52 protein-coding genes (1 of these 52 cut by a window edge) are annotated in these 55788 nt (G+C 71.1%); 29 read left to right on the top strand and 23 right to left on the bottom strand.

Annotation, left to right across the window (positions count from 1 at the left end):
• Both ACWGJM_RS11185 and ACWGJM_RS11190 read left to right on the top strand, forming a co-directional pair.
• Positions 1-1428, top strand: partial view of a 3-hydroxyacyl-CoA dehydrogenase gene (locus ACWGJM_RS11185; RefSeq protein WP_453411372.1) — the 3' portion only. The gene continues 84 nt to the left of window position 1, outside the view; the window shows 1428 of its 1512 coding nt (coding positions 85-1512); the start codon falls outside the window, past its left edge; the stop codon is at positions 1426-1428.
• The gene (locus tag ACWGJM_RS11190; protein ID WP_453411373.1) at positions 1428-2018 is read left to right on the top strand and encodes a TetR/AcrR family transcriptional regulator; all 591 of its coding nucleotides are present in this window, start codon (positions 1428-1430) and stop codon (positions 2016-2018) included. Before ACWGJM_RS11185 ends, ACWGJM_RS11190 begins: the two co-directional genes overlap by 1 nt.
• 60 nt (positions 2019-2078) lie before the next feature.
• On the opposite strand, the gene ACWGJM_RS11195 is transcribed toward ACWGJM_RS11190, so the two are convergent.
• Complete coding sequence (locus ACWGJM_RS11195) at positions 2079-2564, bottom strand: Lrp/AsnC family transcriptional regulator (RefSeq protein WP_453411506.1); 486 nt, start codon at positions 2562-2564, stop codon at positions 2079-2081.
• Between the two features lie 190 nt (positions 2565-2754).
• On the opposite strand from ACWGJM_RS11195, the gene pdhA (ACWGJM_RS11200) reads away from it, so the two are divergent.
• From pdhA (ACWGJM_RS11200) to ACWGJM_RS11225, 6 genes are all read left to right on the top strand, one after another.
• The gene (gene pdhA / locus ACWGJM_RS11200; RefSeq protein WP_453411374.1) at positions 2755-3891 is read left to right on the top strand and encodes a pyruvate dehydrogenase (acetyl-transferring) E1 component subunit alpha; all 1137 of its coding nucleotides are present in this window, start codon (positions 2755-2757) and stop codon (positions 3889-3891) included.
• Positions 3888-4892 carry an alpha-ketoacid dehydrogenase subunit beta gene (locus ACWGJM_RS11205; RefSeq protein WP_453411375.1) on the top strand — a complete coding sequence of 335 codons (1005 nt, stop codon included), beginning with the start codon at positions 3888-3890 and terminating at the stop codon, positions 4890-4892. The genes pdhA (ACWGJM_RS11200) and ACWGJM_RS11205 overlap by 4 nt, the downstream gene beginning before the upstream one ends.
• Positions 4892-6217: a dihydrolipoamide acetyltransferase family protein gene (locus ACWGJM_RS11210; protein ID WP_453411376.1), complete on the top strand. Its 1326-nt coding sequence runs from the start codon at positions 4892-4894 to the stop codon at positions 6215-6217. Before ACWGJM_RS11205 ends, ACWGJM_RS11210 begins: the two co-directional genes overlap by 1 nt.
• 46 nt (positions 6218-6263) lie before the next feature.
• On the top strand, positions 6264-7157 hold the full coding sequence (locus tag ACWGJM_RS11215; protein ID WP_453411377.1) for an NTP transferase domain-containing protein: 894 nt from the start codon (positions 6264-6266) through the stop codon (positions 7155-7157).
• On the top strand, positions 7154-8551 hold the full coding sequence (locus tag ACWGJM_RS11220) for a molybdopterin molybdotransferase MoeA (RefSeq protein ID WP_453411378.1): 1398 nt from the start codon (positions 7154-7156) through the stop codon (positions 8549-8551). Before ACWGJM_RS11215 ends, ACWGJM_RS11220 begins: the two co-directional genes overlap by 4 nt.
• 75 nt (positions 8552-8626) lie before the next feature.
• Complete coding sequence (locus tag ACWGJM_RS11225; protein ID WP_453411379.1) at positions 8627-9616, top strand: NAD(P)H-quinone oxidoreductase; 990 nt, start codon at positions 8627-8629, stop codon at positions 9614-9616.
• Positions 9617-9636: 20 nt separating this feature from the next.
• On the opposite strand, the gene ACWGJM_RS11230 is transcribed toward ACWGJM_RS11225, so the two are convergent.
• Complete coding sequence (locus ACWGJM_RS11230; protein WP_453411380.1) at positions 9637-10242, bottom strand: hypothetical protein; 606 nt, start codon at positions 10240-10242, stop codon at positions 9637-9639.
• 116 nt (positions 10243-10358) lie between these two features.
• Between ACWGJM_RS11230 and ACWGJM_RS11235 the strand changes: the two genes are divergently transcribed.
• Complete coding sequence (locus ACWGJM_RS11235) at positions 10359-10898, top strand: bacterial proteasome activator family protein (protein ID WP_453411381.1); 540 nt, start codon at positions 10359-10361, stop codon at positions 10896-10898.
• Positions 10899-10972: 74 nt separating this feature from the next.
• On the opposite strand, the gene ACWGJM_RS11240 is transcribed toward ACWGJM_RS11235, so the two are convergent.
• Positions 10973-12601 carry a protein kinase domain-containing protein gene (locus ACWGJM_RS11240; RefSeq protein ID WP_453411382.1) on the bottom strand — a complete coding sequence of 543 codons (1629 nt, stop codon included), beginning with the start codon at positions 12599-12601 and terminating at the stop codon, positions 10973-10975.
• Positions 12602-12946: 345 nt separating this feature from the next.
• Between ACWGJM_RS11240 and ACWGJM_RS11245 the strand changes: the two genes are divergently transcribed.
• On the top strand, positions 12947-14530 hold the full coding sequence (locus ACWGJM_RS11245) for a protein kinase domain-containing protein (RefSeq protein ID WP_453411383.1): 1584 nt from the start codon (positions 12947-12949) through the stop codon (positions 14528-14530).
• Between the two features lie 63 nt (positions 14531-14593).
• Here the strand turns inward: ACWGJM_RS11245 and ACWGJM_RS11250 are convergent, their stop codons facing one another.
• Entirely contained in the window at positions 14594-15637 is a 1044-nt protein-coding gene (locus tag ACWGJM_RS11250; RefSeq protein WP_453411384.1) for a phosphotransferase, read from the bottom strand.
• Between the two features lie 489 nt (positions 15638-16126).
• Between ACWGJM_RS11250 and pdhA (ACWGJM_RS11255) the strand changes: the two genes are divergently transcribed.
• The 3 genes from pdhA (ACWGJM_RS11255) to ACWGJM_RS11265 are packed head-to-tail and all read left to right on the top strand — an operon-like array spanning position 16127 to position 19735.
• A complete protein-coding gene (gene pdhA, locus ACWGJM_RS11255) occupies positions 16127-17338 on the top strand; it encodes a pyruvate dehydrogenase (acetyl-transferring) E1 component subunit alpha (protein WP_453411385.1) in 1212 nt (403 codons plus the stop codon).
• Between the two features lie 2 nt (positions 17339-17340).
• The gene (locus ACWGJM_RS11260; RefSeq protein WP_453411386.1) at positions 17341-18330 is read left to right on the top strand and encodes an alpha-ketoacid dehydrogenase subunit beta; all 990 of its coding nucleotides are present in this window, start codon (positions 17341-17343) and stop codon (positions 18328-18330) included.
• 10 nt (positions 18331-18340) lie between these two features.
• Positions 18341-19735: a dihydrolipoamide acetyltransferase family protein gene (locus ACWGJM_RS11265; protein ID WP_453411387.1), complete on the top strand. Its 1395-nt coding sequence runs from the start codon at positions 18341-18343 to the stop codon at positions 19733-19735.
• A gap of 91 nt (positions 19736-19826) precedes the next feature.
• On the opposite strand, the gene ACWGJM_RS11270 is transcribed toward ACWGJM_RS11265, so the two are convergent.
• Positions 19827-20867 (bottom strand): BRO family protein, encoded by a 1041-nt coding sequence (locus ACWGJM_RS11270; protein WP_453411388.1) that lies wholly within the window; start codon positions 20865-20867, stop codon positions 19827-19829.
• A gap of 150 nt (positions 20868-21017) precedes the next feature.
• On the opposite strand from ACWGJM_RS11270, the gene murJ reads away from it, so the two are divergent.
• Positions 21018-22670, top strand: a complete 1653-nt coding sequence (murJ, locus tag ACWGJM_RS11275) for a murein biosynthesis integral membrane protein MurJ (protein WP_453411389.1) — start codon at positions 21018-21020, stop codon at positions 22668-22670.
• A 60-nt stretch (positions 22671-22730) separates the two neighbouring features.
• On the opposite strand, the gene ACWGJM_RS11280 is transcribed toward murJ, so the two are convergent.
• The gene (locus ACWGJM_RS11280; RefSeq protein ID WP_453411390.1) at positions 22731-23633 is read right to left on the bottom strand and encodes a D-alanyl-D-alanine carboxypeptidase family protein; all 903 of its coding nucleotides are present in this window, start codon (positions 23631-23633) and stop codon (positions 22731-22733) included.
• A 243-nt stretch (positions 23634-23876) separates the two neighbouring features.
• Here ACWGJM_RS11280 and ACWGJM_RS11285 point away from each other — a divergent pair, with 243 nt between their 5' ends.
• Positions 23877-24551, top strand: a complete 675-nt coding sequence (locus ACWGJM_RS11285) for a GntR family transcriptional regulator (protein ID WP_453411391.1) — start codon at positions 23877-23879, stop codon at positions 24549-24551.
• Positions 24548-25855 (top strand): MFS transporter, encoded by a 1308-nt coding sequence (locus ACWGJM_RS11290; RefSeq protein ID WP_453411392.1) that lies wholly within the window; start codon positions 24548-24550, stop codon positions 25853-25855. The genes ACWGJM_RS11285 and ACWGJM_RS11290 overlap by 4 nt, the downstream gene beginning before the upstream one ends.
• Positions 25856-26028: 173 nt before the next feature.
• Here the strand turns inward: ACWGJM_RS11290 and ACWGJM_RS11295 are convergent, their stop codons facing one another.
• Together ACWGJM_RS11295 and ACWGJM_RS11300 are read right to left on the bottom strand one after the other, a co-directional pair.
• A complete protein-coding gene (locus ACWGJM_RS11295) occupies positions 26029-26796 on the bottom strand; it encodes an SAM-dependent methyltransferase (RefSeq protein ID WP_453411393.1) in 768 nt (255 codons plus the stop codon).
• Between the two features lie 107 nt (positions 26797-26903).
• Complete coding sequence (locus ACWGJM_RS11300; RefSeq protein ID WP_453411394.1) at positions 26904-27728, bottom strand: maleylpyruvate isomerase family mycothiol-dependent enzyme; 825 nt, start codon at positions 27726-27728, stop codon at positions 26904-26906.
• A 180-nt stretch (positions 27729-27908) separates the two neighbouring features.
• Here ACWGJM_RS11300 and ACWGJM_RS11305 point away from each other — a divergent pair, with 180 nt between their 5' ends.
• Positions 27909-28703: a carbon-nitrogen family hydrolase gene (locus ACWGJM_RS11305; RefSeq protein ID WP_453411395.1), complete on the top strand. Its 795-nt coding sequence runs from the start codon at positions 27909-27911 to the stop codon at positions 28701-28703.
• A 172-nt stretch (positions 28704-28875) separates the two neighbouring features.
• Here ACWGJM_RS11305 and ACWGJM_RS11310 read toward each other — a convergent pair whose 3' ends face one another.
• Positions 28876-29859 carry a 2-dehydropantoate 2-reductase gene (locus ACWGJM_RS11310; RefSeq protein WP_453411396.1) on the bottom strand — a complete coding sequence of 328 codons (984 nt, stop codon included), beginning with the start codon at positions 29857-29859 and terminating at the stop codon, positions 28876-28878.
• Between the two features lie 77 nt (positions 29860-29936).
• Positions 29937-30428 (bottom strand): LURP-one-related/scramblase family protein, encoded by a 492-nt coding sequence (locus ACWGJM_RS11315; protein WP_453411397.1) that lies wholly within the window; start codon positions 30426-30428, stop codon positions 29937-29939.
• A gap of 257 nt (positions 30429-30685) precedes the next feature.
• On the opposite strand from ACWGJM_RS11315, the gene ACWGJM_RS11320 reads away from it, so the two are divergent.
• Both ACWGJM_RS11320 and ACWGJM_RS11325 read left to right on the top strand, forming a co-directional pair.
• A complete protein-coding gene (locus tag ACWGJM_RS11320; protein ID WP_453411398.1) occupies positions 30686-31549 on the top strand; it encodes a calcium-binding protein in 864 nt (287 codons plus the stop codon).
• Between the two features lie 277 nt (positions 31550-31826).
• Entirely contained in the window at positions 31827-33707 is a 1881-nt protein-coding gene (locus ACWGJM_RS11325; protein WP_453411399.1) for an NHL domain-containing thioredoxin family protein, read from the top strand.
• Here the strand turns inward: ACWGJM_RS11325 and ACWGJM_RS11330 are convergent.
• On the bottom strand, positions 33695-33964 hold the full coding sequence (locus tag ACWGJM_RS11330; RefSeq protein WP_453411400.1) for a DUF6458 family protein: 270 nt from the start codon (positions 33962-33964) through the stop codon (positions 33695-33697). The two genes, ACWGJM_RS11325 and ACWGJM_RS11330, sit on opposite strands and share 13 nt — an antisense overlap.
• Positions 33965-34361: 397 nt before the next feature.
• Here ACWGJM_RS11330 and ACWGJM_RS11335 point away from each other — a divergent pair, with 397 nt between their 5' ends.
• The gene (locus ACWGJM_RS11335) at positions 34362-35159 is read left to right on the top strand and encodes a GNAT family N-acetyltransferase (RefSeq protein ID WP_453411401.1); all 798 of its coding nucleotides are present in this window, start codon (positions 34362-34364) and stop codon (positions 35157-35159) included.
• 72 nt (positions 35160-35231) lie between these two features.
• Entirely contained in the window at positions 35232-35453 is a 222-nt protein-coding gene (gene infA, locus ACWGJM_RS11340) for a translation initiation factor IF-1 (RefSeq protein WP_453411402.1), read from the top strand.
• Positions 35454-35484: 31 nt separating this feature from the next.
• Here the strand turns inward: infA and ACWGJM_RS11345 are convergent, their stop codons facing one another.
• Positions 35485-36783 (bottom strand): M18 family aminopeptidase, encoded by a 1299-nt coding sequence (locus tag ACWGJM_RS11345; RefSeq protein ID WP_453411403.1) that lies wholly within the window; start codon positions 36781-36783, stop codon positions 35485-35487.
• A gap of 85 nt (positions 36784-36868) precedes the next feature.
• A complete protein-coding gene (locus tag ACWGJM_RS11350) occupies positions 36869-38710 on the bottom strand; it encodes an acyl-CoA dehydrogenase (protein WP_453411404.1) in 1842 nt (613 codons plus the stop codon).
• A gap of 213 nt (positions 38711-38923) precedes the next feature.
• Here ACWGJM_RS11350 and ACWGJM_RS11355 point away from each other — a divergent pair, with 213 nt between their 5' ends.
• The 5 genes from ACWGJM_RS11355 to ACWGJM_RS11375 all read left to right on the top strand — a co-directional run bounded on the left by ACWGJM_RS11355 (position 38924) and on the right by ACWGJM_RS11375 (position 43387).
• Complete coding sequence (locus ACWGJM_RS11355; RefSeq protein ID WP_453411405.1) at positions 38924-39409, top strand: SseB family protein; 486 nt, start codon at positions 38924-38926, stop codon at positions 39407-39409.
• A 630-nt stretch (positions 39410-40039) separates the two neighbouring features.
• Positions 40040-41011, top strand: coding sequence for a pirin family protein (locus ACWGJM_RS11360; RefSeq protein WP_453411406.1), 972 nt, complete (start codon positions 40040-40042; stop codon positions 41009-41011).
• Between the two features lie 530 nt (positions 41012-41541).
• Positions 41542-42078 carry a DUF5994 family protein gene (locus tag ACWGJM_RS11365; protein ID WP_453411407.1) on the top strand — a complete coding sequence of 179 codons (537 nt, stop codon included), beginning with the start codon at positions 41542-41544 and terminating at the stop codon, positions 42076-42078.
• 7 nt (positions 42079-42085) lie between these two features.
• Entirely contained in the window at positions 42086-42613 is a 528-nt protein-coding gene (locus ACWGJM_RS11370; RefSeq protein WP_453411408.1) for a hypothetical protein, read from the top strand.
• 288 nt (positions 42614-42901) lie between these two features.
• Positions 42902-43387: a DUF5994 family protein gene (locus tag ACWGJM_RS11375; RefSeq protein WP_453411409.1), complete on the top strand. Its 486-nt coding sequence runs from the start codon at positions 42902-42904 to the stop codon at positions 43385-43387.
• A gap of 180 nt (positions 43388-43567) precedes the next feature.
• Here ACWGJM_RS11375 and ACWGJM_RS11380 read toward each other — a convergent pair whose 3' ends face one another.
• Complete coding sequence (locus ACWGJM_RS11380) at positions 43568-44488, bottom strand: LysR family transcriptional regulator (RefSeq protein WP_453411410.1); 921 nt, start codon at positions 44486-44488, stop codon at positions 43568-43570.
• Positions 44489-44579: 91 nt separating this feature from the next.
• On the opposite strand from ACWGJM_RS11380, the gene ACWGJM_RS11385 reads away from it, so the two are divergent.
• The gene (locus tag ACWGJM_RS11385; protein ID WP_453411411.1) at positions 44580-45974 is read left to right on the top strand and encodes an MFS transporter; all 1395 of its coding nucleotides are present in this window, start codon (positions 44580-44582) and stop codon (positions 45972-45974) included.
• Positions 45975-46146: 172 nt separating this feature from the next.
• On the opposite strand, the gene ACWGJM_RS11390 is transcribed toward ACWGJM_RS11385, so the two are convergent.
• The 9 genes from ACWGJM_RS11390 to ACWGJM_RS11430 all read right to left on the bottom strand — a co-directional run bounded on the left by ACWGJM_RS11390 (position 46147) and on the right by ACWGJM_RS11430 (position 52286).
• A complete protein-coding gene (locus ACWGJM_RS11390) occupies positions 46147-47415 on the bottom strand; it encodes an ATP-binding protein (RefSeq protein ID WP_453411412.1) in 1269 nt (422 codons plus the stop codon).
• 106 nt (positions 47416-47521) lie between these two features.
• Positions 47522-47674 carry a hypothetical protein gene (locus tag ACWGJM_RS11395; protein ID WP_453411413.1) on the bottom strand — a complete coding sequence of 51 codons (153 nt, stop codon included), beginning with the start codon at positions 47672-47674 and terminating at the stop codon, positions 47522-47524.
• A 126-nt stretch (positions 47675-47800) separates the two neighbouring features.
• Positions 47801-49039, bottom strand: coding sequence for a PP2C family protein-serine/threonine phosphatase (locus ACWGJM_RS11400; protein ID WP_453411414.1), 1239 nt, complete (start codon positions 49037-49039; stop codon positions 47801-47803).
• Between the two features lie 491 nt (positions 49040-49530).
• Entirely contained in the window at positions 49531-49686 is a 156-nt protein-coding gene (locus tag ACWGJM_RS11405) for a DUF6131 family protein (RefSeq protein WP_400131302.1), read from the bottom strand.
• Between the two features lie 86 nt (positions 49687-49772).
• Positions 49773-50381, bottom strand: a complete 609-nt coding sequence (locus tag ACWGJM_RS11410) for an alkaline shock response membrane anchor protein AmaP (protein ID WP_453411415.1) — start codon at positions 50379-50381, stop codon at positions 49773-49775.
• Positions 50382-50410: 29 nt separating this feature from the next.
• Positions 50411-51097: a DUF6286 domain-containing protein gene (locus ACWGJM_RS11415; RefSeq protein WP_453411416.1), complete on the bottom strand. Its 687-nt coding sequence runs from the start codon at positions 51095-51097 to the stop codon at positions 50411-50413.
• 52 nt (positions 51098-51149) lie between these two features.
• The gene (locus ACWGJM_RS11420) at positions 51150-51557 is read right to left on the bottom strand and encodes an Asp23/Gls24 family envelope stress response protein (protein ID WP_453411417.1); all 408 of its coding nucleotides are present in this window, start codon (positions 51555-51557) and stop codon (positions 51150-51152) included.
• Entirely contained in the window at positions 51554-51724 is a 171-nt protein-coding gene (locus ACWGJM_RS11425) for a hypothetical protein (protein WP_351698815.1), read from the bottom strand. Before ACWGJM_RS11425 ends, ACWGJM_RS11420 begins: the two co-directional genes overlap by 4 nt.
• Positions 51725-51797: 73 nt before the next feature.
• Positions 51798-52286, bottom strand: a complete 489-nt coding sequence (locus ACWGJM_RS11430; RefSeq protein ID WP_453411507.1) for an Asp23/Gls24 family envelope stress response protein — start codon at positions 52284-52286, stop codon at positions 51798-51800.
• A 210-nt stretch (positions 52287-52496) separates the two neighbouring features.
• Between ACWGJM_RS11430 and ACWGJM_RS11435 the strand changes: the two genes are divergently transcribed.
• Positions 52497-53540, top strand: a complete 1044-nt coding sequence (locus tag ACWGJM_RS11435) for an AI-2E family transporter (RefSeq protein WP_453411418.1) — start codon at positions 52497-52499, stop codon at positions 53538-53540.
• A gap of 104 nt (positions 53541-53644) precedes the next feature.
• On the top strand, positions 53645-55408 hold the full coding sequence (gene aspS, locus ACWGJM_RS11440) for an aspartate--tRNA ligase (protein WP_453411419.1): 1764 nt from the start codon (positions 53645-53647) through the stop codon (positions 55406-55408).
• Positions 55409-55788: the final 380 nt, after the last annotated feature.

Raw genomic sequence — 55788 nt, forward strand, 5'->3', positions numbered from 1 at the left:
GCAGGCCATCCCGTACGGCTGTACGACACCGTGCCCGGGCGCGCCCAGGAGGCGGCCGCCGCGATCGGCGCCCGGCTGGACCGGCTCGTGGCGAAGGACCGGCTCACCGGCGCCGAACGGGACGCCGCCCGTGACCGGCTCCGGCCGGCCGAGAGCCTCGCCGAGCTCGCCGACTGCGCCCTGGTCGTCGAGGCCGTCGTGGAGCGGCTGGACGTCAAGCAGGAGCTCTTCCGCGAGCTGGAGGGCGTCGTCGCCGAGGACTGCCTGCTCGCCACCAACACCTCCTCCCTGTCGGTGACCGCCATCGGCGGCGCACTGCGGGGCGCCGGGCGGTTCGTGGGCCTGCACTTCTTCAACCCCGCCCCGCTGATGCCGCTGGTGGAGGTCGTCTCCGGGTTCGCCACCGACGTCACCTCGGCCACGCGCGCGTACGAGACCGCCCGTGCCTGGGGCAAGACCCCGGTGGCCTGCGCCGACACCCCGGGCTTCATCGTCAACCGCATAGCCCGGCCCTTCTACGCCGAGGCCTTCGCCGTCTACGAGGCCCAGGCCGCCGACCCGGCCACCATCGACGCCGTCCTGCGCGAGTGCGGCGGCTTCCGGATGGGGGCGTTCGAACTGACCGACCTCATCGGGCAGGACGTCAACGAGTCCGTCACGCACTCCGTGTGGCAGTCCTTCTTCCAGGACGTCCGCTTCACGCCGTCGCTCGCCCAGCGCCGCCTGGTCGAGTCCGGCCGCCTGGGCCGTAAGACGGGCCACGGCTGGTACGACTACGCCGAGGACGGCGATCGCCCCGAGCCGCACACCGCGGAGAAGGCGCAGCCGCCCGCCTACGTCGTCGCGGAGGGCGGCCTGGGTCCGGCGGCCGAACTGCTCACGCTGATCCGCGAGGCGGGCATCCAGGTCCGCGAGGAGGAGGAGGACCACGGCACCCGCCTGGTCCTGCCCAGCGGCGGCCAGCTGGTCCTCGCCGACGGCCAGACCTCCGTGGAGTTCCGCGACGTCGTCTACTTCGACCTCGCCCTCGACTACCGCCGGGCCACCCGCATCGCCCTGTCCGCCTCCCAGGACACCTCACCGCAGACCCTCCAGGAGGCCACCGGTCTCTTCCAGGCGCTCGGCAAGGACGTCAGCCTCATCGGGGACGCCCCCGGCATGATCGTCGCCCGCACGGTCGCCCGCATCGTCGACTTCGCGCACGACGCCGTCGCCAAGGGCGTGGCCACCGAGGAGGACATCGACACCGCGATGTGCCTGGGCGTCAACTACCCCCTAGGCCCCTTCGAGTGGAGCCGCAGGCTCGGCCGCGGCTGGGCCTACGACCTCCTGGACGACCTGCACCTGCGCGACCCCTCCGGGCGCTATGCCCCGTCCCTCGCGCTCTACCGCCACGCGTACGCCACCGAGAGGCGGGAGGGCGCCTGATGACCACCGCCAAGCGGGACACCTACACCCCCGAGACCCTGCTCTCGGTCGCCGTGCGGGTCTTCAACGAGCGCGGCTACGACGGCACCTCCATGGAGCACCTGTCCAAGGCGGCCGGCATCTCCAAGTCGTCGATCTACCACCATGTGACCGGCAAGGAGGAGCTGCTGCGCCGCGCTGTCAGCCGGGCGCTGGACGGCCTCTTCGGGATCCTCGACGAGGACCGCGCGCGCGTGGGGCGGGCCGCGGACCGCCTGGAGTACGTCGTCCGGCGCATGGTCGAGGTACTGATATCCGAGCTGCCCTACGTGACGCTGCTGCTGCGCGTGCGCGGGAACACCGCCACCGAGCGCTGGGCGCTGGAGCGGCGGCGTGACTTCGACCACCGGGTGGCCGACCTGCTGAAGGCGGCGGCCGCCGACGGGGAGGTGCGCGGCGACGTGGAGGTGCGCCTGGCGACCCGGCTGGTCTTCGGCATGATCAACTCGATCGTGGAGTGGTACCGGCCGGAGGGCCGCGGCATGGGCGAGCGCGAAGTGGCCGACGCGGTGGTGCGGCTGGTCTTCTCGGGGCTGCGCAGCGAACGCTGAGACACCGGCTGGGACAGACGCAGGCCGGCACGGACACATTCCCGGACACCGGCTCCGCGCTCAGGGCTCCGGCTCGACGTCCTCTTCCTCGAACACCAGCAGCGTCCGGGTGCTGAGCACCTCCGGGATGGCCTGGAGCCGGGTGAGCACCAGCTCGCGCAGGGCCCTGTTGTCCGGCGTGTGCACCAGGAGCAGGACGTCGAAGTCGCCGCCCACCAGAGCGATGTGCGAGGCGCCCGGCAGCTGTCTGAGCTGCTCGCGCACGGTGCGCCAGGTGTTCTGCACGATCTTCAGGGTGATGTAGGCCGACGTGCCGTGCCCCGCCCGTTCGTGGTCGACGCGGGCGCCGAAACCCCGGATGACACCGTCCTCGATGAGGCGGTTGATGCGAGCGTAGGCGTTCGCCCGCGAGACATGGACCCGGTCGGCGACCGACCGTATCGACGCGCGGCCGTCCGCCTGGAGCATCCGCAGGATGTCCTGGTCGATGGCATCCAGCGGACGCGGCGGTGGCAGGGTGGCACCGGACTCCGGGCTCTCGGCCATTTGTTCAGATGCCATGTCCCCCCGCCTTCCCACCGTGGACGTCCTGCGTTCATTCCAGGGTGTGGAGAACCGTTTGTCCACAGCCTCGGGGTGCCCGTAGCCAAAATGTGTCGGCGACCGAACAATCGGTAGGTGAGGCGGGTCACTGACGACACGCCTCCCGTAGCCGCTCCCACGAGGAGGTGCCGTCATGACGGTCATGGAGCAGCGGGGCACGTACCGGCCATCGCCGCCGCCCGCTTGGCAGCCCCGCACCGACCCCGCACCGCTGCTGCCCGACCCCGATCCGTACCGCGTCCTCGGCACCGAGGCGGCCGCCGAGGCCGACCCGGAGCTGCTGCGCCGGCTCTACGCCCACCTGGTGCGCGGCCGCCGGTACAACACGCAGGCCACCGCCCTCACCAAGCAGGGCCGCCTCGCCGTCTACCCCTCCAGCACCGGCCAGGAGGCCTGCGAGGTCGCCGCCGCGCTCGCCCTCGGGGAACAGGACTGGCTCTTCCCCAGCTACCGCGACACGCTCGCCGCCGTGGCCCGCGGCGTGGACCCCGTGGAGGCCCTCACCCTGCTGCGCGGTGACTGGCACACCGGCTACGACCCCTACGAGCACCGGGTCGCCCCGCTGAGCACACCGCTCGCCACCCAGCTCCCGCACGCCGTCGGCCTCGCCCACGCCGCCCGCCTCAAGGGCGACGACGTGGTCGCGCTCGCCCTGGTCGGCGACGGCGGCACCAGCGAGGGCGACTTCCACGAGGCGCTGAACTTCGCCGCCGTCTGGCAGGCCCCGGTCGTCTTCCTGGTCCAGAACAACGGCTTCGCCATCTCCGTACCGCTCGCCAAGCAGACCGCCGCACCCTCCCTGGCCCACAAGGCCGTCGGGTACGGCATGCCGGGCCGCCTGGTGGACGGCAACGACGCGGCCGCCGTGCACGAGGTCCTCAGCGACGCCGTCCGGCACGCGCGCGGGGGCGGCGGTCCCACCCTGGTCGAGGCGGTGACGTACCGCATCGACGCCCACACCAACGCCGACGACGCCACCCGCTACCGCGGCGACACCGAGGTCGAGACCTGGCGCGGGCACGACCCCGTACAACTGCTGGAGCGCGAACTGACCGAACGCGGCCTCCTCGACGAGGACGGCATCCGCGCCGCGCGCGAGGACGCCGAGGCGATGGCCGCCGACCTGCGCGAGCGCATGAACCGGGACGCGGAGCTCGACCCCATGGACCTCTTCGCCCACGTGTACGCCGAGCCCACCCCGCAACTGCGGGAGCAGCGCGACCTGCTGCGGGCCGAGCTGGAGGCCGAGCAGGAAGGCGGTCACCGATGACCACCGTGGCCGTCAAGCCCGCCACCATGGCGCAGGCCCTCACGCGCGCGCTGCGCGACGCGATGGCCGCCGACCCCGCCGTGCACGTCATGGGCGAGGACGTCGGCACCCTCGGCGGTGTCTTCCGGGTCACCGACGGGCTCGCCAAGGAGTTCGGCGAGGACCGCTGCACGGACACCCCGCTGGCCGAGGCGGGCATCCTCGGCACGGCCGTCGGTATGGCCATGTACGGGCTGCGCCCGGTCGTGGAGATGCAGTTCGACGCCTTCGCCTACCCCGCCTTCGAACAGCTGATCAGCCACGTCTCGCGGATGCGCAACCGCACCCGCGGCCGGATGCCTCTGCCGATCACCATCCGCGTCCCCTACGGCGGCGGCATCGGCGGTGTCGAGCACCACAGCGACTCCTCCGAGGCGTACTACATGGCGACTCCGGGGCTCCATGTCGTCACGCCCGCCACCGTCGCCGACGCCTACGGACTGCTGCGCGCGGCCATCGCCTCGGACGACCCGGTCGTCTTCCTCGAACCCAAGCGGCTGTACTGGTCGAAGGACTCCTGGAACCCGGAGGACCCGGGCACCGTTGAGCCGATAGGCCGCGCGGTGGTGCGGCGAGCGGGCCGCAGTGCCACGCTCATCACCTACGGGCCGTCCGTACCCGTCTGCCTGGAGGCCGCCGAGGCGGCCCGGGCCGAGGGCTGGGACCTCGAAGTGGTCGATCTGCGCTCCCTGGTGCCGTTCGACGACGAGACGGTCGCCGCGTCGGTGCTGCGCACCGGGCGCGCGGTCGTCGTACACGAATCGGGCGGGTTCGGCGGACCGGGCGGGGAGATCGCGGCCCGTGTGACGGAGCGCTGCTTCCACCATCTGGAGGCGCCGGTGCTGCGCGTGGCCGGGTTCGACATCCCCTACCCGCCGCCGATGCTGGAGCGGCACCACCTGCCCGGCGTCGACCGGATCCTGGACGCCGTGGCGCGTCTTCAGTGGGAGGCCGAGGGCTGATGGCACAGGTGTTGGAGTTCAAGCTCCCCGACCTCGGGGAGGGGCTGACCGAGGCGGAGATCGTCCGCTGGCTGGTCCAGGTCGGCGACGTCGTCGCCGTCGACCAGCCGGTCGTCGAGGTCGAGACGGCCAAGGCGGTGGTCGAGGTCCCCTGCCCGTACGGCGGCGTGGTCACCGCCCGCTTCGGCGAGGAGGGCGCGGAACTGCCGGTGGGCGCGCCACTGTTGACGGTGGCGGTGGGTCCCCCGGCCGACGGCGGGAACACCGAGGGGTCGGGCAACGTCCTGGTCGGCTACGGCACCTCGGAAGCACCGGCGCGGCGCCGGAGGGTGCGGTCGGCCGCCGCCGACGGGAAGGCCAAGGCCTCTGCTCCGGCGCCATCCGGCCCCGTGTCATCCGCTCCCGTGTCATCCGCCCCCGTGTCATCCGCCGCCGCGCCCGTCGAAGGCCCGGTCCCCGTGATCTCGCCGCTGGTGCGCCGGCTCGCCCGCGACAACGGCCTCGACCTGCGGCAGCTGTCCGGGTCCGGTCCCGACGGGCTGATCCTGCGAGCCGATGTCGAGAACGCCCTGCGGATCAAGGCCGCCCCCGCCCCCGCGCCGGAGGAAGCCCCTGCCCGCGTCTCGTCCGCCCGCGATGGCGTCCGCACCCCTCTCAAGGGCGTCCGCGGTGCCGTCGCCGACAAGCTCTCCCGCAGCCGGCGGGAGATCCCGGACGCCACCTGCTGGGTCGACGCGGACGCCACCGAGCTCATGCGCGCGCGAGCCGCGATGAACGCGGGCACGGGACCGAAGATCTCCCTGCTCGCGCTGCTCGCCCGCATCTGCACCGCGGCCCTCGCCCGGTACCCCGAGCTGAACTCCTACGTCGACACCGAAGCCCGCGAGCTCGTCCGACTCGACCACGTCCACCTCGGGTTCGCCGCGCAGACCGAACGCGGGCTGGTCGTGCCGGTCGTCCGGGACGCCCACGCGCGCGACGCCGAGTCCCTCGGCGCCGAGTTCGCCCGGCTGACCGATGCCGCCCGGTCCGGGACGCTGACGCCCGGGGAACTCACCGGCGGCACCTTCACGTTGAACAACTACGGAGTGTTCGGCGTCGACGGCTCCACCCCGATCATCAACCATCCCGAGGCGGCCATGCTCGGCGTCGGCCGTATCGTGCCCAAACCCTGGGTGCACGAGGGCGAGCTGGCCGTGCGCCAGGTCGTCCAGCTTTCCCTCACCTTCGACCACCGGGTGTGCGACGGCGGCACGGCGGGCGGCTTCCTGCGGTACGTGGCGGACTGCGTGGAACAGCCGGCGGTACTGCTGCGCACCCTGTGACATCCGCGGTGTCCGCAAGAAGGGACGCACAGGACATACTCGGAGGGTGACCGACAACCTCCCGGCCGCCGGGGCCGCCCTGCCGTACGACGCCGTCGTGCTGGCCGGCGGCGCTGCCCGGCGGCTCGGCGGGGCCGACAAGCCCGGTCTGCGGGTCGGCGGGCGCCCACTGCTCGACCGGGTGCTCGCGGCCTGCGCCGACGCGGCCACGACCGTCGTCGTGGCCGCCCCCCGCGCCACCGCCCGCCCGGTGCGGTGGGCCCGCGAGGAACCCCCGGGCGCGGGGCCGGTCGCCGCGCTCGACGCCGGGCTGCGGTACACCACGGCGGAGCACCTCGTCCTGCTCTCCGCCGATCTGCCGTTCCTCGAAGCGGCCACCGTAGGGCGGCTGCTGGCAGCCCTGCGCACCACCGCCGCCGAGGGCGCGCTGCTCACCGACGCGGACGGACGCGACCAGCCGCTGGTGGCCGCGTACCGCACGGCCGCGCTGCGCCGTGAGCTGACGACGCTCACCGGCGCTCATGGCGGCCTCAGTGGGCTGCCCCTGCGCCGGGTGACCGGCGCGCTGGACCTCACCCGCGTCCCGGACCCGGTCGCTTCGTTCGACTGCGACACCTGGGACGACATCGCCGCCGCCAGGGCGCGGATCAGGGAGCATGGGCACGTGCTGGATGAATGGATCACCGCAGTCAAGGACGAACTGGGCATCGAACTGGACGTCGACACCGGCGTCCTGCTCGACCTCGCCCGCGATGCCGCGCACGGCGTGGCCCGGCCCGCCGCACCGCTGACCACCTTCCTCGTCGGCTACGCCGCGGCCCAGGGCAAGGGAGGCCCCGAGGCGGTCGCCGAGGCCGCCCGGAAGGCCGCGGCACTGGCCCTGCGCTGGGAGGAAGAGAACAACCCCGCCCAGCCCGCCCCAGGCCCGGACGCCGGATGACCGCCCGCGCCACCCGGACCGGCGAGTACGCCGAGTACGCCGAGGAAACAGACGACCTCGACGTCGAGGAGGCGCTCGCCCTCGTGAGGGAACCCCGCGAAGACAACGGCCCCGCCGAAGACGGCCCCACCCGCGGCGGCCAGGTCCCCGCGCCCGCCGCCCAGGCGGGGCACGCCTCCGACGACCGTCACCACAAGGCCTCCCCCTGGCCACAGGCCCGCGAGACCGCCGCCCGCGCGGCCCGGTCCGGTGCCCGCCGCGCCCCGGTCCGCGTCGCCCTCGGGGACGCCCTCGGCCTGGTCCTCGCCGCTCCCCTCAACGCCCTCACCGACCTCCCCTCCTTCGACACCTCCGCGATGGACGGCTGGGCCGTGGCGGGCCCGGGCCCCTGGGACGTACGGGAGGAGGGCGTCCTGGCCGGTCACGGCCCCGCCGAGCCGCTGACGGACGGAGAGGCGGTACGGATCGCCACCGGCGCCCGCATCCCGCCGGACACCACCGCCGTCCTGCGCAGTGAGCACGGCCGCACCGACGGCAAGGGCCGACTGCACCCCACACGCGATACGGTCCACGGCCAGGACATCCGCCCGCGCGGCCAGGAATGCCGCAGCGGCGACCAACTGCTGCCCGTCGGCACGCTGGTCACCCCCGCCGTCCTGGGCCTCGCGTCCGCCGCCGGATACGACACGGTCACCGCCGTCCCCCGTCCCCGGGCGGAAGTCCTCGTCCTCGGCGACGAGTTGCTCACCGAGGGCCTCCCGCACGACGGGCTCATCCGTGACGCGCTCGGCCCGATGCTGCCGCCCTGGCTACGCGCCCTGGGCGCCGAGGTCACCCGGGTGCGCCGGCTCGGCGACGACGCCAAGGCCCTGCACAAGGCCGTCACCTCATCCGACGCCGACCTCATCGTCACCACCGGCGGTACCGCTTCCGGCCCCGTCGACCACGTCCACCCCACCCTGCGCCGCATCGGTGCCGAACTCCTCGTCGACGGCGTCAAGGTGCGTCCCGGCCACCCCATGCTGCTGGCCCGCACCAAGGAGGGGCAGCACCTCGTCGGCCTGCCCGGCAACCCCCTCGCGGCCGTCTCCGGCCTGCTCACGCTCGCCGAGCCCCTGCTGCGGACCCTCGCCGCGCGCCCGGCCTCCGAGCCGTACACGCTGCCGTTGAACGACGCGGTGCACGGGCATCCGTACGACACCCGGCTCATCCCCGTCGTGCTGCGCGGTGATCACGCCGTGCCGCTGCACTACAACGGCCCGGCGATGCTGCGCGGCATCGCCGCCGCCGACGCGCTCGCGGTCGTACCGCCGGGCGGTGCCCGTCAGGGACAGGAGACCGAACTGCTCGACCTGCCGTGGGCGGCCGCCGGGATCGGGGTGTGTTTCACGTGAAACCCCGGGAACGGGCCGGTCACGACCGGGCGGCCCTCGACCGCGCGGTCCGCGGCGAGGAGTAGCGTCGCCGCCATGCATGCGATCACGATTCCCGAACCCGGTGGGCCCGAGGCGCTGGTCTGGGACGAGGTCCCCGATCCGGTGCCCGGAGAAGGCGAAGTGCTGGTCGAGGTGGTGGCCAGCGCCGTCAACCGTGCCGACATCCTCCAACGGCAGGGCTTCTACGACCCGCCTCCCGGTGCGCCCGCGTACCCGGGCCTCGAGTGCTCCGGCCGGGTCGCCGCGCTGGGGCCCGGTGTGTCCGGCTGGTCGGTCGGTGACGAGGTGTGCGCGCTGCTCTCGGGCGGCGGGTACGCCGAGAAGGTCGCCGTCCCGGCCGGGCAGCTGCTGCCCGTGCCCGAGGGTGTCGGCCTGAAGCAGGCCGCGGGACTGCCCGAGGTGGTCTGCACCGTCTGGTCGAACGTCTTCATGGTCGCCCAGCTGCGCCCCGGTGAGACGCTGCTCGTGCACGGCGGTTCCAGTGGCATCGGCACGATGGCGATCCAGCTCGCCAAGGCGGTCGGCGCCAAGGTCGCCGTCACGGCCGGCACCAAGGAGAAGCTGGACTTCTGCGCCGAGCTGGGCGCCGACATCCTGATCAACTACCGGGAGCAGGACTTCGTCGCCGAGGTCAAGGAGGCCACGGGCGGCGCGGGTGCCGACGTCATCCTCGACAACATGGGCGCCAAGTACCTGGACCGCAACGTCAGGGCCCTCGCCGTCAACGGCCGGATCGCCGTGATCGGCCTTCAGGGCGGAGCCAAGGGGGAGCTGAACCTGGGCGCGCTGCTCACCAAGCGGGCCGCGATCAGCGCGACCTCGCTGCGCGCCCGTCCGCTCGGTGAGAAGGCGGCCATCGTCGCGGCCGTAGGCGAGCACGTCTGGCCACTGCTCGCCGGCGGCCGCGTCCGGCCGGTCATCGACCGCGAGCTGCCGATGCCCGAGGCGGCCGAGGCCCACCGGGTGGTGGAGGCGAGCGGTCACATCGGCAAGGTGCTGCTGGTGGTGCCCGAGCGCAGCTAGGACAGGCTCTGGTGCGGCTCCTAACCGCGCCGCACCCGCAGTCCCACGAACGCGAGCCCCAGGCCCAGCCCGATGAGGATCAGTCCGCTGCCCAGCGGCAGGATCCGTACGAAGGGCTCGGCGGCGTCCTCGCCGCCCTGGGCCACGGTCCGGTCAGGGTCCTGCGGCGGCGCGGAGGGGACCGGATCGGTCTGCCCCGGCGACTCGGAGGCGGCGGGGGGTTCCGTGCCGCCGTCCTGCGGCTCCTGCGCCTCCCCCGCCTCGTCCTGCGGGGCCACGTCCTGCGGATCCGTGTCCTGGGCGGAGGCGGTGTCGTCGTCCCCCTCGACCTCCGCGGCGGGCTCCTCCGGCCGCCCGGGCCGCCGGCGCCCTTCACCGGCCCGGCTGCCGGCCCGGGAGGGACTGGCGGAGGCCGAGGAGGAGTGGCTGGGGCCGGGGGAGCGCGTGGCGGAGTCCGAGGGCGTGGGTTGGGCGCCGTACGACGCGGTGGCGCCGTACGGCAGCACGACCGCCGCGAGGAGAAACGGCAGTGGTGCCACGCGGAGTGTGAAGCGCAGCCATGGAGTCACGTCGGTGACCTCCCGAGCCCAGTCGGCAAGACCGTCGCCGACAAGCCTCACATTCACCCGTCAACCAGGCATTCCGGATTACTCCGGAGGGTCTAAGGCGGGTGGAAAAGGTGGATCAGCGGCGCCGGGGGGCACGACGGTGATGAGGTGTACACGTGCGAGAGAATGGCGGCATGGAGATGCCGAGGAACGATAGGTCGCCGGAGAACCCGCAGATCCTGGTCGTGGGCCAGGACGGAATGGCTCTCGGCGGCGGTGGGGACGAGGGCTCCCGCGAGCTCCCGGTGACGGAGCAGGTGGAGCAGCCCGCCAAGGTCATGCGGATCGGCAGCATGATCAAGCAGCTGCTGGAGGAGGTCCGGGTGGCGCCTCTGGACGAGGCCAGCCGGGTCCGGCTCAAGGAGATCCACGCGAGCTCGGTGAAGGAGCTGGAGGACGGCCTGGCGCCGGAGCTCGTCGAGGAGCTGGAGCGGCTCTCCCTGCCGTTCACCGACGAGGTGACCCCCAGCGACGCGGAACTGCGGATCGCGCAGGCCCAGTTGGTCGGCTGGCTGGAGGGACTCTTCCACGGTATCCAGACGACCCTGTTCGCCCAGCAGATGGCCGCGCGGGCCCAGCTGGAGCAGATGCGCCGTGCCCTGCCGCCGGGCATGAGCCAAGAAGGCACCGACGACCCCCGTGCGGGCGGCCGCTCGGGCGGCCCGTATCTGTAGACGGCCTCAGCTGGACGGCCTCAGCACGAAGGGCCCGGCCAGGAGGCCGGGCCCTTTCCGATGCGCACAGCGGCTCAGCCGGTCGCCGGGTTGCCGCTCGAGACCCTGATCTCGATCGTCGGCATGTCCTTCGGGGTGAGGTCCGTGCCGGCGGTGGGGAACTGCCCCATGACCGTGCCCTCGCCGTAGGTGTTCTCGTCGACCTTGACTTCCTTCATCTGCCAGCCGGCGGCCTGGAAGCACGCCTTGACCGACTTGATGTACTTGAACTTGAAGTCCGGGAGCTGGATCTTGTCCGGGTCGTCGTAGGACTCCTGCGGCTCCGTGCACTCGCTCGTCTCGATCGTCTTCGACGTGTCCGGCCCGCGGTAACCCGCCGCGTGGGACGGCGAGGCCGAGGAGCTGGAGTCCCCGCCCTTGGCTGGGTCGTCGCTGCCGCCGGCGTTCACCACCAGTGCCACGATCAGGCCGACGACCGCGACCAGGGACACCGCGATCGAGCCGATGATCACCGGCCGGTTGCCCTTGCCGCCGCCCGGTCCGGAGGACTGGACGGAGGTCTGGGGCGTGATGTTGTACGGCGGCGGGGCGCCGTGCGCCTGCTGCCCGTAGGCCATCGGCGGCGTCTGGTAGCCGCCCTGCTGGGGATAGCCGTACGAAGGGGTGCCGTACGGAGCCGGGGCCGGCGTCGGCTGGTACGGCGTCTGCACGGGCCCGGTGGGCGCCAGGGCCGCCTGGTCGACCGGCGGGAACACCGCGGAGCCGACGCCCGCGCCGCTCTGCGTCGGGCCGGCGCCGGGCACGATGCTCGGCGCGGCCGTGTGGAGGGAGGCGGCGACGCGCAGGCACTCGTCACGCATGGACTCGGCGGTCGGGAAGCGCTCGTTCGGGTTCTTCTTCAGCGCACGGTTGACCAGCGCGTCCACCGCGGGGGGCAGGGAACGGTTGATCGAGGAGGGCACCACCGGCTCCTCCTGCACATGCGCGTACGCGATCGCCAGCGGCGAGTCCGCCTCGAACGGCAGCCGCCCGGTGACCAGCTGGAACAGCATGATGCCGACCGAGTACAGGTCGGAGCGGGCGTCCACCCCACGGCCGAGCGCCTGCTCCGGCGACAGGTACTGCGGGGTGCCGACGACCATGCCGGTCTGCGTCATCGAGGTGACCCCGGACTGCATCGCGCGGGCGATGCCGAAGTCCATGACCTTGACGACACCGCGCTTGGTCATCATCACGTTGCCCGGCTTGATGTCCCGGTGGACCAGGCCCATCTCGTGGCTGATCTCCAGCGCTGCCAGCACATCGGCGGTGATCTTCAGCGCCTTGTCGGCGGGCATCGCGCCGTACTGCCGGACGTCCTCCTCGAGGACCGAGCCCAGCGGTCGGCCCTCGACGAACTCCATGACGATGTACGGCGTGGTCATCCCGTCGAGGGAGTCCTCGCCCGTGTCGAAGACCGAGACGATGTTGGTGTGCGTGAGCTTGGCCACTGCCTGGGCCTCGCGGCGGAAGCGCTCGCGGAAGGCCTGTTCCCGGGCCAGCTCGGTGTGCAGTGTCTTGATGGCGACCTGGCGGTCCAGCACGGCGTCGTACGCCAGGTGCACCGAGGCCATGCCGCCTTCGCCGAGCAAGTCGCGCAGCTGGTAGCGGCCGGCGGCGAGAGCCCGCCCCGTGTACCGGCCCTGAGCGCCGTCCTGGCTCATCTTCTGCGTCCCCCATAGGCGCCGGTGACCGTGAAGCCGATGACCCGATGCCGGTGATCCAATGTGCTATTCCCGGCCAAGTCTGCCCCAGGGCAGTGACACGTCAAGCTCGGTGCCCGATCCGTGACCGTAAGCGAAAGAAGCGTCGCGGAAGCGTTACAGCGGGCGTACCTCCGGTACACAGAATTTGCACGACAGCGCGTGCTAGAGGTTTCATGGCCGGTCTGTCTCGGGCCGGTCCCGGATCCGATCCCGGACCGGAGGCTTGCGCGGAGGCTGTAGCGTGGCCGACGGAGACCGTAACAACACCGCGCGCACCGCGGGCAGAAACGACGGCGAGGACCGATGGCACAGACGCACAGCGCCCAGGGCCCGTCCGACCCCGAGGCGTCTGGCGGCGGCATGTCAGAGACGCCGGAGATGTGGGGCAACGGAGGGCTCGTCGGCGACGGCCGGTACCGGCTGACCCACCGGCTCGGCCGGGGCGGCATGGCCGAGGTGTTCGCGGCCGAGGACGTACGCCTGGGCCGGACGGTGGCCGTGAAGCTGCTCCGCGCCGACCTGGCCGAGGACCCGGTCTCCAAGGCCCGCTTCACCCGCGAGGCACAGTCGGTGGCCGGGCTCAACCACCATGCGATCGTCGCCGTGTACGACTCCGGTGAAGATTTCGTGGGCGGCCAGTCCGTGCCGTACATCGTGATGGAGCTGGTCGAGGGCCGCACCATCCGCGACCTGCTGCTCAACGCGGAGGCGCCGGGCTCCGAGCAGGCCCTGATCATCGTCTCCGGCGTCCTGGAGGCGCTGGCCTACTCGCACCAGCACGGCATCGTGCACCGCGACATCAAGCCCGCCAACGTCATCATCACCGACAACGGCGCCGTCAAGGTGATGGACTTCGGCATCGCCCGTGCCCTGCACGGCGCGTCCACGACGATGACGCAGACCGGCATGGTCATGGGCACCCCGCAGTACCTCTCCCCGGAGCAGGCGCTCGGCAAGGCCGTCGACCACCGTTCCGACCTGTACGCGACGGGCTGTCTGCTGTACGAACTCCTCGCGCTGCGGCCCCCCTTCACGGGTGAGACCCCGCTGTCGGTGGTCTACCAGCACGTCCAGGACATTCCGGTGCCGCCGTCGCAGACCTCGGACGGGAGCTGCCCGCCGGAACTCGACGGCCTCGTCATGCGCTCCCTCGCCAAGGAGCCGGACGACCGTTTCCAGACGGCCGAGGAGATGCGCGGGCTGGTCCAGTACGCGCTTCAGATGCTGTACGACCAGGGCGGCCACACCGGCACCTGGAACACCGGCCCGGTGGAGACGCACGACGGCCGGCACACCCCGGCGGCCGGTTTCGCCGGTACGACCGTCATGCCGCACCCCGTGGACGCCTCAGGCACCACGCAGATCCCGCAGACGATCCTGCCCGCCGGGTACGGCAGCGGCGACGAGGGCGGCTTCGAGGGGCACGGCAACAAGGGCAGCGGTCGCGGCAAGCTGTGGATCCTCGCCGTGCTCGCGGTGATCGCCATCGCGGCGGGCGTGGCGCTGGCGCTCCAGAACAAGGGGTCCGACACCGACGATCCGGGTACCAAGACGTCGCCGACCAGCACGCACTCCTCCAAGGAAACGAAGAAGAGCGAGAGCCCGACCGACGAGCCCACCGACGAGCCCACCGACACGTCCACGGACGACAATTCGGACAACGGCACCGGTGGGAACTGGCAGCCCTCGTCGCCCACGCCGTCGTACACCCCGTCCGACACGGCCAGCAGCGACCCGACCGACGAGCCGACGGACCCGCAGACCTCCGAGGAGCAGCCGACGGACCCTGGGACCGAGACCGAGACGCAGCCGTCGGACCCGGCCACGGACCCGGGCACCGGCACGGACGCGGGAGCCACGGAGGGCGGCGCTGGGGAAGGTCCTTGAAGGACACCTGCACCGACTGACGTGGGCGCAACGGCCGGCTGAGCCTCGGCCGGCCGAGCCGCGTCACTCCACGAACGCGTCGCACACCGCGTCGTACTCCCGCGTCCACCACACGGCGAGCGCCGAGGCCGCCGGGAACTGCGGGTCGGCGCGGGTGTCGCCGCGTTCGTAGTGCCAGCGCAGCATCCAGAAGTCGTTGAGGCGCTCCCACCACACACGGTGCACCGCCGCCGCCAGCTCAGAGGGTGTGGCCCCGGCCGCACGCCGGTACGCCCGCGCGTACGCCCGTACTTTCGGCAGGTCGAGGGCTCCCATGGGCCGTACGAAGAAGATCGCGGCGGCGCGGACGGCCTCCTCCGCGCGGGGCTGCACGCCGAGCCGGTCCCAGTCGACGATCGCGGCTGGAGCGTCGCCCTTGTAGAGCAGGTTGAAGGGGTGGAAGTCGCCGTGCACCCAGCCCACCGGGCCGCCGCGCGGCGGGCGCCGGTCGGCGTGCTGCTCCAGCAGTTCCCGGCGTTCCAGCAGCCGGTGGCGGGCCAGTTCGTCGAAGGCGTCGGAGGGGCGGTGGCGGCGGACGTGGGCGAGCAGGTCGTCGATGAGGGCGAACGTGTCGGCCGGGTCGGCGCTCTTCACCGGATGGGGGCTCGTGGCGGGGCGAGTGCGCCCCTTGGGTGGCATCACGCGTTCCAGGCAGGCGTGCACCGCGCCCAGGAGAGCTCCTAGCCGAGCGCACTGACCGGGGGTGAGCTGGCCGCCGTGGCGGTGTCTGCCGTCGATCCAGGGGTACAGGGCGTAGGCGTGGCCGCCGACGACGGCGACCGTGCGTCCGTCCCGGTGGGCGAGCGGCGGGGCGACCGGGACGCCGAGGGCGGCCAGGCGCTCGGTGGCCCGGTGCCGGCGTTCGATCGCGACCGGGTCGGCGGTGTCCGGGTCGAAGTGGTGCTTGAGGAAGTAGCGGCCGCGGGTGGTGCACACGCGGTAGCCGCGGTTGAGCAGACCCTGGTCGACGGGCTCGCAGGTGACGGCGGAACCGGCGGCGTAAAGGCGCAGCAGGGCGCCCAGAGGGGGCGCGTGGGGTACGAGGGGGGGTACACATGAGCGCGGCACGCGCCAGATGGTAGGGCAAGGCAAGAGCCCGTGAGCTGGGCCTTGTCACAGGCAGTCGCGGGCGGTCGCTTTCGGTCACGCGTGCGTCAGGTGTGCGTCACCGTGTCCGTCATCCCTCCATCGCCACTCCGTCGTCCGAAAACGAGCGCCCGGCCGCACCGCGCGGGGGCCCGACGCGCGACACCGACTCTTCCCGTGGCCCGGGTGAGCGGGATAACGTGCCGTTGCTCCGGCCTCCTGCAAGGCTGTGACCAGCGCCCTTCCGGTCCTGACCGATTTACTTGGAAATCCAAGCAAAATGGCAGGTCAGGAGGGGTTTCACAGAAATGTGGCGCACTGGGTAACGTGACCGTTGCAGGGCGCTCGCCGGGGCACCTGTCACGCCTGTTCCCGGCCGAGTGGCACCCACCCCGTGCCCGGTGGTCGAAAACAGGTGAGCCGCACTGGCCTACCGGCAACCCCGGGGGCCGGACCGACGGAGGAGCACACGTGACCGTGGACAGCACTGCCGCGCGCCAGCCGCGACGCAGCGCCGGAAGCAAGGCCGGCACCACCGGCACCAAGCGCACCACTCGCACCACCGCCCAGAAGAGCGCCGACCCGGAGCTCGTGCAGCTGCTGACCCCCGAGGGCAAGCGGGTCAAGAACGCCGAGTACGACAAGTACGTCGCCGGCATCACCCCCGAAGAGCTGCGCGGCCTGTACCGCGACATGGTGCTCACCCGCCGCTTCGACGCCGAGGCCACCGCCCTCCAGCGCCAGGGCGAGCTGGGCCTGTGGGCCTCGCTGCTCGGCCAGGAGGCAGCCCAGATCGGCTCCGGCCGCGCCCTGCGCGACGACGACTACGTCTTCCCGACCTACCGCGAGCACGGCGTCGCCTGGTGCCGCGGGGTCGACCCGACCAACCTGCTCGGCATGTTCCGCGGTGTGAACAACGGCGGCTGGGACCCCAACGGCAACAACTTCCACCTGTACACGATCGTCATCGGCTCCCAGACGCTGCACGCCACCGGCTACGCGATGGGCATCGCCAAGGACGGCGCGGACTCGGCGGTCATCGCCTACTTCGGCGACGGTGCCTCCAGCCAGGGCGACGTCGCTGAATCGTTCACCTTCTCCGCGGTCTACAACGCCCCGGTCGTGTTCTTCTGCCAGAACAACCAGTGGGCGATCTCCGAGCCGACCGAGAAGCAGACCCGCGTCCCGCTCTACCAGCGCGCGCAGGGCTACGGCTTCCCCGGCGTCCGCGTCGACGGCAACGACGTGCTGGCCTGCCTCGCGGTCACCAAGTGGGCGCTGGAGCGCGCCCGCGGCGGCGAAGGCCCCACCCTGGTCGAGGCGTACACGTACCGCATGGGCGCCCACACCACCTCGGACGACCCGAGCAAGTACCGGGCCGACGAGGAGCGTGAGGCCTGGGAGGCGAAGGACCCGATCCTGCGCCTTCGCCGGTACCTCGAGGCCTCAAACCACGCGGACGAGGGATTCTTCGCGGAACTGGAGACCGAGAGCGAGACGTTGGGCAGGCGAGTGCGCGAAGCGGTCCGCGCCATGCCGGACCCGGACCACTTCGCCATCTTCGAGAACGTGTACGCGGACGGGCACGCGCTCGTCGACGAGGAGCGCGCCCAGTTCGCCGCCTACCAGGCGTCGTTCGCGACTGAGTCCGACAGCGGCTTCGCCGCGGGAGAGGGGGCCTGATCATGGTGGTGGAGACGGTGAAGAACCTGCCTCTGGCCAAAGCGATCAACGAGTCGCTGCGCCGGGCTCTGGAGGCCGACCCCAAGGTCATCATCATGGGTGAGGACGTCGGCAAGCTCGGCGGTGTCTTCCGGGTGACCGACGGCCTCCAGAAGGACTTCGGGGAGAGCCGTGTCATCGACACCCCGCTGGCCGAGTCGGGCATCGTCGGCACGGCGATCGGGCTGGCCCTGCGCGGCTACCGCCCGGTGGTGGAGATCCAGTTCGACGGCTTCGTGTTCCCGGCGTACGACCAGATCGTCACGCAGCTCGCGAAGATGCACGCCCGCTCGCTGGGCAAGGTCAAGCTCCCGGTCGTCGTGCGCATCCCCTACGGCGGCGGCATCGGCGCGGTGGAGCACCACTCCGAGTCGCCGGAGGCGCTCTTCGCGCACGTCGCCGGCCTGAAGATCGTCTCTCCGTCCAACGCCTCCGACGCCTACTGGATGATGCAGCAGGCCATCCAGAGCGACGACCCGGTGATCTACTTCGAACCGAAGCGGCGCTACTGGGACCGGGCCGAGGTCAACACCGAGGCGATCCCCGGTCCGCTGCACAAGGCGCAGGTGGTCCGTGAGGGCACCGACCTGACCCTCGCCGCCTACGGCCCGATGGTCAAGCTCTGCCAGGAGGTCGCCGACGCGGCCGCCGAGGAGGGCAAGAACCTGGAGGTCCTGGACCTGCGCTCGGTCTCCCCGATCGACTTCGACTCCATCCAGGCCTCGGTGGAGAAGACCCGCCGCCTGGTCGTGGTCCACGAGGCACCGGTGTTCTTCGGCTCCGGCGCGGAGATCGCCGCCCGGATCACCGAGCGCTGCTTCTACCACCTGGAGGCCCCGGTGCTCAGGGTCGGCGGCTACCACGCCCCGTACCCGCCGGCCCGCCTGGAGGAGGAGTACCTGCCGGGCCTGGACCGGGTGCTCGACGCCGTCGACCGCGCCCTGGCGTACTGAGGAGAGGGTCGTGACGACGATGACGGAAGCATCCGTGCGTGAGTTCAAGATGCCGGATGTCGGCGAGGGCCTGACCGAGGCCGAGATCCTCAAGTGGTACGTCCAGCCGGGTGACACGGTCTCCGACGGCCAGGTGGTGTGCGAGGTCGAGACCGCCAAGGCGGCCGTCGAACTGCCCATCCCGTACGACGGTGTGGTCCGCGAACTGCGCTTCCCCGAGGGCACCACGGTGGACGTGGGCACGCCCATCATCGCGGTGGACGTGGCGGGCGGCGCACCCGCTCCCGCGGAGCAGAAGCCCCAGGAGCCGAAGGCCGAGGAAACAGAGCCGGAGGAGCCGAAGCCGCAGGGCTCGGGCCGCCAGCCGGTACTGGTCGGCTACGGCGTCGCCGCCTCCTCGACCAAGCGGCGCCCCCGCAAGGGCCCCGAGGTCGCGGTCCCCCAGGCCTCGGCGGCGGTCCAGTCGGAGCTGAACGGCCACGGGACCGCGGCCGCGAAAGCCCGCCCGCTGGCCAAGCCCCCGGTGCGCAAGCTCGCCAAGGACCTGGGCGTCGACCTGGCCACGGTCACCCCGTCCGGCCCCGACGGCATCATCACGCGCGAGGACGTCCACGCGGCGGCGGCCCCGGCGGCAGCGGCCCCCGCGCCGGTGGCGGCCACGCCCGTGTCGGCGCCCCCGGCGCCGGTCGCGACGTACGACACGGCCCGCGAGACCCGCGTCCCGGTCAAGGGCGTCCGCAAGGCCACCGCGCAGGCCATGGTCGGCTCGGCGTTCACGGCACCGCATGTCACGGAGTTCGTGACCGTCGACGTCACGCGCACGATGAAGCTGGTCGAGGAGCTCAAGCAGGACAAGGACATGCAGGGCCTGCGGGTCAACCCGCTCCTGCTGGTCGCCAAGGCCCTGCTGGTCGCCATCAAGCGCAACCCGGACATCAACGCGTCCTGGGACGAGGCGAACCAGGAGATCGTGCTCAAGCACTACGTCAACCTGGGCATCGCGGCCGCCACCCCTCGGGGTTTGATCGTCCCGAACATCAAGGACGCGCACGCCAAGACGCTGCCGCAGCTGGCCGAGGCACTTGGCGAGCTGGTCGCCACGGCACGCGAGGGCAAGACCTCCCCCGCCGCCATGCAGGGCGGTACGGTCACCATCACCAACGTCGGCGTCTTCGGCGTCGACACCGGCACGCCGATCCTCAACCCCGGCGAGTCCGCGATCCTCGCGGTCGGCGCGATCAAGCTCCAGCCGTGGGTCCACAAGGGCAAGGTGAAGCCCCGCCAGGTCACCACCCTGGCCCTCTCCTTCGACCACCGCCTGGTCGACGGCGAGCTGGGCTCCAGGGTGCTGGCGGATGTGGCGGCGATTCTGGAGCAGCCGAAGCGGCTGATCACCTGGGCGTGACGAGCGTCACCCGATAGTCTCGGAGCCTCGGAGGGGACGGCCGCAACTTCGTCTTGCGACCGCCCCCTCCGCCTTTCTCTCTCAGAGCCTGTCAGGCCTGGTTGAGCACGTACACCGGCGCCCCGTCCTCCGCACCGCCCTGCGATCGGATGCAGGCGTGCTTCTGCAGCAGGCGGAGGCACTCGTTGACGCGGCGCACCGGAAGGCCCGTACGGGCCGCGATCGCTTCCAGCGGCTCGCGGAGTTCACCCTGTTCGACGAGGACCGGGGCGATCACCACGGCCACCGTCCACACGTCCTCCGTCACGGACAGCCGGTGCCGCCAGTCGGCCAGCACGGTCTCCGTGGTGGGCAGAACCGTCAGGCGGCCACCGGGCGCCCGACGCTCGAGGACGAGAGCGTCGAGCCGGTCCGCGATGCGTTCCATCGCCCGGACCATGGCCTGCTGCACGGCGAGCGTGGCCTTCTGCGTGGCCAGCATCTCCCTTTGCAGGGTGACTGTCTCCTTCTGAAGCGAGAGTGTCTCCTGCTGAAGCGAGAGCGACTCCTGCTGTAGGGAAAGCGACTCCTTCTGCAGCGCGAGCGATTCATGCTGCGCGTTCGCAAGCTCCTCGTCCAGCTGAAGGTTGTGCGCCTCGAGCCGGACGATGGCCTCCGCGACCTGTTCCGGCATGGCGTACACGACCGGTGCGGTCGGGTCGGCGGGCTGCACCTCGGCCTCTTCGAGAGTGTAAGAACCCTCTCGCTGCACTGTCTCGATCACCTCGGCGGCCCACTGCTTGAAGGGTTCGCAGGAGGGTTTCGTACAGGCCTGGACGAGGCGGATGAGACCCTGCAGAGAGATGACATTCAGGTCTCGGCGCCACTCCCTACCTGCGGGAATGCTGAGACCATAACCTCCAGTTAGGGTCTCGAGACTTTCTCGATGATCTTCCGGGACATGGTCGGAGAGTGCCTTCTGCGGGTTGGAGTGACCCAACTGCTTGCAGACATCCACAGCCGGGAACCAATGCGTCCCGTCCGGCATGGTCAGCCGGCGCACCCGGGCGCCAGTCGCCGCGTACACGAAGTCGCTGACGTCGATCGCGTCCCGCCGTTCGGCGGCGTCGCGTCGCTTGCTGGGTTCGATCATGTGAACCACCTCCGTCGCGGAACGTAAAGCGGAGCAAATCGAATATGCCAGCTGGAACCGGGATATTCACGATTGCGAGCGAAGATCGCTGATTCCGCTGGCGGGGCGCCAGTTGAGCGTGCCTGATCCCAACTGCCTTATTGTGAACACATGTTGACCGAGGCAGACGGCAGAGCGCGGCACGCCAAGCGGCGCGACAAGGAGAAGGGCGGGCTCGCTCGTTCCTCCGCGCTCATGGCCGTCGGTACCGTCGTCTCACGGGCGACCGGGCTGATCCGGACGGCTCTGCAGGGCGCGGCGCTTGGCAACGGGCTGCTGGCCAGTACGTACAACACCGCCAACACCGTGCCGATCAGCCTGTACACGCTGCTGATCGGTGGCGCGCTCAACGCCGTTCTCGTGCCGCAGCTCGTCCGGGCGCGCAACACCCAGCCCGACGGAGGAAAGGCCTACGAGCAGCGTCTGGTGACCCTCGTCGTCACCGTGCTGGCCGTCGGGACGGCGCTGGCGGTGTGGGCGGCGCCACAGATCGTGGGCATCTACATGCGGGACACCCCGGGCAACCACCAGGCGTTCCGGCTCACCGTCGTCTTCGCCCGGTTCCTGCTGCCGCAGATCTTCTTCTACGGCCTCTTCTACATCTACAGCCAGGTCCTCAACGCCCGCGAGAAGTTCGGCGCGATGATGTGGACGCCGGTGCTCAACAACGTCGTTCTGCTCGCCATGTTCGGCGGCTACCTGGGCCTGATGACCGTGCCGGACTCGGTCGCGGAGGTCACCGACACACAGGTGCGCTGGCTGGGTGTCGGAACCACGGCCGGGATCGCGGTTCAGGCCCTCGCGCTCATTCCCTTCGCCCGCGCCGCCGGGTTCCGCTTCCGGCCCCGGTTCGACTGGCGGGGTACGGGGCTGGGGTCCGGCATCCACGCGGCCAAGTGGACCCTGCTCTTCGTCCTGGCCAACCAGGTCGCGCTCGCCGTGGTCACCAACTTCGCCAACGCCGCCGACCAGGAGCTGCCGAAGGCCGGCGTGGGCTACACCGCGTACAGCTACGCGCAGACCATCTGGTTGCTGCCCCAGTCCATCGTCACCGTCTCCCTGGTCACCGCACTGCTGCCGCGCATGAGCAAGGCCGTTGCCGAGGGCCGGATCACCGACCTGCGCGCCGACCTGTCCCGTGCGCTGCGGATCAGCGGGGTCGTCATCGTGCCGGCGGCCTTCCTCTTCCTCGCGCTGGGCCCGCAGATCGCCACCCTGATCTTCGCGCACGGCGCCGCCGACCCGGCTTCCGCCCAGCCGATGGGGCACATGCTCCAGGCGTTCGGTCTCGGCCTGATCCCCTTCTCGAGCCAGTACCTGCTGCTGCGCGGCTTCTACGCCTTCGAGGACACCCGTACGCCGTTCCTCATGGCAGTGTGGATCGGGGTGTGGAACATCGCCCTCGTCACCGCCTGCCATCTGCTGCTGCCCACCCGCTGGGCGGTCACCGGCATGGCCGGCGCCTACACCCTCTCCTACCTGGCCGGACTCGCACTCACCGCACGCCTGCTGGCGAGGAAGGCCGGCGGTCGGCTCGACGACGGAACCGTGCGGGCCACCTACACCAAGCTGCTGGCCGCGTCGGCCTGCGCGGCGGGGGCGGCCTGGGCGGCCGCGCGGTCCTGCGGCACCGCCCTGGGCGAGGGCACGGTACCGACGGCGCTCGCCGTCCTCGCGGGGACGCTCGTCCTGGCGGTCGTGTACCTCGTACTCGGCCGGCTTCTGAAGGTCGGTGAACTGCGGCGGCTGCCCGGTCTGCGCTGAAGTGCCGGACACGCGAAGGGCCCGCCGCTCACCGCGACGGGCCCGTACACCGCGAGGATGTCAGCCGAGCTTGGCGAAGCCGTAGTTCATGAGCTTCTTCGCGTCCGACTCGCGCTGGGCGATGGAGGTGGAGGCGAGCACGGTGCCGATGACCGTCTTGCCGTTCCGGGTCGCGGCGAAGACCAGGCAGTACTTGGCCTCGGGGCCGGAGCCGGTCTTCACCCCGATGGTGCCGCTGTAGCTGTTGAGGAGCCCGTTGGTGTTGGTCCACGGGTTCATCGTGCGGGTGCTGCCGGTCTTGGTGATCGTCTTGGCCGTGTACGACTTCGTCTTGACGATCGTGCGGAACGTGGAGTTCTTCATCGCGCTGCTGGCGATCTTCGTCAGGTCGCGCGGCGTCGAGAGGTTGTTGCCGTTGCCGATGCCGTCGAACGAGTCGAAGTGCGTGTGCGTCAGGCCCAGGTTCTTGGCGGCGGTGTTCATCTTGCCGATGAAGTTCGCCACGCGGTTGGCGCGGGTGGAGCCGGAACCGTACTTGTCGGCCAGCGCGTAGGCGGCGTCGCAGCCGGACGGCAGCATCAGGCCGTACAGCAGCTGACGGACGGTCACCTTGTCGCCGACGATCAGGTGCGCCTGGGAGGCGTTGTTCTTGACGACGTAGTCGCTGTAGACCTTCTGGATCGTCACCTTGGCGTCGAGGTTGAGGTTCGACTGCGCGAGCACGACCTTGGCGGTCATGATCTTCGTGGTGGAGCCCGTGGGAAGCTGGGTGTCCGCCTTCTTGGTGTACAGCGTCGTGGCGTTGGCGTTGTTCATGAGGTAGCCGCCCTTGGCCACGATCGAGGGCGTGGTGACGGCCTGCGCGGGTGCCGCGGTGAGGGCTCCCGTGGCGAGCATCGCGCCGGAGGTGACGGCGACGGCTGCGGCTCGACGGATACGGATGCCCTTAATGCCGGTAATCAAGTAAATACCCCGATTGTCTCGAATGCCCTTGATAATGCGGCCGAGTTGAAGTGGCACAGGAGTGGGGCCGCACGTGTCTGACACCTAAGTAGCACAGAAGGTTGTGCGGCTTCTCGGGGGGCCTCTGTATTCCGAGTATTCCGACTGTGAGACGGCTGACGCTCGAGATGCCGCCGGGACACGGGGGGTCCGCATGGTGGACGGGGGAGGGCCGCGTGTACGTGTTGTATCTAAGATGTGCACATGCCATCCGTGCCGTCCGTCGCCCCGCCCGCACCCCTCAAGCAGCCACCCGCCGCCGACCGCGTCTACACCCACGTCAAGCAAGGCGTCCTGGACCGTCGCTACGAGGGCGGCATCCTGCTCACCGAGGGCGAGCTGGCCGAGGCCGTGGGGGTCTCCCGCACGCCGGTGCGCGAGGCTCTGCTGCGCCTGGAGGCGGAGGGGCTGATCAGGCTCTACCCGAAGAAGGGCGCCCTGGTGCTGCCCGTCTCCGCGCAGGAGATCGCCGACGTGGTGGAGACCCGGCAGCTGGTGGAGGAGCACGCGGCACGCAAGGCCGTACCCGCCCGGCCCGGGCTGATCGAGCGGCTCGAGGAACTGCTGGCGCAGCAGAGGGCGCAGGCCGCCGCCGGCGATCTGGCCGCGGCCGCGGTCACCGACCGCTGCTTCCACGCCGAGATCGTGCGCAGCGGCGGCAACGAGATCCTCTCCCGGCTCTACGACCAGCTGCGCGACCGCCAGCTGCGGATGGGCGTCGCCGTGATGCACTCCCACCCCGACCGGATCGCCAAGACCCTCGCCGAGCACGAGGAGATCCTCGAGGCACTGCGCTCGGGGGACGCGGAGGCGGCGGTGGCGGTCGTGCACCGGCACGTGAGCTGGTTCTCGCACCTCGCGCGGGGGGAGGTCCGATGAGCGCCACGAGCGCCCACACCACTCTTCCGGGGGACCCGCCGGGCGGCCGCCGTGCCATCGCCGTGTGGTCCATCGGCGTCTCGGTCTACTTCGTCGCCGTCATCTTCCGTACGTCCCTGGGGGTAGCCGGGCTCGACGCGGCCGAGCGCTTCCACGTGAACGCCTCCGCCCTGTCGACGTTCTCGATCCTCCAGCTCCTGGTGTACGCGGGCATGCAGATACCCGTGGGCCTGCTCGTCGACCGGCTCGGCACCAAGAAGGTGCTGACCATCGGGGTCGTGCTGTTCACGGCGGGCCAGCTCGGCTTCGCGTTCTCCCCGTCGTACGGCACGGCGCTCGCCTCCCGCGCGCTGCTCGGCTGCGGTGACGCGATGACCTTCATCAGCGTGCTGCGGCTGGGCACGCGCTGGTTCCCGGCCCGGCGTGGGCCGCTCGTCGCGCAACTCGCGGGCCTGGCCGGGATGGCCGGCAACCTGGTCTCCACACTGGTGCTGGCGCGGCTGTTGCACGGCGTCGGCTGGACCCCGGCGTTCGCGGGCAGCGCGGTCGCCGGCGCGGTCGTCCTGGTGCTCGTCCTGCTGTTCCTCAAGGATCACCCCGAGGGCTGCGAGCCGGAGCCGTTCCCGCACCAGGGCGCGGCCTACATCCGCAGGCAGATCGCCGCCTCCTGGCGGGAGCCGGGCACGCGCCTCGGCCTCTGGGTGCACTTCACCACCCAGTTCCCGGCGATGGTGTTCCTGCTGCTGTGGGGCCTGCCCTTCCTCGTCCAGGCGCAGGGCCTCAGCCGTGCCACGGCCGGTGAACTGCTCACCCTGGTGGTCCTGTCGAACATGGTGATCGGCCTGGTCTACGGCCAGGTAGTCGCGCGGCACCACGCGGCCCGGCTGCCGCTGGCGCTGGGCACGGTCGCGGCGACGGCGACCGTGTGGGCGGCGACCCTCGCCTGTCCGGCCGAGCGCGCCCCCATGTGGCTGCTGCTGGTGCTGTGCGTGGTGCTGGGCGCCTGTGGCCCGGCGTCGATGCTCGGCTTCGACTTCGCCCGCCCCGCCAACCCGCCGGAGCGTCAGGGCACCGCTTCCGGAATCACCAACATGGGCGGTTTCGTCGCCTCCATGACGACCCTGTTCGCGGTCGGCGTCCTCCTGGACGCCACCGGAGACGACTACACCATCGCCTTCTCCGCCGTCTTCGTCCTCCAGGCGCTCGGCGTCAGCCAGATCCTGCGCCTGCGCGGCCGGGCCGCGCGCCGGGAGCGGGAACGGCTGGTCGCCAGCCGGGTGGAGACCGTGCACGTGCCCGCCTGACCCAGGAGCTAGTGCCGCGACAGGCAACGTTCGCCCCGTCGCGACGTCCGGCACGCACTCTCGCCGCACCGGCCGAAAGCCCAAGTACGTCCAGTACGAGGACTTCCGGCCGGCACGCCGAGAGCACGCACCGGACGCCGCTCCTTGACGGGCAAACGTTGCCTGCCGCGGCACTAGCCCGCCACCGGTACGAGGGTGAGATACGCCAGGCCCAGTACGCCCCGGTAGCTCATCCACTGTGCTCGGTGCCGGTCCAGGCGCTCGCGGGTCTCGGCCGCCAGCGGGTGGTCCGGGTGGCCCGCGAGCCACACCTCGGTGTCCGCCTGGTACGCGGACTCGAACTCCTCCCACTCGGCCGGGCTCGCCGTCTCGATCCACTCCGGCCGGAACCCGGCCGCCACGGCCAGGTCGACGAGACGGGCCAGGCTGTGGTGGTCCTCGCCGGAGGCACCCGGCCACATGCCGGACAGCTCGGCCGGCGTCGGCGTCCGCTCCCAGAAGCCTTCCCCGAGCATCACCCGCCCGCCGTCGGTCACCAGCCGGCGCAACTCCCGCAGGGCCTCGGTGGTGTGCGCGGGAGGCTCGGCCGTGCTCAGCGCCTGGCCGGCGCCGAGGCACAGTACGAGGTCGGCGGGGCCGCGCCCGGTGCCCAGGGCGGACTCCTCGACGAACTCCACGCGGCCGGCCAGCCCCCGCGCCTCGGCGTTCAGCCGCCCGCGGGCCAGATCCTCGGCCCGCAGATCGATGCCGGTCCCCCGGGCGTCCGGTACGGCGTCCAGCACCCGGAGCATCAGTTCGCCCCACCCACAGCCGATGTCGAGCACGGTCGCGGGACGGAGGCCGGCGAGCCGCCGCACCATCGCCGCCGCCCGGAACTCGGAGAGCGGGCCGTGGAAGGTGAGCCGGGTGAGCCGGGGCGGAAGGTTGTCTTCGGTTGTCATGGCGGGCACGCTAATTTCCGCCGGCCGCCCGGGACACCGAATATTCCCGGCCACTCGGCGCGCGCTCGCCACCGACACCCGTGTCACGCCGTCACGTCGTCACCCCGTCACGGAGTCACCGCGAAGTTCCGCAGGATCGCCCCCGTCAGAGCCGGGTCCCCCTCGGCCTTCACCCGGTCGGCCACGGCCTCCGGCGTGACCCGGCCGCAGGCCAGGCGGACGTACGTCTCCCAGTCGAGGGTGAGGGTGGCGGCGGGGCCGAGCGCGGGCGTGCTCTCCAGGGTGCCGCGGCCCTGGATGTCGACGCGTATGGTGCGCAGGAACTCCACGGGCCCGTGCACGTCGAAGACGACCGCGGAACTCCGGGGCGCCTGCGCATCGTTCGCGACCACCTGGGGCAGCGCCTCGAGCAGCACGTCCCGGGCGACGTGCGCGCCCGGCGAGTCCAGGTTGCCCGGCCGTCCGAGCGCCGCGCGCAGGTCCTGCTCGTGCACCCAGACGTTGAACGCGTGGCTGCGCATGGCCTGCTCGAGCGTGATCTCCCGGCCGAGCGGGCCGCGCACCTTGTGGCCGGGGTCGCGGGACTCGTTGCGCAGCTGGCGGTTGCGGCGGATGACCGTGTACTCCAGCTCGGAGGTCATCTCCGGGGCCGTGTGGTGCCGGCGGACGTCGACCTGCATCTCCATGTAGCGCTGGTGCTCGTTCGTGACGTGGAACAGGTCGCGCGGCAGCGTGTGGATGGGACGCGGGTCGCCGAGCATCTCGCAGTCCATGCCGATGACATGCGAGACGACGTCGCGGACCGACCAGCCCGGGCACGGGGTCCGCCGGTTCCACTCGCCCTCGACGAGCGGCTGAACCAGTTCGGATATCGCTTCGATGGAGTGGGTCCAGGCGTCGGCGTAGGGCTGGAGGGTGGGATGCAGACTCACGGAACGGGACCCCTCGGCGGTCGGTACACGGGCAGGTTGTGGCGGCGGTGCCAGCGGGACGTTGCTGTCGGCGGGTGTCTTGGAACGCTAAGTTACGCTGCTGTGAGGCACCCCGGCAGTGCTTTCGTGTGACGATCGTAGGCCCGGTATGGACGGCTCGAATGCCAGGACGGTGGTAGTGTGCGCGCCTCGCTGATCCAGATCACCGTAGAAGAGGACGAATCGGTCGAAGCCAGGCGGCTCCGAGTGGCCGCGCTGGTCCGTGAACAGGCAGGGTCCGACCTGGTCGTACTGCCCGAGCTGTGGACGACGGGTGCCTTCGCCTACGAGGAGTTCGGGCGGGAGGCCGAGCCGCTCGAGGGCCCCACGTACGAGGCGATGGCGAAGGCGGCGAGCGACGCGGGCGTGTGGCTGCACGCGGGCTCGATCCCTGAGCGGGACGCTGAGGGCCCCCTCTACAACACGTCTCTGGTCTTCTCCCCCTCCGGTGACCTGGCCGCGGCCTATCGCAAGATCCACCGCTTCGGCTTCGACAAGGGCGAGGCCGTGCTGATGGGCGCGGGCCGGGACCTGGTGACGGTCCGTCTGCCCGGCACCACCCTCGGTGTGGCCACCTGCTACGACCTCCGTTTCCCCGAACTCTTCCGCGGGCTGGTCGACGCAGGCGCCGAGACCCTGGTGATCCCGGCGGGCTGGCCCGAGCGCCGTCGCGCGCACTGGACGCTGCTGGCTCAGGCGCGGGCGGTCGAGAACCAGGCGTTCGTGCTCGCCTGTGGAACGGCCGGGACGCACGCCGGGGTTCCCCAGGCGGGTCACTCGATCGTGGTGGATCCGTGGGGCGAGGTACTGGCCGAGGCGGGCGCCGGCGAGGAGGTCCTCACGGTGGAGTTCGACCCGGCGAAGGTCGCCACGACCCGTGAACAGTTCCCGGCGCTCAAGGACAGGGTCCTGGGCCTGGAGCCGCCGCGCCGGTGATTCCGGCCCCCCGTGCGCCCGTGCCCCGCCGGGACGGGCGAGGGCGTCCACGGCGGCGCGGCGCGGACCACGGAAGCCGGCCGTCAGCCGGCGTCGAGCCCGGACGGGGCCGCCCCCACGACGGCCATGCCGACGATCGACCCGGCGGCGGGGGACAGACCGGTGTCCGTGGTCACCGCGTGCCCGCATCGCCTCCGGCGGGGAGGTCGTCGACGCCGTGCTCCCGCCGCGCCTGCTCCTCGCGCAGCCGGAGCACCTCGTACAGGACGTCGTGGACGGGCGTCGCGATGCCGTACCGGGCCCCGAGACGGACCGCCGCGCCGGTCCAGGCGTCGAGTTCGGAGGGCAGGCCGGCCAGGAGGTCCCGCTGGAGCGAGGAGGTGCCCTGGGCGGGCTGGACGTCGATGAAGTCGAGGGTGGACGCCACGATGCCGTCGGGCAGCCGGACCCCGGCCGCCCGGGCGACCCGCTCGATCTCCCGCATGCCGTCGGCCAGCAGCCGCCGGGTCCCGGGGCGGGAGCGGAGCACCCCGAACGGGGCGTCCGCCACGGCGCCGAGCGAGCCGAGGGGCACGACGAACAGGAACTTGGCCCACAGCTCGGTCCAGACGTCCTCGGCCACGACGGCGGTCACCGATGCCTCGGCGAGCGCCTCGCGCAGCCGCTCGACGCGGTCGCCGGCCCGGTCGCCGGCCAGGTTGTCCCACTCCCCGAAGGTCAGTGACCCCTGGCCCCCCACGTGCTGGATCCGGCCGGGCCCGGACAGCCGCGCGATGATCTTCGCGATGCCGGGCAGCACCGTCTCCCGGCCGACGGCCGCGGCCACCTGCTCCGGGGCCTCGACGCCGTTCTGGAGCGTCACCACCGCGGTGCCGGTGCCGATCAGCGGCTTCAGCGCCTCGACGGCGGGCTCGAGCTGCCAGGTCTTGACACACAGCAGTACGACATCGGCCGGCCCGACCTCCCGGGTGTCGTCCGTCGCCCGAACCGGCGTGACGGTGAGGTCGCCGTCCGGGCTCTCGATGCGCAGCCCGTCGCGGCGCAGTGCCTGAAGGTGCGCGCCGCGTGCCACGAACCACACGTCGTGCCCGGCGGCCGCGAGCCGGCCGCCGAAGTAACCGCCGATGCCGCCCGTGCCTACCACCGCTATTTTCACGAATCTTCCCCGTCCGTCTCCCGCGTCGGCCGAAGGCGGCCTGCTCGACCGGGGTCCTTCCCGGTGTCAGGGACGAGTTACTCCTCGTGCTCCTGTTCCGCGAGATGGATCACACACACCGCCACCGCGATCAGCAGCGCCGGGTCCGCGTCGTCCCGTACGACGTCCACGCCGTACGTCTCCCGGACGTGCAGCCAGCGCCGGGAGATCACCGCCAGCAGCTCACCGTCGTACTCGACGGCGAACTCGCGGTCCATGATCTTGCCGCTGACGTCCAGTTCGGTGCCGTCCACCAGGGACACCCGGTAGTGGTTGCGCAGCAGGGACAGCCGCTTGCGCTTGATCCGCGCCAGCGGCTCGCCGCCTCGCTCGATCACCATGGTGTTCCGCAGGCTGAGCATCTTCTGATGGATGTCGATGAGGACCCGCCCCTGCGTGTCCTTCAGCTCGAAGGTGTCCCGCAGCCGCATCGCCTTGCCGTCGACGAGGAACACCTTGCCGCCGTGCTCGTCCTCGATCCAGTAGTCGTCACCGATGCCGAGGATCCGGTCGCGTACGAGGAATCTCATACCGTCACCGCTTCCCCGGCGCCCGGCCCGGGACGCCGCCGGTAGGCCGACGGGCTGAGTCCGGTCTCGATCCTGCTCCGCGAGCCCACCGGACACGCCCTCTTCTGACCGGGTCCCGGAATCCGCCGGGCGGAGGGGTGTCCCGAAGCTGAACTTCCGGTGCATCAAGGGAAGTTGCCCAACCAGAGGCATCGGCGCCGCGTCGAACGGTGCGTAAGTCGCAGACGACGCCGCACATTCCTCTCGGAGGTCCCGCAATGCCCCCTCGTTCTTCCGTCCGCCGCCGGGTGATACGCGCTGTCCCGGCGGCGGCGCTGGTCCTCGGCACCGCCCTGGCCGTCCCGTTGGCTCTGGCCGGGACCGCCGGTGCCGCGCCGTCGCCGGCCACCGCATCGGTCAACCGGTACGACTGGCAGCTCACCTACAAGGCCGCCGCCGGCCAGGCCAACAAGGCCACCGTCACCGCGTCGCTCACCGCCGACCGCACGGGCATCACCTACGTGATCGACGACGTCGTCCCGATCAGCGCGGGGCACGACTGCGCCTACCCCGACGGCGCGGACCACACGAAGGTCACCTGCACGGTCACCGACGTGGACAGCCAGGACCCGTACGCCGCCCTGGTCATGAAACTCGGCGACGGCAACGACACGCTCGCGTACAAGAACGCCACCGACCAGGTCTACTCCTACGCCGAGATCTCGCTGGGCGCGGGCAACGACAAACTGACCGACTCCGGCCGCCTCGACGGCGCCTACGCCTCGGGCGACGCGGGCAACGACACCATCACGGTGGGCGCGGAGGGGCTGGCCTGGGGCGGTGACGGCAACGACACCGTCTACGCGAGCGGCGGCGACAACATCGTCCAGGGCGGCAAGGGCGACGACGTTCTTCACGGCGGCTCCGGAAGCCAGTACCTGTCCGGCGACGACGGCAACGACAAGCTCTACGGCGGGAGCGCCGACGACACGCTCTACGGCGGCAAGGGCAACGACGCCCTCTACGGCAACGCCGGCAACGACCGCCTGTACGGCAACAGCGGCGACGACAAGCTGTACGGCGGCCCGGGCCGGGACACCCTGTCCGGCGGCCCCGGCCGGGACGTGACCCACCAGGACTGACCCCGCCCCCTGCCGTCCGCCCTGCTCACTGCTTCAGCGCGGTGAGCAGGGCGCGGAGGGCGGTGGGGGTGGGGATGAGGAGCGTGGGAAGCATCCTGCGTCAGCGCAGCGCCGTCGATGCTCTCGAAGAGGGCTCGATATGGCTTGCGGAGCTCGTCCGGGCCCTCTCGCTCGATGGAGCTGCCGAGCCGGAGGCCGACGGTCCACACACCTGGGTGCACCGCGCCCGGGCGGCGCTGCGTGACGCTCGTTCATACCCGGATGGCAAGCTTGAACCATGAACGATGCCGTCCCGGCGCCCGCCCCAGCGCCCCGCCGACGTGCCCGTGTCCGTGCCCCCGAGCTGATCGGCAAGGGTGGCTGGCTCAACACCGGAGGCGAAGAGCTGTCCCTCGCCGACCTGCGAGGCAAGTGCCTTGTTGTTGATTTCTGGACATTCTGCTGTGTGAACTGCCTGCACGTTCTCGACGAGCTCCGCGAGCTGGAGGAGAAGCACCGGGACACCGTCGTCGTCATCGGTGTGCACTCGCCGAAGTTCGTGCACGAGGCCGAGCATCAGGCCGTCGTGGATGCCGTGGAGCGGTACGGGGTGGAGCACCCGGTGCTCGACGACCCGGAGCTGGTGACCTGGAAGCAGTACGCGGTGCGGGCCTGGCCGACGCTCGTCGTCATCGACCCGGAGGGATACGTAGTCGCGCAGCACGCCGGTGAGGGGCATGTGCACGCCATCGAGCGGCTGGTGACCGAGCTGGAGGCCGAGCACGAGGCGAAGGGCACCCTGCGGCGCGGCGACGGCCCGTACGTGGCGCCGGAGCCGGAGCCGACCGCCCTGCGCTTCCCGGGCAAGGCGCTGCTGCTGCCCGGCGGGAACTTCCTGGTCAGCGATACCACCCGACACCAGCTGGTCGAGCTGGAGGAGGACGGGGAGACCGTCGTACGGCGTATCGGTTCCGGCGTGCGCGGGTTCGCCGACGGCGGTGCCGAGGAGGCCTCCTTCAGCGAGCCGCAGGGGCTCGCGCTCTTCGACGACGGGGTGTCCGTGGTCGTCGCCGACACCGTGAACCACGCCCTGCGCCGCCTGGACCTCGCCACCGGGGCGGTGACGACCCTCGCCGGTACCGGAAAGCAGTGGTGGCAGGGCTCACCGACCTCGGGTCCGGCCCGTGAGGTCGACCTCTCCTCCCCCTGGGACGTGGCCGTCTTCGGCGGCAAGGTGTGGATCGCCATGGCGGGCGTGCACCAGCTGTGGGCGTACGACCCGGCCGAGGCCACCGTCGCCGTCACCGCCGGTACGACCAACGAGGGGCTCGTGGACGGACCGGGTGCCGAGGCCTGGTTCGCGCAGCCGTCCGGGCTCGCGGCGACCGCCGACCGGCTCTGGCTCGCCGACTCCGAGACCTCCGCGCTGCGCTGGGTGGACCTCGACGGCCACGTCCACACCGCGGTCGGTACCGGGCTCTTCGACTTCGGGCACAGGGACGGCGCCTCCGAACAGGCCCTGCTCCAGCACCCGTTGGGTGTCACCGCGCTGCCGGACGGTTCGGTGGCCGTCTGCGACACCTACAACCACGCCCTGCGCCGCTACGACCCCGCCACCGGCGAGGTGACCACCCTCGCCACCGATCTGCGCGAGCCCAGCGACGCCGTGCTCGTCGGCGAGGACATCGTGGTCGTGGAGTCGGCCCGGCACCGCCTGACCTGGCTGCGGCTGCCCGAGGAGGCCGTGCGGGTGGAGTCCGTGGCCCACCGCACCCAGCGCGCGGCGACTGAAGTCGCCCCCGGTGAGTTGCGGTTGGACGTCATCTTCCGGGCCCCGACGGGCCAGAAGCTGGACACCAGGTACGGCCCCTCGACCCGTCTGCTGGTGTCCTCGACCCCGCCGGAGCTGCTGCTGAAGGGAGAGGGCGCGGACACGGACCTGTCCCGCACGCTCGAACTCGACCCGGAGGTCACCGAGGGCGTGCTGCACGTCTCCGCGATGGCGGCCTCCTGCGACGACGATCCGGCGAACGAATACCCCGCCTGCCACGTCCACCAGCAGGACTGGGGTGTCCCGGTCCGCCTCACCGAGGGCGGGGCGGACCGCCTGCCGCTGGTGCTGGCAGGCATGGATGAAGGGGACGAGGGGACCGAGGCCGCAGAGGCTCAGACGCCGTAACCGTCGCGGTAACCGTCGTCGTATCCGCTTCCGTGGTGATGGTGGTGCCGCTCCTCCTCGACGACCGTGGTCGTCGGGGGCGGCATCACGACCCGCCTGCGCCGCGCGATGCTGCTGAACGTCGCCACTCCGATCAGGCCGACGATCATCAGGATGAATCCGACCAGATGAACGTTCACGCCGCTCATGTGCCAGTCGGTCGCGAACGTGAGGATGGCTCCCACGGCGATGAGGATGATGCACCCGCCGAGGCCCATGACTGTCGCCTCCTGTCCGGACCGGCCGTTCCGGTCCGTGACAGCGGGTACCCCCGTTGCCGACCCGCATGCGATGCCGGACCGTTCCCGGAGGTGGGCCCCCTGAACAGAGTGAGTGAGCATCAAGCCACCGACGCCTGCGGCACATGGCCGTGCTCGCGTCGCATACCGGTTTTAGTCACTAAAAGGGACAGCGCATTTAATGAGTTGGGCCGATCGCCCCCCGCTGGTAGTGTCTGGGCAGCCGTGAGAGAACGCGAGGAGGTGAGACCCATGAAGGCTGTATCGGTGTGGGTGCTCCCCCTTGTTGTCACGGTGGGCGGTTGACGTAGGTGTCGCCGGGAGCGCCTCCGACAGGCACTCCTGAGAGGCAACACCTATGAACCCTATGAGCCCTGTGAACTCTGTGCATTCCACTTCGGGCCCGGCCGACCGCTTGGTTGTGGTCACGCGGGTTTCGGACACGCAGTGGCACGCTCTGGAGGACGACCGGACGGTCGGCCGCGGCCACGCTTCGCACCGGCCCGACGGGCGGCTCTTCATCAGCGTCGACGCGTGGCACGGCGCGGTCTTCGACCGCATCGCCGACGCGGTGCTGGCCGACCTGCCGACACCGCTCCACACCGTCGTCGACGAAGCCGACCACGACTCGAGGTCCGCCTGGGAGCGGGCCGGCTTCGCCGCCGCACGCCGCGAGTCGGGCTATCTCGTGCCCACCGACCCGCAAGTCACCGGGCTCGGCTCGGTGCGGCCCCCGTCAGGCGTGACGATCGTGCCCGCCGGTCAGGCGGAGGAGGGCCCGCTGCGCGCCCTGGACCGAGTCATCCGCGACGAGGTCGAGGCCGCCGTCGGATGGGGGACGATGCCCGCCGAGGTACTGCCCCGCCCGGCGGGGACCACCGTGCTCGACCCGTCGAAGTACGCGGTGGCGCTCCACGACGACCAGTACGTGGGACTGGTCCGGCTGGCGACGCTGACCCGGCAGCCACGGATCGGGCTGATCGCCGTGCGGTCCGACAGTCACCGCCGCGGCATCGCCCGGGCGCTGCTGGCCCACACGCTGGGTTCGCTGCACCGCTCCGGGACCGCTTCGGCATGGGCCGAGGTGGACGAGTCCAACGCGGCGGCCACCGCCCTGTTCGAGAGCGTCGGCGCCCGGCGCGCGGGCGGCACCCTGGAGCTCGTCCGCCGCTGACGCTCCGCCACACCACATTCGTTTCAACCGAAACCGAACACCCCCGTCGCAAGGCGGGAGAAGTGAGAGAACATGACAAAAGCATCAGGGGGCGTAGAAGTCGAGGGCACCGTCGTCGAGTGCCTGCGCAACGCCACTTTCAAGGTGGAGCTGGAGAACGGGCACACGGTGCTCGCCCACATCAGCGGGAAGATCCGGAAGAACTACATCAAGATCCTCCCGTACGACCGGGTGCTCGTCGAACTCAGCCCCTACGACCTCACCCGCGGCCGGATCCGCTACCGGTACAGGTAGTAGCGGCCGGCCGTCCGTCGGCGGCCGCGGGCTAGCCCTCCAGGAACGCCCCCAACGCGTTCGCCAGCAGGTACGGGTCGTCCGCGCCGCACAGTTCGCGGGCGCTGTGCATCGACAGGATCGCCACGCCGATGTCGACGGTGCGGATGCCGTGGCGGGCCGCGGTGATCGGGCCGATGGTGGTGCCGCAGGGCATGGAGTTGTTGGAGACGAAGGACTGGAAGGGGACGTTCGCCTTCTCGCAGGCCGCGGCCCACACGGCCCGGCCCGAACCGTCCGTCGCGTAGCGGTTGTTGACGTTGACCTTCAGGATCGGGCCGCCGTTGACGCGCGGGTGGTGGGTCGGGTCGTGCCGCTCCGCGTAGTTGGGGTGGACCGCGTGACCGGTGTCGGAGGACAGACAGACGGTGGCGGCGAAGGCGCGTGCCCGGTCCTCGTAACCGCCGCCGCGCGCGAACACCGAGCGCTCCAGGACGCTGCCGAGCAGCGGTCCGTCCGCGCCGGTGTCCGACTGGGAGCCGTTCTCCTCGTGGTCGAAGGCGGCCAGCACCGGGATGGCGGGCAGCGGTTCGCCGGAGGCGGCGACGGCCGCGAGGGCGGCGACGCCCGCGTGCACGGACAGCAGGTTGTCCATGCGCGGGGCCGCGACCAGTTCGCGGTCCCGGCCGAGGTAGGCCGGCGGCTCCACGGAGTGCGTCATCAGATCCCAGCCGGCCACCTCGCCCGCCGGCAGCCCGCACTCGTGTTCAAGGAAGGCGATCAGGTCGCCGTCGCGCACGTCGTTGCCCAGGCCCCACACCGGCTGAAGGTGCCGCTGCTTGTCCAGCTTGAGGCCCTCGGAGGACACCGACCGGTCCAGGTGGATGGCCAGCTGGGGCACCCTGAGCAGCGGCCGGTCGACGTTCACCAGGCGGGTCGAGCCGTCGCGCAGCGTCAGCCGCCCGGCGAGGCCGAGGTCGCGGTCGAGCCAGGAGTTCAGCAGCGGCCCGCCGTAGATCTCGACGGCGACCTGGCGCCAGCCGTGCGCCCCGCTGTCCGGCTGCGGCTTGACCCGCAGGTTGGGGGAGTCGGTATGCGCGCCGACGATCCGGAACGGGGTGTGGGCGGCGGCGCCCTCGGGGACGTACCAGGCCACGATCGCGCCGCCGCGCAGCACGTACTTGCCGCCGCTCGTGCCGTCCCAGGCGTCCGTCTCCGCGACCTGCCTGAAGCCGGCCTTCTCCAGCCGTTCGGCGGTGTTCGCCACGGCGTGGTACGGCGACGGGCTCGCCGCGAGGAAGGACATCAGGTCGTCGGTGTGGCCGCGGTCGAAGCGGGCTGGTGCGCTCATAGTCTTCACCTTAACGACGTACGAGGGCCCGCTCCCCCTTACCGGGAGCGGGCCCTCGTGAGTGTTCAGGGACGGTGGGGCCGGATCAGAACGCGGCCTCGTCCAGCTCCATCAGGTCCAGGTCGACACCCTCGGCCACCTTGCGGGCCAGGGTGACGCCCGGCAGGACGTTGGCCGCGAAGAACTTCGCCGCCGCGATCTTGCCGGTGTAGAACGCCACATCCTTGGAAGACACAGCCTTGGCGGAGGCGCTCTCCAGCTTCTCGGCGGCGACCGCGGCGCCCTTGAGCAGCAGGTAGCCGACGACGACGTCACCGGAGGCCAGCAGCAGCCGGGTGCTGTTGAGGCCGACCTTGTAGATGTTCTTGACGTTCTGCTCGGTGGCCGCGAGGTCGGTGAGCATCAGGCCGACGATGGCCTCCAGCTCGACGGCCGCCTTGGCGAGGTGCTCGCGGGCGCCGGCCAGCTCCTCGCCGCCGGTGCCGAGCGCCAGGAACTTCTTGATGTCCTCGGCGAGGGAGTTCAGCGCGGCGCCCTGGTTGCGGACGATCTTCCGGAAGAAGAAGTCCTGGCCCTGGATCGCGGTGGTGCCCTCGTACAGGGTGTCGATCTTGGCGTCGCGGATGTACTGCTCGATCGGGTACTCCTGGAGGAACCCGGAGCCGCCGAAGGTCTGGAGCGACTGGGCGAGCTGCTCGTAGCCCTTCTCGGAGCCGTAGCCCTTGACGATCGGCAGGAGCAGGTCGTTGAGGGCGTGCTCGGTGGAGGTGTCCTCGCCGGCGGCCTCCTTGACGGCTATCGCGTCCTGCACGGAGGCGGTGTAGAGGACGAGGGCGCGCATGCCCTCGGCGTACGCCTTCTGCGTGATCAGGGAGCGGCGCACGTCCGGGTGGTGCGTGATGGTGACCTTGGGCGCGGTCTTGTCCATGAAGTTCGCCAGGTCGGGACCCTGGACGCGCTCCTTGGCGTACTCCAGCGCGTTGAGGTAACCGGTCGACAGCGTCGAGATCGCCTTCGTGCCGACCATCATCCGGGCGAACTCGATGATGCGGAACATCTGGCGGATGCCGTCGTGCTTGTCGCCGATCAGCCAGCCCTTGGCGGGGTGGCGGTCGCCGAAGGTCATCTCGCAGGTGTTGGAGGCCTTCAGGCCCATCTTGTGCTCGACGTTGGTGGCGTAGACGCCGTTGCGCTCGCCGAGCTCGCCGGTCTCGAAGTCGAACAGGTACTTCGGGACGAGGAAGAGGGACAGGCCCTTGGTGCCCGGGCCGGCGCCCTCGGGACGCGCGAGGACGTAGTGGAGGATGTTCTCCTCCATGTCGTGCTCACCGGAGGTGATGAAGCGCTTCACGCCCTCGATGTGCCAGGAGCCGTCCTCCTGCTGGATCGCCTTGGTGCGGCCGGCGCCCACGTCGGAGCCCGCGTCGGGCTCGGTGAGCACCATCGTGGAGCCCCAGGTCCGCTCGACGGCGATCTGGGCGATCTTCTTCTGGACCTCGTTGCCCTCGTCGAAGAGGATGCCGGCGAAGGCCGGGCCGGAGGAGTACATCCACACGGCCGGGTTCGAGCCGAGGATCAGCTCCGCGTACGCCCAGATCAGGGACGGGGGAGCGGTCGTGCCGCCGATCTCCTCGGGCAGGCCCAGGCGCCAGTACTCGGAGTCCATGAAGGCCTTGTAGCTCTTCTTGAACGTCGCCGGGACCGGCGCGGTGTTCGTCTCGGGGTCGAAGACCGGCGGGTTGCGGTCGGCGTCCGCGAAGGACTCCGCCAGCTCGTTCTCCGCGAGGCGCGTCAGCTCCTCGAGGACGCTCTTGGCGGTGTCCGTGTCCATCTCCTCGAACGGGCCGGTGCCGTAGAGCTTGTCGCGGCCGAGTACTTCGAAGAGGTTGAACTCGATGTCGCGGAGATTGGACTTGTAGTGCCCCATGGTGACGGCTCCGTAAAGGACTGGGCGAGGCACTGGCTCCTCGCATCTGGTTCACGTACCAACAAGTAGCAACGATGATGCTACCCGTCGGTAATAAGAAGCAACCCCTACCGGTCCAAGTGTGAGAAGGGTCTACATACCCGCGCTCGGAAACGGCTCAAGAACCCTTGACGGCCCTCCTGTCCCGCGGGGCGTCTCGGTACGCTTGCGCGTATGTATGGATACGGCCAGCCCATGGACGGTGGCGCCGCTCAGCAGCAGTACGCCTCGACGCAGCAGCAGATGCCCGACGGCGGCCTGGGCGGGTACGGCCAGCAGCCGCCGCTCTACCCGGAGCCGTCCCCGCCTTCGCTCGCGGACGCGGTGCGCGCCTTCACCACCGGCCAGCTGGCCGCCGAGGACTTCCAGCAGGTGTTCGCCACCTCCAAGGTGTACTGCCCGCGCGGCGACAACCCCGGCTTCCTCGCCCTGCACAACACCCAGCAGCCGGTGATCCCGATGTTCACCTCCCTCAAGGAGCTGCGCCGGTACGCGGGCAAGGAGTCCAAGTACTTCGTCATCACCGGCTCCGAGGTGATCGACCTGCTGCCGACCGGCTACGGCTTCGTCCTCGACATGGAGGGCGAGCACCGCATGGTCTTCGACGCGAAGGCAGTAGAGCAGATGGTCGAATTCGCGATGCGCCGCATGTACGGCTGACCTACGTGACGGACACCTCGCCGCCGGTCCTGCACGGCCGGCGGCGTTCCGTTGCCCGGCTGCGCTCCGGCGTGCTGCTGCTGGAGGGGGGCGGGGTACGTCGCCGCATACCCGTACTCCCTCGTCTCCGACAGCGCACCGGCGGTCGGCGAGTTCGCCGACGCGCTGCGCCGCGCGCTGCCCGTGCGGGACGCCGACGAGCCACGCCCGGACGGCTCGGCGCCGGCGTCCGCGGAGCCGGTGGAGCGGCCTGGGCCGGAGCCCAGGGATGTGACCGTCTGGGCGCTGGTTGTCCTCTGTCTGCTGGTCACCGCTGCGCCGGCGGCTCGCGGCACGGGCGAGCAGGCCATCGTCTCTACGACGTCGGCACCGGAGAGGACGCGGTCACGCATCACGTCTACTCCTACGTCGACGCCCGCGGTGAGCGGCACATGCGCAGCGGTCCGGAGGGCGGCGCGGACGAGGTCGAGATTGTGTACGCCCCCGAGGATCCGGGGGGCACCACCACGGCCGGGCGCGCAACCTGAGCGCGCATCCGACGGCCCGGAGGGAATTCCCTCCGGGCTCTTTCCGTTACTGGTGGCAGAAAGTTCAACACTCAACTAAACTGCCGCACAAGGAGGTACCGACATGCCTGCAGTGACCGTCGAGAACCCGCTGACGCTGCCCCGTGTGATCGCACCCGCCGACGCCGTGGCACGGCCCGTGCTCGCCGTCACGACCGCGCCCAGCGGTTTCGAGGGTGAGGGCTTCCCGGTGCGCCGGGCGTTCGCCGGGATCAACTACCGCCACCTCGACCCGTTCATCATGATGGACCAGATGGGCGAGGTGGAGTATCAGCCCGGGGAGCCGAAAGGGACCCCTTGGCATCCGCACCGCGGCTTCGAGACCGTCACGTACATCATCGACGGGATCTTCGACCACCAGGACAGCCAGGGCGGTGGCGGCACCATCACCAACGGCGACACCCAGTGGATGACCGCCGGCTCGGGCCTCCTGCACATCGAGGCCCCGCCGGAGTCCCTCGTCATGTCCGGCGGCCTCTTCCACGGCCTCCAGCTGTGGGTGAACCTCCCCGCCAGGGACAAGATGATGGCCCCGCGCTACCAGGACATCCGCGGCGGCAACGTCCAGCTGCTCACCACCCCCGACGGCGGCGCGCTGCTCCGTGTCATCGCCGGTGAACTGGACGGCCACGCGGGCCCCGGCATCACGCACACCCCGATCACCATGGTCCACGCGACGCTCGCGCCGGGCGCCGAGATCACCCTGCCCTGGCGGGAGGACTTCAACGGCCTCGCCTACGTCCTCGCGGGCCGCGGCTCCGTCGGCACCGACCGCCGCCCCGTCCACCTGGGCCAGACGGCAGTCTTCGGCGCGGGTTCCTCGCTGACCGTCCGCGCGGACGAGAAGCAGGACTCCCACACCCCCGACCTCGAGGTCGTCCTCCTCGGCGGACAGCCGATCCGTGAGCCCATGGCCCACTACGGCCCGTTCGTCATGAACACCCGCGAGGAGCTCCAGCAGGCGTTCGAGGACTTCCAGAAGGGCCGCCTGGGGACCGTTCCCGCCGTGCATGGGATGTCCGAGGGCGGAATGTAGGGCTCGCCGGGACCATGTGCGGACGAGTCCGGTAGGGAGCCCTCGTGCACGAGGGCTCCCTACCAGCCGTCTTCTTGGTCTCCTGGTAACGGGCCGGGTCGGTGACCTGCGGGGATCTTCCCTGTGGGTCGCTGACCCGGCCTTTTGCGATGGGTGGCGATGGGGTGCGACGGTCCTGATCGGCGTCCTGCGGACTGTGCGCGGACTGCTGTCCGGCCCGGGGCGCAGGCGGCTGACGCCGGACCCTCGGCGGGCCGGAGCCGGCCTGTTCGAGGGGTGCGCCGACCACCGGTGATCTCCAGAGCCTGCGCGCCGGCAATCGGGATGAACCAGGTCCGGGCCCGGTGCCGGGCACCGGCGACCAGGCTCCGAAGGCAGGGAAAGACCTGGTCACCCCCGGCTTTCGGTCCGGTGGGCGGAGTAGTGTGAAGAGACCGGGAGTTCTTCGCGTACCGGCTCTGCCGCGGGTGCCGTTTCCGGTGATCGACAATGCCGGGCCGCAGCCACGAGCCCGGGGACAGGTCCGCGCCATGCCCGTGACCATCGACCGTACGACATCGAGCAGGCGCGCGCCGCCGCAGCCGGCTCGGCTGTCCATGACGCCCGCGCCGGGCGGGCTGGACTGCATGTGGTGGCCTCGCTCCCGTGCCCTCACCCGTGAGCTGCCCACCCTGACGGCCGCACTGGTCGAACACTGGGGCCGCATCACAGGTGTCACCGTGCACCCGGCCTACTGGCCCGTCATCCCGCACTGGGTGTCCGTCGCCGGGCGTACCGTGCAGGTGGGCTGCTCCACCCAGGCCCAGGATCCGCACAGACTGACTCTGTCCCTACCCGATGGTCGCCGAGACGTCCTGGTGATTCCGCCGGAAACCGGTGCGGAGGCAGCCGCGCAGCTGATGGCGGGCGACGGCATCGATGCCCCGGCCCGGGAGGAAGCAGCAGACAGGATCGATGCCCGGATCAGGGAAGAAGCGTGGGAGACCGACGGCGGAGCAGGCCGGCCGTCGTTCCTGCCCCGGCCCATCGGTTCGACAGGGCCTTCGCCCGCCGGTCGGCGGAGGTGAGAGAACCATGACTGTCATCGCTGTGGCCGTGCTGCTCCTTCTGGTCGCCGTCGGAGTCGTTCTGATCCACCAGCTCAACGGTCAGCACGACGAACGGATCGCTGCCTTCCACTACAGCGATGTTCTGCCGGGGATCGGGCGTCGGCCCCGGAGGCGCCGTCGGTCGGCGGTGGACGCGACCGTTCCGACGCGCCTCACCGCGACGGCGACCGCGGATGACATCGACTTCGGCTCGACCGTGGGCAGTAGAGGAAGGCGCGTCATGGCGATATTGCGAGACCGGAAGACGTACCGCGAGAGGATCATGCAGGCTCTGTACCAAGCCGCCGAAGGCAATCGCCTCCTGGGCGTCGATGGGACGAAGCTCCGCACCGACCTCGGTATCCCTGAGCAGGACATGGCCGCTGCCTGTATGTATCTGGCGGGCGAAGGCTGGGTCGTCGTGGACTGGGCGAGGGGCAATACGCCCGCGATGATCACGCTGACGCACCAGGGGATCCGGCAGATGGAGACAGAAGAGGAAGGGCGTCGCTGAGCCGCCGCGTCGGTTTCCCGGACCGAAGTGAACCTTCGCAAGGATTGCTTGTGCCGGATTGATCCCTTTGGCGTAATGTGGAAACCGGGTTGGCGCACGCTCACGTGCAATGACCCGGAAGGGCGGCTCCGGTGGGTATACGCCGGAGCCGTTGCCTGTCTCCGGAACCGCCTGCGGGGAAGCGCGCGAGCGCGAGCGTCGTGCGGAGTACGGTGAGGTGGCAGGGTCACTTCGTACCGCGGTCGCACGCCCTGCGGTCGCACTGCTCTCTGCGGACGGGCGGACGCCATGGCTGACTCCGACACCCCCGACCTCCCCAGGCTCCTGCCGGACGCCGTCCACCGGTCGGTGAAACCCGGGACGGCCCTGCTGAGGCTGGAGACGACACACGCACGCGAGGGATTCCTGGACGGCGCATGGTGGCCGCGGTCCCGGGACATCGGTGCGGAGCTCCCCTCGCTGATCTCCGCGTTGACCGAGCATCTCGGACCTGTCACCCGGGTCGGTCTGGACGGCAGCGCCTGGGACGAACTGCCGACCCGGGTGATGGTCGACGACCGGGTCGTGCACATCGACTCCTTCTCGGTCGGTGACGACACCGTCCTCATCACCCGGGGCGACCGGGACCATTTCTCCCTGATGCTGGTCCCTCCGGACACGTCGCTCGACGCGGCTCGCGCAGCGATGGCCAGGGCCGTACGGGCCGACAACGTCACCGCGGCCAAGCAGATCCTCATCGATACGGGCGGCGACACGCCACCTACGCCGACCTGAGACTCAGCCCCCCCGGTAGAGCGTCGTCCGCCCGCGTCGACGGCGCTCCTCGGAACGGGCCCCGGGACGCCGCGAACCACGGTGCGGCCTGCCGGGGCCAGGGCGACAAGAAGCCGCGCGAATCCCCCGGGTTCGCGCGGCTTCGACGTGTTCCGGCCTCCCGGGCCTTCCCGGCGCCCCTCAGGAGACCGCCGCTTGGTGCGTCACCTCCGGGAGCGGGTCGGCGCGGCGGGCGAGTTCGAGGAGGGCGCGCAGCGGGCGCTCCGCGAGGCCGAGGCGGGGGTGCCACTGGGCCACGATGCTGACCGGGCGCAGGCGTTCGGTGAGCCGCAGTCGCACCAGCTCACCGGCCTCCAGCTCGCGCGTTACCGCCAGCTCGGGCAGCAACGAGAGGCCGTGCCCGTGCCCGGCCAGCCGCAGCAGCGCGGACAGCGAGCCCGTCACCATCGTGAGCTGGGCGCCCGCGAGCAGGTCCCGGCCGAAGCGGTCCACCAGCATCTCCGAGGTGCAGCCCGGTTCGGGGACCAGGAAGTCGTAAGCCAGCATCTGCTCCGGCGTCACCACCTGCGGCCGGGCCAGCGGATGGGTGGGCGCGGTCACCAGTACGGTCCGGTCGTGACCGACGACCGCGTGCGGACCGAGCGCCTGCCGCCCGTTGTCGTACTGGAACACGAGGTCCAACTCCCCCGCCCCGAAGGCCCGTTCCAGCTTGCTGCGCATGCCCACCGTAAGCTCGACGTCGACGCTCGAGTCGCGGCCTGCGGCGCCGTACTCCAGCGCCGCCAGCACGTCTGGCATCCATACGTGGGCGAGCGACTCCTGGGCGCCGATCCGCAGCCTGGGCCGGTCGCCGAGCACGGCCCGGCGCATGCGCTCCTCCAGCTCCAGCGCCTCGCGTGCATGCGGCAGCAGCCGCTGTCCGGCCTCGGTCAGTGTCGTGCCGGTGCCCGCGCGCATCAGGACGGTCGTGCCCAAGCCGGCCTCCAGGCGCTTGAGCTGGGCGCTCACACTGGACTGGGCGTATCCCAACTGCTGGGCGGCAGCGGAGATCCCGCCGTGGTCGGCGACCGCCACGAAGGCGCGCAGATAGCGAGTGTCCACCGCGTCAGCATACCGACCCATCGGATTGTCCGATGGGGTCATCGGACTTGCGGCGTCGCTGACCCCGGGCCCCACGGGCCACGCTCCCCCCATGACTACCGACAGCGTGGCCCGTACCACCGAAACCCCCGCGCCAACCGCGGCCCCCGCCCCCGCTTCCTCCCCGGCACGGTCGCGTCTCACCTTCGCCGGCATCGCGGCCGGGAACCTGCTCGTCCTGCTCGACACCTCGATCCTCAACGTCGCGGTCCCGGACCTCCAGATCTCCCTGCACCCCGCCGCGGCCGCGCTGCCCTGGGCCGTCGACGCGTACACCGTCGTCTTCGCCGGTCTGCTGCTCGCCGGTGGAGTGATCGCCGACCGCTGGGGGGCGCGCCGGGTCTACGGGTCCGCGCTCGCCGTCTTCGCCGTGCTGTCCGTACTGTGCGCCCTGGCCCCCGACGTCGCCACCCTCATCGCAGGACGCGCCCTGCTCGGTGCCGCGGGCGCCGGGCTCGTGCCCGCCTCGCTCGCCTTGCTGATCCACATCAACCCGGACCCCGCGCGCCGTACCAAGGCCATCGGCGCCTGGACCGCGCTGAGCGGCCTCGGTGCCGCAGCCGGGCCCGTGCTCGGCGGCGGCCTGGTCGAACTCGACGGCTGGCGCCTGGTCTTCCTGGTCAACCCGCCGATCGCGCTCGCCGCGCTCATGCTGGCCCGTCGGCTGCCGGTGCCGCCCGTCCGGGCCGTGCGAGCCCTGGACCGCCCCGGTCTGTTCCTTTCGACCGCCGGGCTCGGTCTGCTGACCTTCGGCCTGGTCGAAGCGGGCATCGAGGGCTGGGGTTCGGCGTACGCCCTGGTGCCGATCGCCGCCGCCGCACTCGCCTTCGTCGTACTCGCCCTCGTGGAGCGCCGCGTCGCCTCCCCCGTGCTGCCGCCCCCGCTGCTCGCCCTGCCCCGCGTCCGGGCCGCCATGGTGGCCGCGGCGGCCTCCTGCTTCGCGTACTTCGGCGGCATGTACATGCTCGCCGTCTGGCTTCAGCACGCCTACTCACTCACCCCGTTCAAGGCCGGCCTGGCATCCCTGCCGATCGCCTTCCCTGTGTGCGTGATGCCCTTCTTCACCGGCCGCCTGGTGGCCCGATACGGCCCGCGCCCGATCCTGCTGACCGGCATGTCGGCGTCCGTGGTCGCCGGTCTGCTGCTCGTCTTCGTCACCACCTCGAACCCGCCGATGGCCCTGATCGTCGCGGCCGAACTCGCCCTGGCCGCCACGGGCACCCTTTCCATCCCCGGCGCCGCCGCCGCGATGGCGATGTCCGCCCCGCTCGAATACGCCGCCACCAGCCAGGGCGCCCTCAACGGCATCCGGCAGTCGGGCTCGGCCCTCGGCGTGGCGGTGCTCGGCACGCTGGCCGCCCTGTCGACAGCGGGTTACGTCCTCATCGGCGTCGGCGCCCTCGCGGTCCTGCTGGTCGCGAAGGCCACGGCGAAGGAGCGCGGTTGACGACACTGGGGCCCCACCGGGTAGCCGTTGATCTTTGGCTCGGACCGCTCCGAGCAAGGTCTGTCCATGACCGCGTATGTGATCGCAGACGGACAGCTGACGGGTGACCGCAACGGAGTTGGCTGAGTACCGCTCCCGGGGCCTCGCGACCCTCGAACTTCCGGTCACAGCCCTAGATGCGGGCGAACTTCTCCGTCTGCTGGGCGAATTCCTGGGCCATGGCGGCGCTGACCGTGGGCTTGGTGTCGCGGATCGTGTCCAGGTAGTCGTCGGTGGTGGGGGTGGTCCGGGTTCCGGTGTCGATGGTGCGCTCGAACTGGGCCTGGGAGACGGTTCGCGCCGCATGGGCGATGTCGGCGGGGGTGAACCCCCCGCTGGCGGACGCAAGAACCGCGCCGTCGGCCCGCGCGTCCGCTCGGGCCAGGTAGCTCTCCCACAGCGCGGTCCTGGCGGTGTGGTCGGGAGGGCCGATCGGCAGCACGTAGTCGAAGCGGCCGTGCCGCAGGAACGCTGAGTCGAGCGTGGTCACGTTGTTCGTGGCGCAGACGAGCAGCCGTCCGTCCTGGCTTCGGAACCGGACGATCGCCTTGAGCAGTTCGTTGACGACACCGACAGCGGTCGCGTCGGCGCCGCCGCGTTCGCCGGCGATCTCCTCGACCTCGTCGATGAAGACGAGGACGTGGTCGAGCCGGGCGATCTCGTCGAAGCGCCGGTTCAGCCCGGTCGCCAGGCCGTACTCGGCGGCCAGACGGGCGGGAAACAGTTCGATGAAGGGCCATCCCAGGCGGCTGGCGATCGCGTGCGCGAACGTGCTCTTGCCGGTCCCGGGCGGGCCGAACAGCATCACCGCCCGTGGCAGTTCCACTCCGTGCTGGGCGGCCAGTTCGGGATGGGCCAGCGGCAGGACCAGGCGCCGCTCGATTAGCTGCTTCTCCCGTTGCATGCCCGCGACCTTCTGCCACAGTCCCCCCGGCGGCAGCTCCGCGCCGAGCGAGGACAACGTACCGGCCGACTGTGGGGTCACCGGCCCGCGCTTTTCGAAGAAGACCAGTCCTGGGCGGGCACCGAATTCGCAGTTGCGCAGGGCGGTGGCCCCGGTCTCGCCCTCGGGCAGGACGGCGTGCACCGCCCGGACACCGGCGGCGAAGAGCCGTTGCTCAAGGGCGGTGATCAGGGCACTGCCCAGCCCGCGCTGCCGCCAGCCGGGCGCCATGCAGATGCGCAGGATCCACGCCCGTTCGCCCTCCAGCCTGCTCACCGCCGCGCCGATCAGCACGTCGTCGGCCGTGGCCACCACAGCCGGGTGGCGCGCCTGGAGAGCCGTCACGGCGTCAGAGAGCGGGAAGAGCGGCGGCTCCTCGGTCGTGCCGCTCCCCAGGTCGACTCGGATCAGCGCTTCGAGATCGTCCTGGGTGTAGTCCCTGACCCGCCAACCCGTCATGATCAGCTCCGCGTGTTCGGCCGTACTCCCATCATCAGCCGATGCCCGGGGGACGCGCGCGACAGACGTCGGCGAGTCCGCCCTGGTGGTGCGGACCGCAGTCGGGTCATGCTGCGGTGCCGGGCGCGGTGCCGACCGGGCTGAGGGACTTGTCGGTGCGGCCGGTGCCGGCCAGTGGCGTTGCCGCGGCTGGTGCGGCGGCCGCGGTTTCCCGGGCGAGGAAGGAGCCGAGCTCGCCGATCGATCGGTCATCGGTCACTGAGTGAACCCGTCCCGAGGAGGATCGCGGAGCCGCATCCGCCGGTAAGGCGTTCGCGGGCAGTGGCGGGAGTGGAACGGTCAGCGTGCCGTCGGCCATGTCCGTGGTGGTGCGGCTGTCGGCTCACTACAGGAGGGCGAGGTGGTCGGCGGCGCCTCCGCGCCATTCGATCAGGAAGAGGGTCGCGTCGTCGCTGGTGCGTCCGCCCCGTTGCTGCTTCAGAGCGTGGGAGAGTGCGCGCACCACCGCGCGTACTCCCTTCTCCGTGTGTTCGATGCGGTTGACCCAGTGGATGAGTTGCTCCTCGCCGAACTGCTCTTCGCCGGCTTCGTGCTCCTCGATCAGGCCGTCGGTGAAGCACAGCACCCGGTCGCCGTGTTGGAGCATCTGCTCGCTGATCCGGGGCTTTTCACCGCCGAAGCCGACCGGCAAGGTGGTCGGGCCTGTCAGTTGCCGCACGACCTGGTGGTTGCGGATCAGCAGCGGTGCGGGGTGGCCCGCGTTGACCCACTGGAGGTGGCCCGTTGCGATGTTCAGACGCATCATCTGCGCGGTGACGAAGTGGTCGGGCCCGAACTGGTCGGCGATGGCCCGGTCCATGAACGCATAGATCTCGGACAGGCCGATGTCGGCACGTCTGGCGTGCCGGTAGGCCCCGACGGCGACGGTCGCCATCGTGGCGGCGTCCAGGCCGTGGCCCATCGCATCGACCATGGCCAGGTGCAGGATGTCCTCGTTGAGGGCGTAGTCGAAGCTGTCGCCTGCGACGCTGTAGGCGGGCTCCAGGATTCCGGCTACTGCTGCCTGCGGGACGGACATCGCCAGCGGCGGCAGCAGAGACCACTGGATCTCGGCGGCCACGCTCATCGGTTCGCGGCGCCGGGCGAGGAAGAACTGGTCGGTGTAGCTGTGCTTGGTGACCAGCATGTCGGCCACCAGACCGGCGAGCCTGCGCAGCAGCCGCCGGTCGTTGTCATCGACGGTGTCCAGGGTGAGGCCCATCACTCCCACCTGGTCGCTGCCGTCCAGCAGCGGTAGGTACATCCGGACGCCGTCGGGCTGCGGCACCTCGACAGTGGTCGCCTGGAGGAAGGCGGTGCCGGCGGGAGAGTCACTGATCGGCTGGGGCTCGCCGACCATCAGCCGCCGACCCGGCAGCGGCACCAGCACCAGCTGGCCGTAGTCCTGGAGCAGGATCGAGACGTCGCGGCCACCGACCCTGGCCACCTCTTCCGCGATCAGCGGGGCGATCAGCTGCGGCGGCATCTCGTGTGCCCGGTCCAGCAGCACCCCCAGCAGCCGCTCACCGAACCCTTCCGAACGGTCCATCGTGCCGTTGTCCGGCCGCCGCTCACCCTGTGCCATGGCCGCGCCCTTGCACCGGTGTCCTCGAAGTCTCGGTCACCGTGTCCCTGCTGTCGTCGTGCCGCGGATGCAGCGCCCGCCCCGACACGCTCGGGGCCGTTCGGCGGTCATGGCCGATCCGCTCGACCCTCTCACGTGATCTGCACACACGGACTCCCGACACGACCGTGATCAACCCTTCCAGAGTGACGCGGCCGACCAACCCGAAGTGTCCATTACGTCGAACGCGGCATGCCGCACGTGATCAGGACAGATGGCTTTCAACCCCGTTGCCGCCGTGAGGCCGGTCAGCCTGAGCCGCGCCACTCGATCAGCAGGAGCGTCGCGTCGTCCGTCCTGATCCCGCGCCGCGCCCGTTGCAGCGGCGGAGACCGCAGCCCGATCGACCTCGCCGCCGCCGTCATCCGCCGCCTCGAACGTCTTGGTGGGGTCCGCGCCGGCTGCCGGTCTGCCCGCTGCCCGGGTCACTGCCTTTCAGTGCCCTGCCCCGATTACCAGTAGTGGCGTCGGCCGGCGACGGCGTGCCCCATCGCGCCGAGGACCCACAGGATGGCTCCGACGACCGCCAGGATGATCCCGATGGTCCACAGGATGGATATGCCGGTGAGGAAGCCGACGACGAGCAGGATGATGCCCAGGACGATCATGATCTCTCCTTTGGGGAGCGGTGCTGGGCCCATGCGAACTGCAATGATTCGCAAGGGCGTTGGGGCAGGAGCGGCCGACCTCCTCCTTACTCCACACGGTGTTGTCTGTGGCGGGCGACCTGTAGGCGGACCTCGGTGGGCGGGTCAGGGAGGCCGGTGGACCGACGCGCGGTGCTGAGCGGGCCTTCGCAGAGGGCACCGACAGTGGCGCCGGGCGCGCCCTCGGGGGTGAGGGTGAGTCCGATGCGGGTGCGGGGGTGGGCTGGTCGGCCGGTGATGTGTACGGCCGCGTGCGCGACCCCCGGCAGGGCAGCGGCCTCGGCCGCGATCGCGTCGCCGAGCGCGCGGTCGCGCAGTTCGACGCCTTCCGGCGGGGGTGTGCCGCCGACGGGCAGTGAGCCGGGGCGGCGTCGGGTCAGCTGGGCGAGCAGCCACCACAGGGCGAGCAGCGCGGCGAGGGCGAGGGCGGCGATGACCGCGGGCCACCACCACCAGCCCTGGCTGCTCCAGCGGGCCCGGTCGGCGGAGCCGAGCAGCACGTCGGCCGGCGTGGTCAGCGGCCAGCCGACGGGCGGGACCAGATCGTGCCGCCGGTAGAGGTCGAGCCCGGCGAAGAGGACCAGCAGTCCGCCGCCGAGCAGGACCAGTCCGGCGAGGGCCAGCAGACTGCGGTTGAGTGCGGATCGCGGCGTCATGGTGCGGGCTCCGATGCGGCGGATTTCGGTCAGTCGGTGCGTTGCCGCACCCGTACGACGATGCGCGGAGGACGGGCGAGGGCCAGCTGGTCGCGGTCCTCGCCGAGGACGGCGGTGAGGTCGTCCTTCACCCGCTGGGGGTCGCGGAAGCGGACGTCCGCGCGCGCTTTGATGCGGTGACGGCGCACCCGGATGCGCGCCGAGCCGACTCCGGGGACCCGCATCGCGGCGTCACGCAGCAGGTCGGCGGCGCCGTCGCGGTCCAGGGAGGCCCGCAGCCGGGGGCAGTCGGTGGGGGAGCGCTGGGGCAGCCAGTGGCGTAGACCGGGGGTGAGGGCCAGGACGATCAGCCAGATGCCGACGGCGGCGGCCACGGCGGCTCCCGTCAGCATCCACACGTCGTCCACCGGGCGGGTGGCCAGTTCGTCGGCCAGGTGCCGTCGCCAGGCCGCCGCCGGACGTCCCGCCCGTACGGCGATGACGTCGACCAGTGCCGCGACCGCCGCCACGAGGATCACCGAGGCGACCAGTGCCGCCGGGATGCGGCGCGTGGACCACGGCCGGTGGGTTCGGTGTCCTCTGTCGTGCTCACCGGCCGAGAGGTTCGGGGTGGGTACGTCGCGTTCGGGTGGATCGGGTTCCTTCGTCAGCGGCACGGTGGCACGCTCCGCGGACGGCGCGGTGCTGCGGCCGGGAGGACCGGGGTCGGATGTCATCGCCGGACCCCTTCCTGCACGGCGTGCCCGGCACCCCTGGCCGCGTGGCCGCTCACCGGACCCGCCCCCGGCTCGCGTCGGCGGCGGTCACCAGCCGCCGGACGGTGAGGACGACCTCTCCGACCCGCAGGCCGGTCAGCTGAGCCACCCGTTCGGCGACGTCGTGCTGGATCCGCTCGCAGACATGGGGGATGTCGGTGGGGTAGGGCAGGTCCATGGTCAGATGCAGGCGCACCGACCCGGTACGGACGGCGGCGGAGGCGTGGGGTGCCGCCGGTCCGCCGCGGTCGGGCGGTACGGCGGCGCGCCGGGACTGGGCCGTGCGTGCGGCCTGGGTGGCGATACGGGCGACCACCCTGTCGGGGATGACGGTGGCGCCCCGCTCGGCAGGGGGCGGCAGGCCGGCGGCCGGCGCCGGCGGGCTGGACCCCTCGCCCGGGGGAGCGGGCCGGGTCTTCACCGCTGCCTCCGTGCCCGCAGGTCGAGGTCGCCCTGCACGGCGAGGCCGACGATCAGCCCCGCCGTACCCAGAACCAGAACCAGCAGAAATGCCCAGAAGCCGCCGAAGTAACCGGCGAATCCCAGGGCCATGCCGGCCGCGAGGCCCGTCGTTGCTGCGTTCATCATGCACTCACCCGTCTCGCGCACGTACGTAGCCGTCCGCGCGATCACCCGCGCCCGCCAAGGGCGCGGCGGTGGATCACCTCACGCGGCCCTCGTCCGGTTCGGCCTGTTCCTCCTCGTCGGGCAGGTGGACGTCGTCGACGGCGATGTTCACCTCGACCACCTCCAGGCTCGTCATCCGCTCCACGGCGCTGATGACATTGGTGCGCACACCGCCGGCGACGTCGACGATGGAGACGCCGTACTCGACGACGACGTCCAGGTCCACCGCGGCCTGCCGTTCTCCGACCTCGACCTTCACCCCTCGCGTGACGGCCCCGCCTCCGCCCCCGCCGGGGACGCGTTCCCGCATGGCACCGAGTGCGCGGGCCATCCCCGCTCCCAGGCTGTAGATGCCCGGTACCTCGCGGGCCGCCATGCCCGCGATCTTGGCCACCACGCCGTCCGCGATGGTGGTCTTCCCCCGTGTCTCGGCCGGAGCCCCGGCCCCGGTGCGGCCCTTGAGCGCGCTCATGCCCGCCTCGGGCCTGCTGCCCCCGCCGACGCTGGTGATGTTCTCCGTCATGACGGTCGCCTCGATCGGTCGCTCGGACACCGGTGCGGCGCCCTTCGAAGAGTTGGACATATCGGGCGCCGCATTCCTCACGCGCATCACATGTGATGTGCATCACATGTGACCCGACGGGTGCACGGACGGTCCGAGTCCGAGGGCGGGTGTCACCCCCGTGGCATGCCCCAGCGGGCACCCTCCCCCGACGCGTGGTGCCATGAGCGCATGCCCCCGCCGTCGGCCCTGCTCCCCGACCCGGTCCGCCGGCTCGCCGCCTGGTGTGCGGTGATCCTGCTCGTCTCGGGGGTCGTGTGGATCGGCATCCGGCTGTGCGGGGAGCTGCGTACGGCCGTGATCCCCGTGCTGCTCGCGCTGCTGGGCACCGCGCTGCTGGGGCCGCTGCACCGGCGGCTGGTGCGGGTCGGGGTGCAGCGGTCGGTGGCGGCCGGGCTCACCTGTGTCGCGGTGGTGGCCGTGGTCGGGGGCGCCGTCTACATCGTCGTCACCGCGCTGATCGACACCGGCGGCCAGATCGTCTCCTCGCTCAGGGAGGCCGCGAAGGAGGTCGCCCGGCATTTCGGGGCGGCCGGGACCTCGGTGGACGATCTCGCCGCCCACTCCGGTGAGCTGCTGCGCAGGTTCGGCGGGACGGCCGCCTCCAATGTCATCAGCGGGGTCAGCGTGGTCGGCCAGACCATCGCCGAGGCCGTGCTCGCCCTGCTGCTCGTCTTCTTCTTCCTGCGCGACTCCGACCGGGCCGTCCAGACCCTGCGCTCCGTCGCCCCGGGCGGCACCGCCGACACCCTCGAGGCCATGGCCCGGCGCGCCTACGAGGCCGTCGAGGGCTTCATGCGCGGCACCACCCTCATCGCGCTCATCGACGCCACCTGCATCACCATCGGGTTGCTCATTCTGGGCGTGCCCGGCGCTGTCGGCCTCGGGGCGCTGGTCTTCGTGGGCGCCTACATCCCCTACCTCGGCGCCTTCATCTCCGGCGCGGTCGCGGTGCTGGTCGCGCTCGCCGACCGGGGGTTCGTCATCGCCCTGTGGGTGCTGGGAGTCGTCCTCGCCGTGCAGGTCCTCGAAGGGCATGTGCTTCAGCCGGTGATCCAGAGCCGCACCGTGCAGATGCACCCGGCAGCCGTGCTGCTGGCGATCACCGCCGGGGCGTCCGTCGCCGGGATCCTCGGCATGCTGCTGTCGGTGCCCCTGACCGCGGCCGGCTTCGGGGTCCTGCACGAAATCAGGCTCCGGCATACGAGCCACTGAGCAGCGGCCTTCTAATGGCGGGAGTGGATCTTGGGCTGCCCGGTACGCTTGGGGGAGTTTCCCGTGAAACGAGTCCCCGATCCGCGAAGACTGGATGAACGACGATGCATCGGTACAGGTCCCACACCTGCGGCGAGCTCCGCGCCTCTGACGTCGGCACCGACGTCCGGCTGAGCGGCTGGCTGCACAATCGGCGCGACCTGGGCGGCATCCTCTTCATCGATCTGCGCGACCACTACGGCATCACCCAGCTGGTCGCCCGCCCCGGCACGCCCGCCTACGAGGCCCTCGACAAGGTCTCCAAGGAGTCGACGGTCCGCGTCGACGGCAAGGTCGTTTCACGTGGAACCGAGAACGTGAACCCGGACCTGCCCACCGGCGAGATCGAGGTCGAGGTCGGCGAGGTCGAGCTGCTGGGTGCCGCCCAGCCGCTCCCCTTCACCATCAACACCGAGGACGGGGTCAACGAGGAGCGGCGCCTGGAGTACCGCTTCCTGGACCTGCGCCGCGAGCGCATGCACCGCAACATCATGCTGCGCACGGCGGTCATCTCGGCGATCCGCCACAAGATGACGGCGCTCGGCTTCAACGAGATGGCGACGCCGATCCTGTCCGCGACCTCCCCCGAGGGCGCCCGCGACTTCGTCGTCCCGTCCCGTCTGCACCCGGGCAAGTTCTACGCCCTGCCGCAGGCGCCGCAGCAGTTCAAGCAGCTGCTGATGATCTCCGGCTTCGACCGCTACTTCCAGATCGCGCCCTGCTTCCGCGACGAGGACGCGCGCGCGGACCGCTCGCCGGGCGAGTTCTACCAGCTCGACGTCGAGATGAGCTTCGTGGAGCAGGAAGACGTCTTCCAGCCCATCGAGAAGCTCATGACGGAGCTGTTCGAGGAGTTCGGCAGCGGCCGTCACGTGACGTCCCCGTTCCCCCGCATCCCCTTCCGTGAGGCGATGCTGAAGTACGGCTCCGACAAGCCGGACCTGCGGGCCAAGCTCGAGCTGGTGGACATCACCGACGTCTTCGAGGGCTCGGAGTTCAAGGCGTTCGCGGGCAAGCACGTGCGCGCGCTGCCGGTGCCGGACGTCTCGGCGCAGCCCCGCAAGTTCTTCGACCAGCTCGGCGACTTCGCGGTCTCGCTGGGCGCGAAGGGCCTGGCCTGGGTGCGGGTCGCCGAGGATGGTTCCCTCACCGGCCCGATCGCGAAGTTCCTCACCGAGGAGAACGTCGCCGAGCTGACCAAGCGGCTCTCCCTGGCCCCCGGCCACGCCGTCTTCTTCGGCGCGGGCGAGTTCGACGAGGTCTCGAAGATCATGGGCGCGGTGCGGGTCGAGGCCGCCAAGCGTGCCGGGCACTTCGAGGAGAACGTCTTCCGCTTCTGCTGGATCGTCGACTTCCCGATGTACGAGAAGGACGAGGAGACCGGCGCGATCGACTTCTCGCACAACCCGTTCTCGATGCCGCAGGGCGGCCTGGAGGCCCTGGAGACCCAGGACCCGCTGGACATCCTGGGCTGGCAGTACGACATCGTCTGCAACGGCGTCGAGCTGTCCTCCGGCGCGATCCGGAACCACGAGCCGGACATCATGCTCAAGGCCTTCGAGATCGCGGGCTACGACCGCGAGACCGTCGAGGAGAAGTTCGCCGGCATGCTGCGCGCCTTCCGCTTCGGCGCCCCGCCGCACGGCGGCATCGCCCCGGGCGTCGACCGCATCGTCATGCTCCTCGCGGACGAGCCCAACATCCGCGAGACCATCGCCTTCCCGCTCAACGGCAACGCCCAGGACCTGATGATGGGCGCGCCGACGGAGCTGGAGGAGGCACGGCTGAAGGAGCTGCACCTTTCGGTGCGCAAGCCGCAGCCGAAGTAGGCCCCGGCTAGTGGGCCCCAGCCTGGGCGGCCCGGAACCGGTGACGGTTCCGGGCCGCTTTCGTATGCGTTTCGTGTCCTCCACCGCCGGTGCTGCTCGTTCAACTATTAGTTCACATAGATGACCGAAACCCGTCTCGTGATCTCTGTTCGATCCATTGACCCGGAAGAATCGCACCGCGGCGGCCGGTCCCGGCTCCGGTACACCGACCGTGGTGGTGGGCCGGGTCGCGGCGGACGAGGCGGGGTGAGACGGCACGCGGGCGGCGAAAACCGCAGATGGCTCGGAACCGTCATCGGTTCTGAGCCACTTTTGGACACACACAGCAAAGCACAGCCCACACCCATGCTCCTGACAGCTTCCGTCCCTAGCGTCCCGGC

Source organism: Streptomyces sp. NPDC054834 (assembly GCF_053611185.1).

Coding starts and splice junctions, on each gene's coding strand:
- ACWGJM_RS11190 (WP_453411373.1), top strand. CDS start 1,428: ATGACCACCGCCAAGCGGGACACCTACACCCCCGAGACCCTGCTCTCG.
- ACWGJM_RS11405 (WP_400131302.1), bottom strand. CDS start 49,686: ATGATCGTCCTGGGCATCATCCTGCTCGTCGTCGGCTTCCTCACCGGC.
- ACWGJM_RS11320 (WP_453411398.1), top strand. CDS start 30,686: ATGCCCCCTCGTTCTTCCGTCCGCCGCCGGGTGATACGCGCTGTCCCG.
- ACWGJM_RS11225 (WP_453411379.1), top strand. CDS start 8,627: ATGCATGCGATCACGATTCCCGAACCCGGTGGGCCCGAGGCGCTGGTC.
- ACWGJM_RS11270 (WP_453411388.1), bottom strand. CDS start 20,867: ATGATCGAACCCAGCAAGCGACGCGACGCCGCCGAACGGCGGGACGCG.
- ACWGJM_RS11425 (WP_351698815.1), bottom strand. CDS start 51,724: ATGATGAACGCAGCAACGACGGGCCTCGCGGCCGGCATGGCCCTGGGA.
- ACWGJM_RS11235 (WP_453411381.1), top strand. CDS start 10,359: ATGGAGATGCCGAGGAACGATAGGTCGCCGGAGAACCCGCAGATCCTG.
- ACWGJM_RS11355 (WP_453411405.1), top strand. CDS start 38,924: ATGTATGGATACGGCCAGCCCATGGACGGTGGCGCCGCTCAGCAGCAG.
- ACWGJM_RS11370 (WP_453411408.1), top strand. CDS start 42,086: ATGACTGTCATCGCTGTGGCCGTGCTGCTCCTTCTGGTCGCCGTCGGA.
- ACWGJM_RS11415 (WP_453411416.1), bottom strand. CDS start 51,097: ATGACATCCGACCCCGGTCCTCCCGGCCGCAGCACCGCGCCGTCCGCG.
- ACWGJM_RS11285 (WP_453411391.1), top strand. CDS start 23,877: ATGCCATCCGTGCCGTCCGTCGCCCCGCCCGCACCCCTCAAGCAGCCA.
- pdhA (WP_453411374.1), top strand. CDS start 2,755: ATGACGGTCATGGAGCAGCGGGGCACGTACCGGCCATCGCCGCCGCCC.
- ACWGJM_RS11260 (WP_453411386.1), top strand. CDS start 17,341: ATGGTGGTGGAGACGGTGAAGAACCTGCCTCTGGCCAAAGCGATCAAC.
- ACWGJM_RS11195 (WP_453411506.1), bottom strand. CDS start 2,564: ATGGCCGAGAGCCCGGAGTCCGGTGCCACCCTGCCACCGCCGCGTCCG.
- ACWGJM_RS11315 (WP_453411397.1), bottom strand. CDS start 30,428: ATGAGATTCCTCGTACGCGACCGGATCCTCGGCATCGGTGACGACTAC.
- ACWGJM_RS11365 (WP_453411407.1), top strand. CDS start 41,542: ATGCCCGTGACCATCGACCGTACGACATCGAGCAGGCGCGCGCCGCCG.
- ACWGJM_RS11240 (WP_453411382.1), bottom strand. CDS start 12,601: ATGAGCCAGGACGGCGCTCAGGGCCGGTACACGGGGCGGGCTCTCGCC.
- ACWGJM_RS11325 (WP_453411399.1), top strand. CDS start 31,827: ATGAACGATGCCGTCCCGGCGCCCGCCCCAGCGCCCCGCCGACGTGCC.
- aspS (WP_453411419.1), top strand. CDS start 53,645: ATGCATCGGTACAGGTCCCACACCTGCGGCGAGCTCCGCGCCTCTGAC.
- ACWGJM_RS11295 (WP_453411393.1), bottom strand. CDS start 26,796: ATGACAACCGAAGACAACCTTCCGCCCCGGCTCACCCGGCTCACCTTC.
- ACWGJM_RS11290 (WP_453411392.1), top strand. CDS start 24,548: ATGAGCGCCACGAGCGCCCACACCACTCTTCCGGGGGACCCGCCGGGC.
- ACWGJM_RS11245 (WP_453411383.1), top strand. CDS start 12,947: ATGGCACAGACGCACAGCGCCCAGGGCCCGTCCGACCCCGAGGCGTCT.
- ACWGJM_RS11410 (WP_453411415.1), bottom strand. CDS start 50,381: ATGACGCCGCGATCCGCACTCAACCGCAGTCTGCTGGCCCTCGCCGGA.
- murJ (WP_453411389.1), top strand. CDS start 21,018: ATGTTGACCGAGGCAGACGGCAGAGCGCGGCACGCCAAGCGGCGCGAC.
- ACWGJM_RS11210 (WP_453411376.1), top strand. CDS start 4,892: ATGGCACAGGTGTTGGAGTTCAAGCTCCCCGACCTCGGGGAGGGGCTG.
- ACWGJM_RS11350 (WP_453411404.1), bottom strand. CDS start 38,710: ATGGGGCACTACAAGTCCAATCTCCGCGACATCGAGTTCAACCTCTTC.
- ACWGJM_RS11360 (WP_453411406.1), top strand. CDS start 40,040: ATGCCTGCAGTGACCGTCGAGAACCCGCTGACGCTGCCCCGTGTGATC.
- ACWGJM_RS11330 (WP_453411400.1), bottom strand. CDS start 33,964: ATGGGCCTCGGCGGGTGCATCATCCTCATCGCCGTGGGAGCCATCCTC.
- infA (WP_453411402.1), top strand. CDS start 35,232: ATGACAAAAGCATCAGGGGGCGTAGAAGTCGAGGGCACCGTCGTCGAG.
- ACWGJM_RS11385 (WP_453411411.1), top strand. CDS start 44,580: ATGACTACCGACAGCGTGGCCCGTACCACCGAAACCCCCGCGCCAACC.
- ACWGJM_RS11205 (WP_453411375.1), top strand. CDS start 3,888: ATGACCACCGTGGCCGTCAAGCCCGCCACCATGGCGCAGGCCCTCACG.
- ACWGJM_RS11435 (WP_453411418.1), top strand. CDS start 52,497: ATGCCCCCGCCGTCGGCCCTGCTCCCCGACCCGGTCCGCCGGCTCGCC.
- ACWGJM_RS11375 (WP_453411409.1), top strand. CDS start 42,902: ATGGCTGACTCCGACACCCCCGACCTCCCCAGGCTCCTGCCGGACGCC.
- ACWGJM_RS11400 (WP_453411414.1), bottom strand. CDS start 49,039: ATGGCACAGGGTGAGCGGCGGCCGGACAACGGCACGATGGACCGTTCG.
- ACWGJM_RS11390 (WP_453411412.1), bottom strand. CDS start 47,415: ATGACGGGTTGGCGGGTCAGGGACTACACCCAGGACGATCTCGAAGCG.
- ACWGJM_RS11220 (WP_453411378.1), top strand. CDS start 7,154: ATGACCGCCCGCGCCACCCGGACCGGCGAGTACGCCGAGTACGCCGAG.
- ACWGJM_RS11345 (WP_453411403.1), bottom strand. CDS start 36,783: ATGAGCGCACCAGCCCGCTTCGACCGCGGCCACACCGACGACCTGATG.
- ACWGJM_RS11430 (WP_453411507.1), bottom strand. CDS start 52,286: ATGACGGAGAACATCACCAGCGTCGGCGGGGGCAGCAGGCCCGAGGCG.